The sequence below is a fragment of the Vallitalea sp. genome, from assembly GCF_025211055.1.
In the GTDB taxonomy this organism is placed as follows: domain Bacteria; phylum Bacillota; class Clostridia; order Lachnospirales; family Vallitaleaceae; genus Vallitalea.
Window position 1 is genome coordinate 1 of the sequence record NZ_JAOARO010000039.1, and the last position, 57,671, is coordinate 57,671.

Consider the following 57,671-nt stretch of genomic DNA (forward strand, 5'->3'; position numbering starts at 1 on the left):
AAAGTCCAATAACTACTCGGAAATAGTAATTGTATATATGGCAGATATATGGAGAGGAAGATTGTGTTCTTACCTGGGGAGGTCTTACGGACATAACATAAACGATATAACATTCGTAGTTATGGTTGAAACAAGATTTATCGTAAGAAGTCAGCAGAAGTCATAGTACTTTAACAGTTGCAAATGTTAAAGGAAGGACGGAACTTTAGGAGAGATGAGTAAATGAAAGTAACTGAACATGGAGACAAAAACAGAAAACTTCATAGAGAAGACTATCTACAAATGGTATCGACGGAATCGAAAGAGTATGTAGAAGTGTTGATTCATGAGAAGATTGCTGAAAACAACCATCACATCACAGATTGTCAAGATGCGGAATTGCTAGAAAAGATTTTAGACAGAAATAATCTAAATAAGGCTTATAAAAAGGTAAAATCTAATAAAGGTAGTGGAGGAATTGATAAGATGAGCGTAGATGAACTTCTAACGTTTCTTAGAGATAACAAAACTACTTTAATCGAGCAAATAAGAGAAGGAAAATATAAACCTAATCCAGTCCGTAGAGTAGAAATACCAAAAGAAGAAAAGGGTAAAGTAAGAAAATTAGGAATACCAACAGTAGTAGATAGAGTAATACAACAAGCAATAACTGGGGTATTATCACCAATCTATGAAAAGCAGTTTTCAGAAAATAGCTATGGATTTAGACCAAATAAAAGTGCACATGGGGCATTAAAGAAATGTAAAGAGAATGTAGATGAGGGATATGCATATGTGGTAGATATGGACTTAGAGAAATTCTTTGACATGGTGTGTCAGAGCAAACTAATAGAAATAATATCAAGAACAATAAAAGATAATAGAGTTATATCACTCATACACAAATATTTGAATGCAGGAGTAATAAATAATGGAGTATTTGAGAAAACAGAAAAAGGAGTACCACAAGGTGGTCCACTCAGTCCATTACTAAGTAATATAATGCTAAATGAACTAGATAAAGAACTAACTAAAAGAGGGCATCGATACGTAAGATATGCAGATGACTTATATTTTGTAAAAGCAAGCGAGGTGCCAAAAGAGTACTAAAGTCAATAATAGTATTTATAGAAAAGAAGCTGTTTTTAAAAGTAAATACAGATAAAACAGTAGTGGCACATATAAGCAAAGTGAAATTTTTAGGATATACATTTTATAGATGGAAAGGAAAGTGTAGACTAAGGATACACAAGAAAAGCATAAATAAAATGAAACAAAAACTTAAAGAACTAACAAAGAGAAGTAATGGTTGGGGAAATGAGTATAGAATCCTAAAACTAAAACAATATATAATGGGTTGGTTGAATTATTATAAATTAGCAGATATGAAAGTAATACTGAAAAGAACAGATGAATGGCTAAGGCGAAGAATCCGAGCAATCTATTGGAAACAATGGAAGAAAGTGAAAACTAGGTATAAAATGATTAAGAAATACAACATACCCGAATGGAAGGTACATGAATTTGCAAACTGTAGAAAGGGAATATGGCGTTCTACAATAATGTTAAATAGTGTACTTACAAATAAAGAAATAGTCAATCTAGGATATATGACTATGACTGACTATTACTCGAAAATATGTGAAAACTAAAGAACCGCCGTATACGGGTCCGTATGTACGGTGGTGTGAGAGGTCGGAATATCAATTAATGATATTCCTCCTACTCGATGTGTAATGTGTAAAGTATGTTGATGGTTTTTTCTTACTTGTTAAGCTATATGCTATTTCAAGCGCATATTCATTTATAGCTAAATATTTTTGAGGAATAATTAGTTTCATAGCATCTTTCATATCCTCAAATGAAATATTCAATGCATTACAACCTATTGCTACACCTATTATAATAATGTTTATAACTTTTGATGATTTACATTCTCTTGTAATGCTATTTACGTCCACTTTAACTATATTAGTATAATTATTTTCTAAATAGTCTATTAACGCTAAGCTATTATAATCATTAATTGAATTATAACTAGGATTAATAGGATTTGTACTTGTAATAATATAGCCATCTTTCTTCAAATAAGGAAGTCTTCTAACAGTTTCTGCTGGTTCAAAACCCATTAGGATATCTGCGGATTTAATTGGAATTAGAGGAGAATAAATAATATCACCAGCCCTGATATGACATACTACACTTCCACCACGCTGAGCCATTCCAATGGTATCTGCTATACGAACCATTTTTTCTTTTTCCATATATGTAGTTGCTAATAATTTTGATGCTAACAATATCCCTTGACCTCCGACTCCGGTCAATAAACAATTTATCATATCTTTTTTTATATCCTCTCTATATAATTTTAAGTACTTTTCACAAAAAGTATTATCTATTACTTAACTAATTTTTGTGTTTTTTACTTGTATATATAGCTCCAACAGGGCATACATAGCTACAGACTCCGCAACCGATACATAAAGTATTATCAATTTCAACTTTTCCATTTAACTTACTAATTGCAGGACAGCCTATTTCATCTAAACACTTTTGGCAGTTAATACATTTGTTGTTAATGTAGCAACATTTTTGAGATGCTGCAAGTGCTACACAAGGTGCTTTTAATATGATGGCTCTTACCCCAGTTTGAGTGATTGCATCGGATACAGTTTTAATTGCTTTATCTAATTGAAAAGGATTAATTATTTTAATATAGGTTAGTCCTAATCCTGTTAAAACTTTTGAGATATCTATATGTGTAGATTTTTCTTTCATCATAGTAAAACCTGTTTCGGGAGTAGGCTGATGACCTGTCATTGCAGTTGTTGAATTATCAAGAATAATAACGATAATATCTGTTTTATTATAAATTGCATTCACAATCCCTGTTATACCACTATGAAAAAATGTTGAATCCCCAATAAAAGCAAAATTAACAGTATCAGGCTCTGCTCTATGAAGACCTTGAGAGATTGTTACACCTGCCCCCATGCATAAGCAAGTATCTACCATATCAAGTGGCATTGTATTTCCCAACGTATAACAGCCGATATCTCCAGAAAAAACAGCTTTATGTCCAAGTGTAGCCTGTTTAACGGCATAAAAGGAAGCTCTATGTGGACATCCAGCACATAAGGTTGGGGGTCTTTTGGGTAACTTAGGTAAAGCTAAAGCTCTATACTTGTCCAAAGATATATTAAAATATTGGGATAACGCCTGAATAATTGATTTAATAGAATTCTCGCCAGCCTGTGGGACATAATTAGATAGTTTACCTTTTACATTTTTATTAAGCTTTAGTTTACCACATATGTACAATAGTTCTCTTTCTATTACTGGCTCAAGTTCTTCTATCACAATTACAACATCAATTTCTGATAGAAATTTTGCTACTAAATCTTCAGGAAAAGGGTAGGGCGTTGATATTTTAAGTAATTTATAAGAGTTTTCTTTTATACCAATAATTTTTAAAGCCTCCCGTGTATATTCGTAGGAAATACCTTCAGAGACAATACCCATTTTACCCGTTCCAATAATATTATTGAAACGATAGTGGGAAAAATCATTACTTATGTTCTTAACTTTGTCTATGATTTTAAGATGATTTTCATATGTTAATTTTGGTAAAATACACCAATCAGGACTTTTATGAAAATGTCCTATATTTGAGGTATGTTTATTTAAGGTAACATTAATAATTGAACTGCTATGACATATTCTGGTAGTTGGCCTAAATAGAACAGGGGTTTTGTATTTTTCCGAATATTCAAATGCATCCTTTATCATATCATAAGCTTCTTCAGGGGAAGATGGATCAAACACAGGGATCTTGGAAAACATACCAAAGAATCTGGTATCTTGTTCTGTTTGAGAGGAAATTGGTCCAGGATCGTCAGCAACAACTATGACCATTCCACCATTCACTCCGATATATGCCAAGCTCATTAGAGGATCAGACGATACATTAAGTCCCACCTGTTTCATTGTTACCATACTTCGTAGACCGGCATATGAAGCACCCGCAGCCACTTCAAGGGCAACTTTTTCATTTACTGACCATTCAACATAGATATTGCCATCGTTTTTTTTAAAGACATATTCTAATATCTCTGTAGAAGGTGTACCAGGATAGCCAGTAACAATGTTTACACCAGCTGTGATAGCTCCCATGGCGATTGCTTCATTTCCCATTAATAATTCGGTAGCCATTTTCAATAATATTCTCCCCTTATAAAATTCTTGTAATATTGCATTTTATTTATAAAATCTATAATATAAGCAAAATATAAAAAATTAAATCAATATATTAAATGTTATCATATGTAAAATAATATATCAATATTATTTTACATAATAATATAAATTAATCTAAAAACAAAATATATCTTAGAAAAACAAAAAATATTTAGTATTAATAATATAATATATACATAAATACATGTAAAAATAATAAAAAATAAAAATATTTAAAATTAAATTGACAATTATTGAAAAAAATGATAATTTATAATAAAAACATTACAAAAATGTAAAAGCAAGAGGTTAGAGTATGAATGTATGCATAAATGAAATCATGAATGAGTTTTTGGTTTTGGGCAGATACTTGAATAATTATAGAAATGATAAATTCTTATTTTGTTTAGTAGAGAATTGGGAAACGCCAAGTTTTTCACCAAATATATTACTTCCGAATCAAGATATCACAAAAAATGATTTAGTATATATAGAAGATTATTTCAGTAATTTTCAATGGAATAATAAGGCTGTAAAAAAAACACCTTATTTCAATTTTATTAATAATTATTCAGGATATGATTTGAAAAAAATAAAATCAGTATGCGAAGAGAATAATTGGAATATAGAAAAGGAGCCTCTTAGAATAAATTTCCTTAAAAATCCAATTAAGATTAAATTACATGATGAATATGAATATAGTATTACTAAAACTCTCAACGGGATTCTTCCAGAATGTTATAAAGAGATAATTAGACATAACTTTAATTTAGATAATGACTACATAAAATACATAGAAAAAATTTTTAGGCGAGATTATGTAGATACTTATATAGTACTGGTGAAGAATAGAAGTGGTGAATGTATTGCTGGAGGAGCAGTAAGTATGTGTAATAACATAGGATTTATGACATGGGGATCAGTAAACAAAGAATACCGAAATAAAGGGATACATCAGATTTTACTTGCTGTGATTAAAAATTTATGTGATGAAATGGGTATTCATTCATGTGCATATACTACAAGAAATAAATACATAGTTAATAAGTGTGATTATAACATTGAGATGTTAATTTGTAGAAAAAAGATAGTATAACAAAGGATGATAAAGAATGAAAAATGAACAATATAGTGCAGGTTATAATGAAGAATTAATCCGTTTATTTAAAAACCGATCGGTATATAATAACGCAAAATTTTTTATTCCATATTTAAAAAATGGGGATACGATACTTGACTGTGGAAGTGGTCCAGGAACAATTACAGTAGGATTAGCTAAAACAAATCCACAAAGTCATGTATTTGGTATAGATATATCGCTAGAACAAATTGAAACTGCACGTAAATATGCAGAGGATCAGAATGTTACAAATGTTATTTTTCAGAAGGGAAATGTAAAAAATCTGCCTTTTGAAGATAATTACTTTGATAGTGTATTTGCACATGCCTTATTACAACATTTAGCTAATCCTATTCATGTACTGTCAGAAATCCATAGAGTCTTAAAACCAGGAGGGGTAGTTGGTATACGGGATGATGATCAGGGATCACTTATTTTATCTCCTTATACAGAAAAAATGGAAAGATTATTCCGACTCTTTCGTGATTATAAAAACTACTGTGGAGGGGATGCATATGTAGGGAGAAAGCAAAAGTATTTATTAAGGGAAGCTGGGTTTAGTGATATTATAGCAACTGCATCTTGTGAATACGATTCTACATTTGAACAGACGAATAAAAGAGCAATTATAGCTGATAAACTGCTTAGCCATATGAATAATGATTTTTTAAAGTTGGGATGGACCACAAAAGAAGAGATACTAGAACTGTCTAAAACGGTTAAAGAATGGGGGAAAAACCAGGATGCCTTTGATGTAATCGTATGGTGCGAGGCGGTTGGCTATAAGAAATGTTAAGTTCTAAAAAAATAGATTGATAGTTGGAGAATTTTTATTATGTATGATAATAATTATATAAATCGTATTCCTTTTATTGATGGTCATAATGATACACTAAAAAAACTGTTTTTGTTGAATGAAAATGTTTATAACAGTAATGGAAAATCGCATATTGATATTTTAAAAGCAAAGAAGGCAATTTTTAAAGGAGGTTTTTTTGCAATATTAGCTGTTGCAGAAAAACTAGAAGAGAGAAAAAGTGGTTATGGATTACATATAGTGGAAAATGGATGGAGCGTTGACTATCCTAGGGCTTTGAATCAGGAATATGCACAGAGATTTACTGATGATGTCTTAGAGTATTTAATAAAAGAAACTAAGAAATTTCATGATTTAAAAATTATTAAAAGCTACAAGGAACTTGAAAAAAACATTTTTACTAATAACTTATCTGTAATTCTACATTTTGAAGGAGCAGAGGCTATAAAATCAGACTTGAGTAATTTAGAAGATTACTATAGAAAGGGATTAAGATCTTTAGGACTAGTTTGGAGTAGAGCTAATGACTTTGGTTATGGGGTTCCCTTTCGATTTCCTAGCGACAGTAACATAGGGGAAGGATTAACCCTAGCAGGAAAGGAGCTTATTAAAAAATGTAATGATATGGGTATATTGATTGATTTAGCACATATTAATGAAAAAGGTTTTTTTGATGCAGTTCGGTTATCAAAAGCTCCGATTGTTGTATCTCATGCGGGTGTTCATTCAATTTGCAAATCAAGTACGAATTTAAGCGATAGGCAGATTGATGCAGTAAAAGATAGCAATGGCAATATTGGTATAATTTTTGATGTTTTAAATACGAGACCAGATGGACAATATGTAAAGAATTCACCTATGAATATCATAAATGAACACATAGAATATGTCATTAACAGAATTGGTATTGATCATGTTTCCTTTGGATCAGATTTTGACGGAGGAGTAATACCAGATGATATAGAGGATATTACAGGTATACCAAAACTAATAAACTGTTTGCAGCAGCTTGGATACAGCCAGGAGGATATAGAAAAGGTATGTTATAAGAATTGGTTGAGAGTTATACGTGATACGTGGAAAGGGGATAACTGATGTATTATGGAGAATAAATACGGTTACATTTTTGAGTTAATTGAAAAGCAGGTGCAAAGCAAACCTGATAAAATCGCTGTTATTGATGAGAATAATAGAATTAATTATAGACAGCTTGATGAACAATCCAGTCAATTGGCTAATTATTTAATGTCAATTGGGGTTAATGAGAATAGTTTAGTAGGTATTTATATGGAAAGTTCCGTTCATGTTGTTATCAGTATATTAGCAATTCTAAAGGCTGGTGGAGCATATGTACCATTAGATCCTAATTATCCTGCTGAGCATATTTTATATATGATTCATGATGCTGATTTGAAATTTATTATATCTAAGAGTCAATATATTGACAGTTTAAACAGTGATATAAATAATGAATCTTGTAAGTGCATAGACATCAAATCTGCATTACAGAATAATTATTTTATTGAAAAAGAGAGAGGTAAAATAGAAAATTCACAAGATAAATTGGCGTGCGTTATTTATACTTCCGGAACAACAGGGAAGCCAAAAGGAGTAATGACTTCACATGCGAATTTATTTTCTTACGTGAAGGCATTAACCCATAGGCTACAAATAAAGAAAAATGATATTTATCTCCATACTGCTTCCATAGCATTTAGTTCATCAAACCGCCAGATATTTATTCCCTTATGTAGCGGATGTACGATTGTTATGGCTTCAAAGGAAGATAAATTAAATCCACAACTCTTCTTCCAACTTATTAAATTTCAAAATGTGACAATTATTGATCTAGTTCCAACTTATGTCAAGAACTGTATAAAATTCTTAGAAAATATGCAGCATGATGCAAGAACAGAATTATTAGAAAATAAATTGCGAATGGTTTTATCGGCTAGTGAGGCTCTTATATCAACTATATCAGATAGATTTAGGAAACTATTAGATAAAGATGTTAGATACGTCAATATGTATGGAATGACTGAAACTACTGGGATTGTAGCTACTTATGAAATTCCAGTTGAGAGTGGAGATAATTATCATATTGTTCCAATTGGCAAATCAATTGGTAATATGAGACTAAGTATTTTGAATGAAAAATATAAACCAGTTCAAAATAATGAAAATGGTTTTTTATATATAAGCGGACCACAGCTTACTATGGGGTATTTAAATAAACCAGAAGTAAATGATAAAGCATTCATTCAAAATACGACCCGTTACAATCAAGAAATTAAGATAATGTTTAAAACAGGAGATATTTGTAGATATAATTATGAAGGTAACATTGAATATATAGGGAGATCCGACCATCAAATAAAGATTAACGGAGTTCGTATTGAACCTAAGGAAATTGAATTGATTGCACTTCAATTTCAAGGTGTGTTAGAAGCAGTTGTAATGTCTAGAGAAATATTTGACGTTAAGAATCTTATCTTGTTTTATATAAAAAAAGAAAAAATGAGTGTTAATCAAAAAGAATTAAAAAAATATTTCAAAAAAAAATTACCAAAATATATGATACCTAGTTATTATATATCTTTAAAAGAATTTCCACTTACACCCAATGGTAAAATTAATCGTATTGCTTTAGAAAAGTATGAATTGATTCTGGAAGATGAAAAAGAAATTATTAAACCACGTAATGAAACAGATCAGATCCTTTTGGATATATGTAAGACGGTATTACACATAGATAAAATAGGTATAAAACATAGTTTGTTTGATTTTAGCAGTAATTCTATTACAATGTTCCACATTATATCGCAGATTTATGATAGTTACAATATTAATATTCCACTTTCCTATGTATATAAATATCCTACAGTAATGGAATGGTCAGATTATATAGAAAAGCAAAAGAGTAATGGTAAAGTCCATGATACCATTAAATATCATAGAGGTGTGTTATGAAAGAGCAAAAAAGTATAATACAAAAATATTCAAAATTAAATATAAGATTTTGGTTATCAGAAAATGAGTTGCATTATGAAGGACCAGAGACAATACTTACGGATGAAATGCTAGAGAATCTAAAAAAAGATAAGCCTTATATTATTACGGAGCTATCAGCTGACAAATTTTGCTTATCTTACAATCAAGAGCAAATGTGGTTTTTTGATAGATTGAATCCTAATTCTTCATTATATAACGTACCAGGAGCCATTTATATGAATGGATATATAGAGAAGGATAAGCTTAAGGTTGCTTTAAATAAGCTATTGGAAAAACATGAGATTTTGCTTACGAAATTAGTGGTTGTAAACGGTATGCCTATGCAGACGATACTTAAAAATTATGAAATTGATTTACCAGTTGTAGATTTAAGTAGTATATCAGAGGACGAGAGAAAGAAAAAGGCAAAAGCGTTAATCCAAAAAGAAGCACAGATACCTTTTGATTTAACGGATGATGTTTTGTTTCGGCCTAAACTTTGGATTCTGGATTCAGAAAATTCTATTTTACAGATGACAATGCATCATATTATTTCAGATGGATGGTCTATGAACATACTTACTAAGGATTTAATGAAAATCTATGAAGCTATTAATTTTGGAGTTGAATCTTCTTGTTTAGCCAGTAAAAATACCTATCAGGAGTATGTTGAAAACCAAAGAAAAATGATTGAGAGTGGTGCTTTAGATAAAAAGATTAATTCTTTGAAGAAGAAGTTACAAGGAGTACCCCAGTATTTAGAGCTATTTACAAATAAGGTTATAGCAAATACTACATCATATTCTGGTAGCATTGAATGTCTACCAATCAAACTAGAATTAATGAATGGATTAAAAAGTATTGGAAAGGATTCAAATGCCTCTGTTTTCCAAATTATACTCACCGCTTTTGAAGTTCTGTTATATCATTATACTAGTCAAGATGATTTTGTTATTGGATGCTTACAGGCAAATCGAAATTATAGAACAAAAAATACGGTAGGATATTTTGTTAATTCTGTACCTCTTCGTCTGCATATAAAAGGTAATCTTACATTTAGCCAACTGTTGGATTATACAAAAAAAGAGCTACAGGATTCTATGGAATATAGCGAAGTTCCTTTTATCAAATTGGTAGAAAGCATGAAACTTGACAGGAATCTACAAAGGAATCCTATATTTAATATATTAATTGCGCAGGAAAATTATGAGATAGTACATTCTGATAAATTAAATTTAGATTTTAACTATTATCTTACTGACTTTGAAAAATCTAAATTTGATTTAACTTTATTTGTGAATGAAAGAAATGGGGAATATACTCTAGATATAGAATATAATACCCATTTATATAGTAGATTAACGATAAAAAGATTTTTAACAAATTTTGAAGTATTACTTAACAGTATTGTATTCAATAAAGAGGAAGAGATTGACTCCTTGCAGGTAATTTCAGATCAAGAGAGAGAAATGGTAGTTGATACTTGGAATCAGACAGCTAAGAAATATCATCAAAATAAAGTTTTACATAAGCTTTTTGAGGATAGTGTAGATAGATTTAGAAATTCTGTAGCGGTTATAGCATTAAGTGATACAAAAACTGAAAGAAAGCTTACCTATCAAGAGCTTAATTATAGGGCAAATCAGCTGGCACATTATCTTCATATTCATGGGGTTTCAACGGATACCTGTGTCTGTATCATGATGAACCGTTCCCTTGAAATGATAATAGGATTATTGGGAATTATGAAAGCAGGTGCCGCCTATGTTCCTATTGATCCTAATTATCCAATGCAAAGAATAGAGTATATGATTCATGATTCAGCAGCAACATATGTACTTACATTAAAGGAGTTTGAGGATAAAATATCTACAATACCTTCAAAGGTCATATTTTTAGATAAAGATTGGAATCTAATAGATGAATATAGTAATGAGAATTTGGAGTTAGAAATATCACCAGAAAATATGGCTTATATGATTTATACCTCTGGTTCCACTGGTCAGCCGAAAGGAACCATGAATGTACATAAGGGTATTTGTAATAGAATATTATGGATGCAGGATACCTTTCATTTAAGGCCAACTGATAGGATTCTTCAAAAGACAACGTATAGTTTTGATGTGTCTGTTTGGGAATTTTTCTGGCCACTTATTGTTGGGGCGCAATTGATAATGGCAAAGCCACAAGGGCATCGTGATAATATTTATATATTGAATACCATATTAGACCATAAAATAAATGTTATACATTTTGTCCCATCGATGCTTAGGATTTTTTTGGAGACACCAGAAGTAGAAAAATGCAATTTATACTTAAAATACGTTATCTGTAGTGGTGAAGTACTATCATACAAACTCCAGAAAATGTTTTATAAGTATTTAAAAGCAGAATTATATAATCTATATGGTCCAACGGAAGCTGCTATAGATGTAACGTGGTATAGATGCACTCCTGAAAATAATTATGGAATTGTTCCAATTGGGAAACCGATTGCTAATACACAGATATACATATTGGATGAAAAACAGCGACCAGTTCCAATAGGTGCTTCTGGAGAAATTTATATAGGAGGTACTAATTTAGCAAGAGGATATTGGAATAAAAAAGAGCTTACAACTGAAAAGTTTATTAATAATACCATAAAGGAAGGATGTAGCTCTAAACTTTATCGTACAGGTGATAAAGCTAGATTTTTAGAGAACGGTAATATTGAATTTATTAGTAGGATTGATAATCAGGTTAAAATACGTGGTATTAGAGTAGAATTGGGAGAAATCGAAAATGCATTGAGAAAACACCCTTACATCAGTGAAGCAGTAGTAACTACTAATAATGATAGTAGTGAAAATATGTTGGTAGCTTTTATTATTTGTAAGCAGGATTTTGTTTTAGAAAGTGACATAAGAGATTATCTAATTTCGTATCTTCCTGATTATATGTGTCCAGCATATTATGTATTTGTTGATGAACTAAAGTTGACTCATAATGGAAAAGTTGATCGTCTGGCTTTACATATTCCAAAGAATATACAACCAGTTGTAAGAAATAAGTATATTGAGCCTAAAACAAAGGAGGAAAGAATATTTGCAAATATATGGAAAGAGGTGTTAAAACTAAATAAAGTAGGGATTAATGATGATTATTTCCACTTGGGCGGCGACTCAATACGTAGTATTCAAATTGTATATAAGGCAAATGAAAAGGGGATTCACCTATCGGTACAAGATATATTTAATTATCATACGATATCAGCAATACTTAGTAATGTGAGATGGGATAAGAATAATATTGAAAATTTAGATATAACCACACAGTTTTCCTTTGTCTCAGACTATGATTATAAGAAGTTGCCAGATGATTTGGAAGACGCATATCCAATGACGATGCTTCAGACAGGCTTAGCTTATCATAGCAGACAATCTGAATATTCGGCGTATATTACAAGTTTTAAAATATTAGCTCATTTTAATTATAATGCTTTTTTGACAGCATTACAATATGTCATGGATGAACAGCCAATGCTGAGGACTGCTTTTGATTTGATTAATTATAGCAGACCGATGCAGCTAGTATACAAAAATATTAAAGCTCATATAACATTGGTTGATTTAAGGAACAATGAACAGAGTGAACAATCGTTAATTATAGAAAAATGGATGGAAGAAGAAAAAAAACGAACCTTTGATTGGAATAAAGCCCCGTTATTTAGATTTTATCTTCATTTATTATCTAATTCTACGTTTCATTTCACTATTGTTGAACCGTTCTTAGATGGATTTAGCGTTTCAATTATAGCAACTACTATATTTGAGTATTATAAAAAGATTTGTAAAGATGGAGATTATATACCATATAAAAAAATGTCAAGTACATATAGAGGATATGTTGCAAAAGAGATAGCTGTATTAAACTCCTCTGAAGCAAAAGAATTCTGGGATAGCAGATTACATAATTGTGAAAAGACACTGTTACCAAGATGGTCGTTTGATTGTAATGATAAAAGAAAGCAACAACTTGTAAGAAAAAAAGCAGAAGTTCCATTAAAAATCAGTTTAGGAGTGAAAAAAATAGCTAAGATGCTGAAGGTACCAGTAAAAAGTGTTCTATTAGCTGCACATATACGTGTTATGCAGATATTAAACGGACAAGCAGATATTGTTACTGGAGTCTTATTAAATGGTAGGCTAGAGCAGAAAGACGGAGATCGGGTTGTTGGACTATTTTTGAATACAGTACCGTTACGTATATCTGAAATGGAGGAAAGCTATAGCGACCTTATAAGAAGAGTTTATAAAGAAGAAACACAAATATTACCATACCGACGTTATCCTTTAGCTCAAATACAATTAGATCAAGATGGAGTGATGTTTGACGTAGTATTTAATTTTGTTCATTTTTATCCATATCAACAGTTTCAGGATGAAGAATTTAATATTATAAATATTAAGGCTACCGATCAAACCTATTTTCCGTTAACTGTCCAGTTTTCAATGGATTGGAAAAACTCTGATATATTACTATCTTTTGATTATAATGCAAATGATTTTACTGAAAAGCAGATTAACCATATACACCAATATTTTCTATTTGTTTTGGAGAGTATTACTAGTTATCCTAATCAAGTATATGTGAATCACTCTATTGTTTCAGTACAGGACAAAGAACAATTAACTATCTGGAATAACCAAAATATAAAAGAGTATAGCTATAGCACTTTCCAAGAATTATTTGAACATCAGGTATTGCTTACTCCAGATAAGGTAGCTGTAGCAGATGGAACCAGAAAGATAACATATGATTTATTGAATAAAAAAGCCAATTGTATTGCTCGGTTATTACGAAACAATAAAAAATCAACAGAATCTATTATTGCAATACTTGCTAGAAGAAATGTAGCGTTTTTAACAGCTATATTATCTATTTTCAAGGCAAGGGGAGTATATCTTCCATTGCATCCAGAATGGCCATTAGTACGGTTAAAACAGATTCTAGAACAAAGTCGTAGTGATATAGTAATAGTAGATGAGGAGTTTCTTCCTATCATAATGGATACTATTGAAGTAATGAAGGAATGTAATAAACCAAAAGTACTGATACTGGAGAGATTAGATATACTGAAGAACGATTCTTTTAATCTTGAGTTGGACTATTCACTAAATGATTTAGCTTATGTTATTTATACATCTGGATCAACAGGGAAATCTAAAGGAGCTATGATTGAACAGCTTGGTATGATAAATCATCTATATGCAAAAGTTGAAGAGTTAAACCTTAATGATGAAAGCATTATTGCACAAACATCGTCCCAATGTTTTGATATATCCATATGGCAGTTTCTTGCTGCAATTATGGTTGGTGGAAGAGTAGAAATTGCCCAAGATAATCTGATTATGGAACCATTGGAATTAGTAAATTTCATACATAATAGAAGGATTAATATTCTGGAGATTGTTCCTTCCTTAATGCGGGTGATTATAGATAGTATAAATATAGGTGTAATTCAAAAAGAAAAATTAGCTGATTTAAAATATTTAATTGTAACTGGAGAAGCATTTCCAATGGATTTATGCAGGGAGTGGTTTAGCTTGTATCAGGATATTCCAGTTGTAAATGCTTATGGACCTACAGAGTGTTCTGATGATATTACACATAATATCATATGTCATTGGCAGGAAAATGAGTATCCTATAGTACCTATTGGCAGACCAATACGAAATACAAAAATCTATATTATGAACCATAAGCTTGAGGAGGTTCCAATTGGAGTAAGTGGAGAGCTTATCGTGGAAGGAATCTGCATTGGCAGAGGCTATTTGAATGATAAAGGACAAACAGACAAATTATTCATCAAAAAGAAAGATAATTATAATGTAAGGCTTTATAAGACGGGGGATTTAGGGCGCTATCTACCAGATGGCAGGATTGAGTATTTAAGTAGATTAGATAATCAAGTTAAAATAAGAGGATTTAGAATAGAAACAGGTGAAGTTGAAAAAGCGATTAAGCAATATGATAATGTTAAGGATGTTGTAGTTATTGCAAGAAAAGATGAAACAATTCAGGAATTAGCTGCTTATATTATAATGGAATATCCAAATACTCTTGATTATAAAAGTATCCGAAGCTATTTATATACAAAATTACCTGAGTATATGATACCAACTTATTTTGTAGAGCTAGAACATCTACCATTGAATCAGAATGGTAAGGTCGATATAAAAGCATTACCAAAACCTTCAAAGAATAGAAGTATAATGAAAAATGAATTTAGGGCACCTAGAAATTCTTTAGAAAAAACCCTATGTAGAATTTGGAAAGAAGTGCTCTTAGTAGAAGACATAGGAATAGATGATAGTTTTTATGACTTGGGAGGACATTCCATTCAGGCTATGTGCTTAATTGCAAAAATAGCAACTGAAATGCACATTGATATTTCAGTACATATGCTTCTCGCTAATCCAAGTATATCAGAGCTATCAGAAGCAATCAAGGAAAGAAAAATAGGATTTAGACAGGTGGCATGTCCAAAAGCTAATTTTAAAATAACATCAAAGAATCAACTGAACTATCTGGTTCATAAACAAACGTCTCTGAAAAAATTAGTAACTCAGAATCAGATAAAGAAGGTTAATGCAGTTGCTATAGGTTATCTGCCAGATAGTTTACTGAATTTAGGCATCTCTTATAATAAAATAAAATATGATTACATGAAGGATAAAGCCCAGATTAGAAAACTATTGGATACACCTTTAGGTTGTATCGCATTGTTGACCTTGCCTGTATTTGTTAGTGAAATATATGCAGATACTGATAAATTACATGATTATCTAATTGATGCTATAGAGACAGCACAACAGATAGGAGCAAGAACAGTATGTTTAACAGGATTATTACCTTCCGCTACTGAGTATGGCAAGAGTCTGGTGGATCAAATGAAGGAACGAGAAGGTAAGCCGATGGTTTCTACTGGTCATGCAACAACAGTATCAGCAGTAGTGTTTTGCATTGAGAAAATCCTTATACTAACGGAAAGAAACTTAATAGAAGAAAAAATTGGACTCCTTGGTGTTGGATCCATTGGACTTAATTCTTTAAGATTAATGCTTCTAGTTTTACCACATCCTAAAGAAATCATTCTTTGTGATGTATATGGCAAGGATCAATATTTATTAGAAATTAAGAAAGAATTAGAAGAGACATGTAAATTTCAAGGTGAAATCAAAATAGTAATTTCGAAGGCAGATGTTCCTGATGAATTTTATGATGCAACTTTTATGATTGGAGCTGTAAACGTAGAAAATATTCTTAAGGTCGATAAATTAAGAGCAGGAACAATAATTATAGATGATTCCGCTCCTCATTGCTATAATATTGAACAAGCTTTTGATCGTCTTGAAAGCCAGAAGGATATTTTGTTTACAGAAGCAGGTATTTTAAAATTAGTGCAGCCTATACATGAAATTAGATATATGCCATCTGGTGAAGAAGAAGGCAGACTATATTCCAATATGGTGCATTACCGTAATTATGATGATGAAATTATGGGATGTGTATATTCAAGCATTCTTACTGATAAGTTTAACGAGTTAAAGCCGATTATTGGACAACTTGATATTGAAACATGTCATTTACATTATAAGAAATTAAGAGAATTAGGATGTACCGCAGCAGAACTTTGTTGCAAAGATTATATTATACCAAAGGAAATTATTGATGAGTTTAAAGAAAATTATTAATGATTTTATGTTCTATTAAGGGTTGCAGAATCTTAATAATATGTCTTACACAAATATAGGAGGATAGTATGAATGTTTTGATCTTTACGGATGTTAACGGAGTTATAGGTTTTGGAAGATATGCAGGCAGTTACCGTGTAGCAACCGAATTACGTAAAGCAGGTTATAGTACACAAGTGATAGAGTTCCTTGCAGATTTATCCTTAAAAGATATAGAATCTATTGCAGATAAATTTATTGATGAGAATACTCTCTTTGTTAGTTTTTCAACAACTTTATTAATTAAAAATACAGATAAAAGGTCTTTGGAGAGGCTTGATAGAAGCAAGCAGAATCGCTACTCAGGACATTTACCTCAAAATGATGAATTTGTGGAAGAAATGTTTGCTGTTTTTCGAAGAAAAAACCAGAAGATTAAAATTGTATTAGGAGGAGGTCGTACCGATAATACATCTTTGGAGGGAGTCGATTATTGGTTTTGGGGTATGTCAGATACTAGTGTCGTTGCACTTGCAAAGCATTTGAAATATGGTGAACCACTGAAAACCATAGATGGCCTGGTTGGTAAGGTAATAAGGGCAGAGGACTATCCTTATCATGATTTTGACAATGCAAATATTAAATGGGAAGATAATGATTATATATTTGAAAATGAACACCTTCCTATTGAAATTGCCAGAGGATGTATCTATCGTTGTATATTTTGTGCTAATCCGCTTCATAAAAAAGTAGGAGAATACGTCCGAACGGTTGACTCAATTAGGGAAGAAATGCTATATAACTATGAAAAGTTTAAAACAACTGGTTACATGTTTTGTGATGATACCTTTAATGATACTCATAAAAAGGTTAAAGACTTACATAAGATGATAACGTCACTTCCATTTCAGATAGAATGGACAGGATATGGTAGAGCAGATGTTATTCATGCACATCCAGAGCAGCGTGAAATGCTGCTTGAGACTGGACTGAAAGCAATCCTTATAGGAATAGAAACTTTTGGTACGATAGCTTCTAAGGGAGTAGGAAAGGGGCTAGATCCAGAGCTAATGAAAGAAACCTTATATTACATACATGAAGCATGGAAAGGAAAGGTGGTAATAACAGGTTCATTTATTGTTGGCTTACCTGGAGAATCTGAAGAATCAATATGGAAAACGGTTGAATGGCTACAAAGGGAAGATTGTCCCATTGATGATGTGATGTTTAGTCCTTTGAATATAAGGGCTTCAACATATAATCCAAATGCTCCACTGTCTAAAATTGCTAGGAATCCAGCAAAATACGGTTACACAATAACTGGACCAACATTAGGTAGAGGTATATCCACGGAGGGACCGCAATGGGAAAATGAATTTATGGACAAGAACCGAGCGGAAACAATTACCAGAAAGATACAAGAAGTATTTCATAAAGAAAATCCAATTGCAGACTGGGCAGTATATTCACGTCTGCGTTCTATTGGATATAGTAGTGAAGAATTGTTAAACACTCAAAAGAAAGACATTTTATATGATGCAAATAAAAAAAGGAGGGATATGTATCATTCATACATGAATAAACTTCTTTCATAAAATTTATAGTATATTAATTATTAGAGTCATATTAATGAATTAATTTCGCACTATAGTAAAAGTTAGGAAAGTAGAAAAGTTTAAGGAGAGAATCAGGATGACATATAAAGAAAAAGATATTCAACTTCCTTATAAGGAAGAGCCTAAAATTAATTTTTTTTATTATCCTCCACTAAAAGATTTAGAGGGTGGAAAAAGTATTTCAATTAAAGAAGATCTTAAACTTGACCAAAAAATGAAATATATCTCGTTATTTACAATTTATATTTCAATTCCTTATTGCAGAACAAGATGTAACTCCTGTTGCTGTTTTCGTGGTTTTTTACCACACTGCGATGATAAGGAAGCATTTATGGATGAGTATGTAGAATGCTTGATAAGGCAAATGCATGGATATTCCAATAAGGTACGTTTTCGCAATGCAACTTGTGCAGCTGTTTATATAGGAGGTGGTACGGCATCTTTATTATCAAGCAGGCAGGTTAAACGTCTTATCGATGAAATTAAGAGTATATTTCAGGTAGTATCAGATATTGAGATTAATTTAGAAGGTAATCCAATTGATTTTACTCGTGAGTATTTGGAGAGCGTGAAAGAATATGGGGTAACTCGAGTATCTATTGGATATCAGAGTAAAATACCATCTGTTTTACAAGCTTTAAATACTTCTCATAACAGTGAAATTGGTAGCAAAGCTGTAGAAAATGCAATTGATATTGGTTTTCATACAGTTAATGTTGATTTACTGTACAATGTACCAGGCCAAACTTTTCAACAATGGAAAGAGGATTTAAATAGTATATTAGAATATGCACCAGAAAGCATAAGTGCTGGAGATTATATGGTGTACGAGGGAAGTAATGCAGACAGGTTAATAAAGAGAGGGAAATTACCAAAACAGCATGAAGTAGATGTTGTAAATCAATGGTATCGTTATGCTTGTTCTTTATTAAATGAAAATAAGTATTCTGAAAGAGTCCGTGGAATATTTACAAAAGATGGGCATGTTCAGCAATATGTAAAAGTATCCTGCAATGACAGTACAGATATTATTGCTTTAGGAGCAGGAGCTTGTGGATTTATAAATGGTTTTCAATTTAGGGTTACAAATTCATCAGAATTATTTAAAAAGCAAATCATGAATGGAAAGCTTTTTGAAGTGGACAGTATTTCAGTTCATGCGACAGAACGTAATTTTATGGAACGCTATATTATACATAATTTGTATTCTGAAGTAGTGAAAATAAGTGAATTTGTAAAACGTTTTGGTGCTGAACCATTAGAAGAATTTAAAAATATATTTGACAAGCTACTTAATTATGGATTAATAGAAATTGATAATTCTGAAATTAGATTAACAGATTTGGGTAAGAAATGGCGAAGAAGTGTTTATTATGAGTTTCATGAGGAAAAGTTTAAAATAGTGTAGACCGAATAATATAGAATTATAAAATAAGGCTAGTGCTAATTAGAAAAAATATAAAACAGGTGAAGTATATGTTAATTAAGGATTTATTAGAAATGAATAAGAACAAAGAAACTCTTATGTTACAAACAAAAAAAAGATCTCTATCTTATTTTGAATTTTATCACATAGTACAGCAAAAGAAAAATAAGCTTAGACAATTAGAGAGTTTATCCAATAGTGTTATGCTATATTTACCTAATTCAATTGAATATGCAATAGCTTATTTTACGGTTACTTATCTTGACAAAGTTATTGTACCTGTATCAAATTTAGCTAAAAAAGATGAAATTGTAGGTACAGTTGACTATTGTGAAATATCGTTAATTATAACCAATCATGAGAATTTGGAATATCTTAAGCAGAGTTTATCTAAGTATAAATATAAAATAATGTTGTATTGTATTGACGAAGATATACTTATTGATACAGGTAATAAGCAGTATAGAGATTATAAGAAGGATAAGTATCTTGAAGATGTTGCAATTATGCTTCATACCTCTGGTACGACCAGTAATCCCAAAAGGGTAATGTTGACTCACAAAAACTTGATTTCCAATATACGTTCTAATATTTTGTCCTTAAACTTTACGAAAAATGATAAAACTTTGATAGCATTACCTATGTATTTTGGTTACTGCAATACAGCACAGTTTCTCACTCATATTTATGTTGGAGCTAGTATCTACATTTTAGATAATATTTTTATGCCTCACAAATTTTATCAAACAGTAGATAAAGAGAAAATAACTAATTTTACTGGAGTTCCATCTATGCTTTTGACCTTATTAAACTATAAAAACATTAAAAAACATGATGTCTCATCATTACGATGTATCTGTTTTGGTGGAGGAAATATGCCAATAGAAAAATTGGAGCAGTTAATTAGCGTTTTTCATCATACTGGTTTTGTGCAAACATATGGGCAGACCGAGGCTTCACCTCGAGTAACAGCTTTATTACCAGAGGATGCCGTTAGAAAGCTGGGTTCTGTAGGAAAGGCAATACCCGGTGTGTTATGTAAAATTATTGATGAAAACAAAAATGTAGTAAAAAAGAATATAATTGGCGAAATAATTGTTAAAGGTGATAATGTTATGAAAGGTTATTATAAACGACCAGAGATAACCAAAGAAACACTTATTAATGGGTGGTTATATACAGGAGACCTTGCCAAATATGATGAGGAGGGATACATTTATTTAACTGGACGGAAAAAAAATGTGATAATTAGTGGAGGGATTAATATATATCCCGAAGAAGTTGAAGAAGTTATATTAAATCATGAGGCAGTAAAAGAAACTCTTGTATATGGTATTAAGCATAAAATAATGGATGAAGTTCCAGCTGCAAAAGTAGTACTATACGATGAATATAAAGGTAAGTTATCAGAAGATGATATTATCAATTATTGCATAGAAAAGTTATCTAGATATAAGGTTCCAGTTAAAGTCATATTTATGACAAAGTTAAATAAAACTGTTACCAATAAAGTAAAAAGATATTAAATCAATAAAAGGAGGAAAGCTATGGATCAAAGTGTAGTTGAAAAACAAATTAAAGAAGAAATTATTAAAGTAACTAAAAGAAAGATTGAGACTAAGGAGATTAACTCAAATACCGATTTATGGAAAGATCTTGAAATGGATTCAATTCAAATTGTACAGCTTATGTTGGAACTTGAAAAAAGATTTAACATCATATTTGAGGACGAGGATTTAGAAGATGATGTAATAATAAATTACGGTAAGTTATCACACATTATAATTAATAAGGTTGCTATGAATTAAATGTACAAGAATGGTGGAAAGGGAATGAATACATATTCTTCAAAAGAACGTATAAAAGCAGTAGTCACCTTTATTAGACCGTTTAAGTTACAATTTGTAGCTATACTTTTATGTATTATTATAACCTGTAGCATAGAAATGCTATTTCCATATACTTATTCAATTTTAATTGATAAATTATTTTATGAAAAAGATATTAACTTTATAGGAATCATCTTAATTATATATTTAATTTTGTATGCTGCTATGTCATCTATAAGTATATTAACGACTTTTTTAAAGGCGTCTATGACTTCTAAGTATGTTTTTAAAATACGAGAAAAAATATTTAGAAAAATATTAAGATTAAAGGCAGAGTATCTTGACAATGTTAATTTCGGTGATTTAATAACCATTATAAATAAAGATGCTGATTCGTTTTTGGAATTGGTATATAGTAATATATTTTATGTTATTGGAAATGTAATTCGATTTGCTGTATCATTTGGTTTTATATATTTTATCAATTGGAAAATGGGAATTCTATTAACATTACTTCTACCATTTTCAATTTATTCGGTAAAGTATGTTAATATAAGAGCAAAAAAAATATATAATGAGAATCGAAAAAAATATGGACTTTTTATCAGCTGGCTTTATGAAATAATTGCAGGCTTAGGAGAGATAAAAATTTTAGCACGAGATGCGTATGTAAAAAGAGAATATATTAAAAAGTGGAAAGAACTAGTATACAATAAGATTGAGGAAAGTAAAGTACGTTTTATAAATGAAAGAATTAGCTTATTCATTTCACTCGTAGGAGAATTGAGTATATATTCTTTATCTGCGTTTCTCATATTACATGATCAGATAACGGTTGGTGGAGTAATTGCCTGTGTAGAATACTTTGGAAGAGCAAAGTTTTTCTTTAAAGTACTAAGTGACGCTGGTATAAATAGAGAATATAATATAGTGGCTGTCAATCGTATTCTTAACATTTTGTCTGAAGAGGATGAATGGGATTGGGAGAAGGATAAGAAAAGTCTGATTATTAATGAGGGCAACATTGAATATAGAAATGTAGTATTTTTTTACGACAATTCAAATAATATTTTTGATAAAATCAATATTCATATCAAAAAGGGAGAGAAAGTTGCACTTGTTGGTAAAAGCGGTGCTGGTAAAACTACCTTTACGGATTTAATGATTGGACTTTATGAAAATTATCAGGGAGAAATAATTATTGATAGTCAGAATATTAAGGATTGTTCTTTACAATCAATAAGAAAACAGATTGGGATTATAAGACAGAAACCACTTATATTTAAACAAACATTAAGGGAGAATCTTTTGACAGGAAATAAAGCAATAACAGATGAAAAAATATGGGAAACGTTAAAAATGGTTAATGCGGATAATTTTGTTAACCAGCTTCCATCCAAATTAGATACTGTAATAGGAGAGCAGGGTACTAAGCTATCGGGAGGTCAAATACAAAGAATATCTATTGCCCGTGTTATTCTGAAATGTCCAAAAATAATAATTTTTGATGAAGCAACCTCGTCTCTAGACTTTGATTCTGATAATATGATTAAGGAAGTTATAAATAAAATAAGTAATGATATAACAACAATATCAATAGCTCATAGGTTATCCACTATAATAGATGCCGATAAAGTTATCGTACTAGATAGTAGAAAGATAGTCGGTGTTGGAACACATTCGGAACTATTAAACAAGTGTCATGTATATCAAAAATTATTTAAGGAGCAGTATAATTATGAAAGCGTTTAATATCAATTCCCGAAAAGTAACCGAAAGAGTACATATATATAATTCAATACGATGCTATTTAACTAAAGATAAGGGATTGGTTATGGGTATTATATTATTAAAAGTATTATATACCACTTCAAGTCTTATTCAACCTTATTTTTATAAGGTCTTTATAGATGAGGTTCTGACATATAAAAAAATAACCTATCTTTGGTGGATTATTATAGGGTATCTTATAATATATTTAATAAATGCAATTATTGAGGGAAAACAATTATCTCTTTATAACCAAATAACTAATCATCTGACTTTTAAACTCAAGAGAGACCTTCTTAACAAGTATCTTAAATTTTCAATAACTGATAGAGATAAATTCACAATATCTGATATGAAAATTCGAATTGATACGGATACTGATGCTTTTGGAATGTTTATTAAGGACTATACCATTGAATATATTTATTCGTGGATTTATTCTATTATATTAATGATTGCTATATTATGTATGAATTGGAAACTAACACTATTTTCACTATGTATTATACCAATATCCTTTTACTTAACAAAAAAATTTGGTAAAGCAGCTCAGACATATCAGGAAGAATATAGAAATAAATTTGGTAGTTACGAAGAATGGCTCAACAATGTGTTACATAATTGGAAGGAAATTAAATCTTTTAATATTGAAGAAAAACAGGTAAATATATTTACAAAAATGTGGGGGGATATTAGTAAGTCATATATTAAACGTAATGTAACTACTATTACCTATAACTGTATTATTGTACTTAAGGACTTTTTTTTATCAAAGATGAGCTTATATATATTAGGTGGATTATTAATCATTAAAGGGGAGTTATCGGTTGGAGCTTTACTTGTATATTTGAAATTTTTTGAAATGTTTATTGCAAATATAAGCAATATCAATAATACGGATATGAAGCTAAAATCTAATCTTCCATGTCTTCAAAGAGTTATTGATATCCTTACATTTCCAGAGATTGAGTATCCAGCTAGAAAGCAAATCTCTTTAAAAGGAAATATTGAATTTTCAGATATATATTTTCGATACGATAAAACAAGGGATTATATTCTAAAAGATATCAATTTTACTGTGAATCCAAATGAATCAATAGCAATTATTGGGGAAAGTGGCTGTGGTAAGACTACCCTGATAAAATTATTACTTAATTTATATACAGCGGAAAAAGGGGATATATTAATAGACAGGTATTCGATTCATACGTTAAATCCCAAAGACTTATATCGTAATATCGGAGTGGTTATGCAGGAGACCTATTTATTTAATACGACGATTAAAGATAATTTATTGTTTGCCAATCCAAAAGCAAATGATTTGGAAATTAAGAATGCATGTAAAAAGGCCTTTATCCATGACTTTATTGAAAGCTTACCAGATGGTTATAATACTGTAATTGGAGAAAACGGTGTTAAGCTATCGGGTGGACAAAGACAGAGGATCGCTATAGCAAAAGTATTATTATATAATCCTAATATATTGATTTTTGATGAAGCTACATCTTCGCTTGATTATGAATCTGAGAAAATGGTTCATCAAGCTATACAGAATTTATTATCTAATAAAACTGTAATTATTATTGCACATAGGTTATCTTCCATATTTATGGCAGAAAAAGTAGCAATTCTTAGCAATGGAATCATTAGTACAGTTGGTACTCATAAGGATTTATATGAAAATAACTCATATTATAGGAGGTTAATTGATCAACATGACAGAAAAAGTATTATTTATAAATGATGAAGAAAATAAGGAAATTTTTTTGGATATAAAACCAATTCACGAGGATTTGTATGATTGTCTGCAAAATACAGTATTAACTATAGCAAAGTACTGGGACATTGATCCCACTATGATGTTTGCTAATATATGGGGAATTGGAATAAATACTAAGTATGGAAATAGTAATTTGAGTGATAAAATACAGATTGGTTACCACAAAGATGTTTGGAATGCATTAGAAAAATACAATGGTATTAAGATTACAAGTATAAAGCCTACATCAAATAAGCTTGAATTTAAACAGGTTAAAAAATTCATCCATGAACAAAATAAAAAGAAGAAAATTGTTGCTATTTGCATTGATATTTCAACTTGTCCGTGGATGCCTGATTATAGTGGAATAAGATATCCACATTACATTATTGTAAGAGGTTTCAAGAATAATAATATTATTGGTGTTGACCCATCTGGATCAAAAAATGAGATAGAATTATATCCTATGAATGGACTTAAGAATGGATATAGTTACTTGATATTTGAGAAAGTACATTCTGAATCTATGGAGCTGTTAGAGATTCTTAGTCCTCTATATGAAAGAAATAATAATAAGCGCTGGATTAAAAGTATTATAGAACTATCTCAGGAAATACAAAAAATTGACTATGATAAGGAAGTTGGCAATGCAATCTTGACAAATAATATACCAATATTATTTAAGCTAAGTAATATCAGTAATAACCGCATTAATATTGCAAAATTTTTTATGTATTTGAATTCTATATTCAAGTATGAGGAGTTAGCGGAGCTTGCTAATATGTTTAATAAAATAAGGAATAAATGGAATATTGTTAAAACTCTAATGATTAAATATTTTACCGATAAGGACACATCCTCTATCGTACGAACCAGCAAAGTTTTGGAAAATATTGCTCAATTAGAAAATGATACATTTGACTTATTAGTAAAATTTTTATTAAAAATTAACGGAAATATATCAAGTGAATTACAGAAAAATTAATAATCCTTGATAAATATGGGTATTAGATAAAAATTATTAGTGTGAATTGTACACTATCTTTATCAAAGAAAGGGGTAACAGATGAAAAGATGGTTTAAAGTTGGAGGTATATTAGTAGCTAGGAATCATAAAGGAATTAAGTTAGTTATTCCAAAAACAAAGCAGATTTGTAAGTTAAATGAAGAACAAGCAGATATTTGGCTAAACAGGATGGAAGAGTTAGAAAAACTAGATAAGGAATTATCAATGAGTCTAAGCAATAATGGTTTTATTGTATCTGAGGTAGAGAACAAGAAAAGTATCGAAACTAAATCTGGGATCATTCCACAGGTTAAGAATGTAAATATCAGATGGAATATTGAATCAAAAGAATTGTATATTTTACTAAATAGTGACCACTATATAACTAAAAATCCAATTATGATACTTGATAATTACGGAAGCTTATGCTGGCAGGGTATTATTGAAGGATTATCAATTAATCTCATATGTGAAAAGTTAGAAAATACATTTGGTTCCAGTACACTAATCTTTGCTTATTTAAAAAAATTTATAATAGGTGGTTTTATTGAAGATATTGAAAATCTTTGTGATTGGAGCATAGTAAGTGAACATGATGCATGGGAATTCGATGCAACGGAATTATTATCAAATGTATCACATCTTGCTACCCCATGGTATTGTTCATGGGAAATATGTTCAGCATGTAATCTAAGATGTAAACACTGCTATTTACCTGAGTATGATCATATGGGGCTAGAGACAGAAAAAGCATTGGAGGTAGCACATCAGCTTATTATAAGTAAAATTTATAATGTAATTATAATGGGTGGCGAACCGTTAATGAGAGATGATATTGAACTAATTGTAAAAAAACTCAGAAATAATGGAGTATACGTAGGAATTATTACTAATGGCCAATTATTATCCAAACAACGAACTAAGAAATTGGCGGAGGCAGGGCTTGGTATGATTTATGTTAGTTTTGATGGATTTACAAAAGAAATACATGAAAATATCAGAGGGAAAGATACATTTTATAATTGCATGCAGGCTATTAGGAATGCAAAGGATTGTAAAATACCAAGTGTAGCAGTTAGTTGGTCAGTAAATAGCAGTAATGTAAATGAATATCAAAAGCTGCCAGAATTTTTAAAAAAATTAGGAGTTACAGAGTGCTATCTTGAGGTATTTAAGGAAACTGGATTGGCTGGTTCAAAAGCACCATTTGATCCTATAACAATCAAGGAAGTTACGATGATTAAGCATGCTATATCAGATTGGAAAATTAGGTATCCTGACTTAAATATCGTTTTTAATTCACAGTGTTTATGTGGTAGGAGCCGAATGAAGCTTGATGCGGCTGGAGATGCATATATTTGCCCATTTTTAACAGAAAGTTTTGGTAATATATTTAATACCCCTCTTTTAGAATTATGGCATAATATAGAAGAAAGTATACCTGAGAAGGGACCGGCTGGATATTGTAGGACGGTAAGAGAGTTATATTTAATGCATATGTATGGGTAATATGAAGATACGAATAAGGTTATTATGGAGGTAAAAACAGTGGACAAAAAGTGTGAACGTATGGAAGAATTTATTGATATAGATATTAATATAGCAAATCAACTATATAAATGTTATGATCCAAAAAATAAGGTTTCAGAGATACATTTATTCAAAGGGGGGAGAAGTACAACAAATTATAAAATTAAAGTGAATGACGAGTTTTTTGTGTTACGTATATACCCCAACGATGATAAACGCTGCTTAAAGGAAAAGAAGATTGCAGATAAGTTTAAGAATGCGATACCAGTGCCACAGGTATATTACATCAATAATAAGAAAGAACTACTGAATAAGGATTTTGCAATTATGGAGTTTGTGGAAGGTATAACCTTAGATCAGTATATAGCGGAGGGAAATGAGGTATCAGATAAAATATTTGAGCAATTAGGGCATATTCTTGCATATATACATAAAGACAAGTATAAACTAGAAGGTTTTCTTGATGAAAATTTGCAGTTGGTCGATGGACTGCCACCTATACTAGAGTGGTATCATTATTTTCTATCACAAAAGGCAGGCGAACGTATTGGAGAAGATATGAAGAAACAAATTTATGAAATAATTAATGAGAAATATGAACAGCTTAAAAAAGTGTTTTTTTCCAGTGTGTTGTGTCATGGAGATTTTAGAACTAATAATATCATGGTAAAGGATAATAAGGTCACAGGGATAATAGACTGGGAATTTACTTTGGCAGCTCCTTTATATTTTGATATAGGTCAATTATTTCGTTTTGATGAACAGGTTACTAAAAGTAATGAGATAAGCTTTATTAACGCTTATAATTTAAGTTCGGATACAGTTCTACATAAGGATTGGAAGAAACTAGGTAAGATTATAGATATGGCGAATTTTCTTTGTTTTCTTAATAACAAGGACGAAAACAAAGAAAACTTATATGAGGATATGAATAAACTGCTTAGTAAAACAGTTAATATGTTGCAGGAGGACTTGTAGTTAGAGATATGGAATTATCATCTGTTCAGATTAGAATTTTTAACAATGAAATAATAGAATTACAAAGAAAACTTCATATTCCAGGACTTGCTGGAGCAGTAATAAGTAAAGGGAATATAGTCTGGAGAAATTATTTGGGTTATTCAGATATTTTCAACAAAATTAAGGTGAATCCTTCTTCGATTTTTTCAATTGCCTCTATTACAAAAACTATTACATCGACTATATTGCTTTCTATATTTACAGAAAAAGGGTTAGATATAGATATTCCATTGTCTGTTTTTAAAATTAATATTAAGAATTCAGAACAAATTACCATAAGGCATTTATTATCTCATACGTCAAGAGGAATTATTGGAGAAGAATTTTGCTACAGCGAAAGAAGGTTCTTTATACTTCAGGAAGTACTTGAAAAAGTGATGAATCAGTCAATTGAGCAAATAATAATGGAGCGATTTATTAATTACTTAAATTTAAAAAACACAGTACCCTACTCATATTATGAGAATCCAGAATATAAAGAGGTCTTTAAAAACTTAGCCAAGGCATATCGTTTTAGCAAAGAATTAGATAACCAAGATTGTAGATATTCTAATTTCTTCTCAGTGACAGATGGATTAATTTCTTCCCTTGAGGATATGATAACTTATTCTAAGGCATTAGATTCCAATGTCATTATTAGTAATGAGATAAAAAATCTGGCATGGAGTGGAAAATCAAATTCTGGAAATCCGCTACCATACGGATTAGGGTGGTTCATCCAATGGTTTCAGGGAAATAAATTAGTTTGGCATTATGGAGTTAGCAACGGTTTTTCATCTGTAATTTTAAAATTACCGAAAATGGAGCTGTCCTTTCTTCTTCTGACAAATAATGAAGAATTAACAAATGCTTTTCATTTTGAAAAATGTGACATAACAAGATCACCATTTATAACTGTATTTTTAAAAAGTTTCCTTAATGAAAAAAGTACACTTTCTATTACTGAAGTAGACTGGAACAAGAACCAAGATAGTTTAGAGGATTATTTAAAACAGCAGATTTTACAGTTGTCAGATAGTAACGATATTGAACTTTTTATGAAATATATTGAGTCATACAAAAATCTGTATGAATATTTAGGAAATTACACGGTTTTGGAAAAGCTTAATCACATTATTTGAAGATAATATATAATATCATTTTTATTAATATAACGGAGGTTAATATGAAACTGAACCATTTAGGATTTGCATGCAAGAATATTTCTAATTCCATTGAATATATTAAGTCATTTTATCAGGTGGAAGAGATAAGTGATTGTATATATGATGAAAAACAACAAGCCACTTTATGTTACATAACATTAAGAGATTCTGTAGCAATTGAATTGGTGTCAGGGAAAACTGTTAGTGGCTATCTTAAGAACGGAATTTCTCTTTACCATGTTTGTTATGAATGTAGTGATATTTACCAGACAATAGAGATACTTAAAAGAAATGGTGCAACTGTTGTATGTGGTCCTGTTAGTGCTAAATTATTTGATGGCAGATTAATCTCCTTCCTCAATACCGAATTAGGTCTTATAGAGCTACTTGAAGTTAAGAGAGAAATAGAGATTAATAAACAAGATGAAATTAAACAAGAGGGAAATACCAATATTGTTTTAGTAAGTAATTTTACGATTACTCCTTTGCAAAAATATTTATTATATTATAATGAAATGTTGAAAACAAATTATAATATTATTGAAGCTCCATATAATCAAATATTTCAGCAGATTTTAAAACCAGATAGTCTAATTAATAGAAATACATCTGGGTATAATATAATCCTAATAAGTATTGAAGAGTGGCTTCATTATGCAGAAGACCGTGAAATAGATTATCAAGAAAGATTTACAAATATTACCAAAGATTTTATTGAGGCGTTAAAATGTAATTCATCATATTCCAATACATCGAGTATTATTATATTTACGCCTGTAACTAAATTTAATACTAATATTCAGCGACAAAAATTCTTTGAAGAGGCTGAGTATAATATGCAGATATCATTGGAAGAAGCACATATTATTTATATATCAAGCAAAGAGCTGTTAAAAAAAATAGGTAATACGCAATATAGTTCTCCTTATAGTAATGAAATAGCACACATTCCATATGTAGAACGAGTATATGCAGCAATAGCAAATATTCTTATGCGTAAGCTACTGTCAATAGAAGGCTATTCTTATAAAGTTATTGTAATTGACTGCGACAATACTTTGTGGGAAGGAAATTGTGGTGATACTACAGAAGGTGGAGTTAAGATAACGGTAGGTAAGAAGTATCTACAAAGATTTTTGTTAAATCAGATGGAGAAAGGGATGCTTCTTTGCATATGTAGTAAAAATAATGAAAAAGATGTCATGGATGTGTTTAAAACAAATCCTGATATGATATTAAAAAAGGAACATATAACTGCATTTAAAGTTAATTGGCGTAATAAATCGGATAATATTCTGGATTTGGCAAACAAATTAAACCTTAGTCTGGATAGCTTTATTTTTATTGATGATAGTTCTTATGAATGTGAAGAAGTATCTCAAGCTTTTCCTGAGGTATTGACTATAAGGATACCAGATTCCAATCAAGACATAAATGAATTTTTAGAGAATTTGTGGGTTTTTGATAGGTATAACGTAGTTAAGAATAGTAGAGTAAGAACAAAATACTATAAAGAAAATTTTTTGCGTGAAGAAGAACGCCAAAAGGCTGTCACGTTTGAAAACTTCATAAAAAATTTATGCATTACTATTACTATTTCGCCTTTAAAAGAAGAAGAAATAGAAAGAGCATGCGAACTAACTAAAAGAACGAATCAATTTAATCTTTCGACAAGAAGGAGAAGCGAAAGTGAACTTAGAGAATTGCTTAATAAAGGATATCGGTGTGATGTTGTCTATGTAAATGATCGATTTGGTTCCTATGGAATGGTAGGAGTTATGATTTACAAGTCAGATGATATGCAATTGAAAGTAGAGAATTTCTTATTAAGCTGCAGGGTGCTTGGTCGTGGAATTGAAAATAAAATGGTGATGTATTTGGGGAAAACAGCTCAGAAATTAAACAAGGACACCATAATATTTGAATATAAAGATAATCAAAAAAATTATCAAGTGTACCGTTTTATTTGTGAAATCAAAATGGATATTAAAATTACAAAACAAGAGTATCAGGAAATTACAGTTCATACTGAAAAGGCATGTTTGTACCAATTCGTATATAAGAATCATGATATGGAACTTATTCGTAAAAAAGATAACAGTACTGTATCAAATATTTTCCACAGAGGAAAGGTACTCCTAGAGATAGGTTCAATTGATAATTTAATTGCTGCTGTATTAGAACTAGATATAAATAGTAGTATAGAAGAAGATGATTTTACAAAAGACAGCATTGATGAAGTTATAAGTAATTTATATAAAGAAGTGTTACAACATGACATAGACGAGGAAGAAGGTTTTATTGAGCTTGGAGGAGACTCTATAAGAGCAGTTAAAATCGTTTCCGATATTTTTTCAAAGTATAATGTAGAATTGTCTTTGCAGGATGTTTTTGACTATGATTTAAGAAGAATTATCAGCTGTGTAAGTTGTAAGCTAGGCTTAAAAGATGAAAAAAATGTATATGAAAGATTTCATGATAGTACATTTAAAGATATTGTAAAGCAAATATATACCAAACAAAACTCAAAATTCTCCTTATCCTATTGTCAGGAAGCTTTAATGCGACATGAACTAATGGATACAAAAACTTTTGTTTATAATATGCCGTGGATATTTCAGATAAAAGGTATGCTTGATATAGAGGCACTACAATATGCGTTTTGTAATGTGATTCAAAAACATGATGTTTTTAGAACAGTTTTTAAAGAAAAAGAGGGTTTTTTGTATCAAGAAGTTAAGGATAATATGGAGTTTGAGATAGAACAATTTTGTTTTACAAAGAAAGAGGATATAAATCAAATCATTAGACAGGAGGAAATTAGAAGATTTAATATATCTAAGGGACCGCTCCTTCGTGTTGTGCTTATTCAGACAAATGATAATACTTATCTTATGATAATAACAATTCATCATATTATTTTTGATGGATGGTCCTATAGCTTGCTGTTTAAAGATTTATCAGCTTTTTATCAAGCATATAAAATTCAAGATAATCAGTTGATTCGGCAAAAATCAACACTGTTTACATATGCTGATTATGTAATGTGGGAAAGAGAATATTCAAAAACAGAGCGGATGCAACAACAAATAGAATATTGGAAAAAACAATTAAAAGATCTAAAGTTACATGAATTGCCAAAGGACACTATTTGTTCTAATCAGCAAGTATATGAGGGATTATATGTACCTATTGAATTAAATCAGCAGGATATTAATAGGTTGAGGAATATCTGTATTAATCATTCAACTACTCTATATACAGGAATGTTGTGTGTGTTTGACCTCCTATTATATAGCCTGATACAATTACCAGATGTTGCGGTAGGAACAGTAGTAGCCATGAGAAATGCTAAGGAATTAGAAGAAATAATAGGGCTTTTTATTAATACAATTGTTATGAGAAGTAAAATAAAAGAACAAGACAGCTTTATTCAACTTTTACAGAGTAATAGAAAAGTAGTTATGGAAGGGTTTGCAAATAAAGATGCATATTTTGGTGAAGTCATTTATAACGCTGCATCATCTATACCTGAAAACAAAGATAATCCATTTTATCATGCCATGTTACTATTTCAAAATACCCCTAAAAATAGTTTTTCAGTAGAAGGGCTACAAATCAGGAAATATAAGGAAGGCTATAATATTGCACGAGGGGATCTGATTTTGGAACTTGAGGAAAAGGAAGATATTCTTATTGGAGGCTTTTATTATAATACAGGCTATTTTAGCAGAAAGACCATACATGGGTACGTAGCAGTGCTAAAAGAAATCATTATTAACTGCACAGAAAATCCAAATAAGTCAATCAATGAAATAATAGCTAACTTAAAATTAGTAAAAGGGAAAGGTGAGAACTAAATGTTGGATCAACAATTAATAAAGCAGCAGTCACGTTTGATAAAACTACTTCAATATGCGAAGACTAATGTTGCTTATTATAGAAATATTATTCCTAAAGGTATGGATCTTGTTAAGTTAACTTCTAGTTCAGAGGAATGGGCAAAGTTTCCCATACTTGAGAAAAAAGATATACAAGCACATTGGCAAAATTTAATATCTATCAAATATCAGCAAAATAACCATAAACCTATTACTATAAGAAGTACTAGTGGTTCAACAGGAGTACCTTTAAAAATTGCACGTGCAGATTCAGAGCTTTTGATGCAGGCTGTAAGGATATGGTCTGCTAGGACTAAAAGATTTCCAGAAATTATGAATAAAAAAGTTTTCTCGTTAAATACACATCCTGAAGGTGATTCAGCAAATATACTACATATTACTAAGAATGGAGTTGTAGATTTTTCATTTCAGTCATTTGACGATAATATAGATAAAATTAAGAGATTTAAACCAGAATGGGTGTATGGCTTCTCCACTGCAGTTTTTCGATTTGCTCAGTATTGCAAAAGTAATAATATCAAACTTCCATCATTACAAATGATAGAGGTAACTGGAGAGCAGTTGTTCGATTATCAGCGTAAGATTATTCACGAGGTTTTTGAATGTGATGTGGTTAATCAATATGGATGTCAGGAAGTTGATTTTTTGGCATATGAATGTAAATGTAATAAAATGCATGCATGGACGAATCATCTTATTATTGAAGTTGTTAAGAATAATAAACCAGTTCCTGATGGAACACTTGGAGAATTGGTAGTTACTTCATTAACAAATTTCTGTATGCCTCTAATCAGATACCGTATAGGTGATATTGTTATGATGGAAGATACGAATTGTACTTGCGGGAATAAACAACAGATTTTAACACCAAAATGGGGGAGAGTGGGCAGTTTATTAACAACTAGCGAAAGAACCATATCCAGTAATCTTTTAAAGTGCATATTTGATGATTTTATGGGGCAGTATGAAAACTCTGTTTTAGAATATCAGGTAGTTCAGATTGATTTTAACTATATGAAGATTTATCTTGTTCCAGACAGTAAATATGATAAGCTAAATACTCCACTAGGTTTAATAAAAGAAATTAAGAAGTTGTTACCCGAGGTAGAATGTGAGGTTTTGCCTGTAAAAGAGATAAAAGTATCTGAATCAGGAAAAACTAAAAGATTTATTCCTCATCTTCCAGAGAATGATATGTCAAAACTGATATGTTAACATTAATAAGTCCTTAATTAGGTAGAAGGGAGGGTATTATGATTACAACATGTATATCATATAAGATTATATGCAAATAGATATTTCTAATAAAGTAATAGTTGTAACTGGATCTTCTAGAGGAATAGGTTCAGAAATGATAAAGTGCTTTGCTAAAGAAAATGCCAGTATTGTTATTAATTATAATAGAAGTGTTGAGGAAGCCACAAAGCTCTTTAAAGAAATTAAAAAACATAATTCAAAATGTATTGTTGTTAAGGCTGATGTAACAAAATGTAATGAGGTAAGATATTTATTGGATAAAACATTAGAGGCTTTTGGAAGGGTAGATATATTGATTAATAATGCAGGTATCTGTGATGATAATTTAATTCCTTTAATGACAGAAGAAAAATGGAAACATGTAATTGATATTAATCTAAACAGTATTTTCCTTTGTTGTAAAATATTTGCAAAAGAAATGATGAAAAAAAAGTATGGTAAAATATTTAACATTACATCTCTAAAAGGACAAATTGGAAGTGAAGGTCAGACAAATTATTCTGCAGCTAAGGCAGGAACTATTGGTTTTACAAAAGCTTTAGCAAAAGAAATTGGAAGCTATAATGTAAGTGTAAATGCAATATCTCCAGGATATATTGTTACTGATCTAAATCGAAATAATATTAATAAAAGTAATATAGCAAATGGAATGAATGTAATGATGTATCCAAATAGTTTGAATGACTTATTAAATTTTATGGTGTTTGCTTGCTCTGATCATTTTCAAAGTGTGAGTGGGAGAGTATTTAATTTAGACTCAAGATTATAACAGTTAGGTCTTAATTCTATAGATTACATTAGAATTTATAATAATAATTATTGATTAATAGAATTTTAAATAGTATTATAATAAATATAATGAAGTAATTAAAAAGCTATGAAAAGGAGTATATTATGAAAATAGTTATTTTGGATGCTAATACACTTGGTGACGATTTGGACTTAACTGTATTTAATGATTTGGGTAAAGTAGATATTTATGGATTCACTTCTAAGGATCAAGTTATAGATAGAATAAAAGATGTAAATGTCATCATAGCCAATAAAGTAGTACTTAATGAAAGTAATCTTCAATATGCTAATAATCTACAATTGATTTGTTTAACAGCAACAGGGACAAATAATGTTGATAAAACTTATACTAATGCTCATAATATTGTAGTGTCCAACGTGGTAGGTTATTCTACTGATAGCGTGGCACAACATACATTTGCGTTATTATTTTATCTATATGAAAAGTTATCTTATTATGATAAGTATGTAAAATCAGGTACTTATATAGGTGATAAGATTTTTACTCATTTTGATAAAAAATATAATGAAATTGTTGGTAAAACATGGGGAATTATTGGTCTAGGAACTATTGGTAAAAAAGTTGCAACTATAGCTAAGTGTTTTGGTTGTAGAATAATCTATTATTCAACATCTGGGAAAAATGATAATAGAGAATATGAAAGAGTTGAATTAGATAATTTACTAAGTTCTTCTGATATTATTTCAATACATGCACCTCTTAACGATAATACTGATAATCTTATTGGATATGAGGAGTTTGTTAAGATGAAAGACTCAGCAGTGATTCTTAATCTAGGAAGAGGAAGAATCATCAACGAAACAGACCTTACTAGAGCACTTAATGAAGATCTAATAGCTGGTGCAGGTCTAGATGTTTTAGAACATGAACCAATTAATAAAGATAATCCATTATTAAGTATACAAGATAGTATAAAATTATTAATTACTCCACATATTGCATGGGCAAGTGTAGAAGCTAGGAAAAGAGTAGTTGTTGAAGTAAATGAAAATATTAAATCATTTCAAAAGGGAATTCCAAGAAATGTAGTAACTAAGTAACTAATTATTGAAGTGGCTTATTAAACACTGGTGGTAGTTTTGGCTATCCATAATGTATAATAGCCACTTTTTTTATTCGTTTATTTATTTAAGGAAAGAATGCTCTTAGATAATCTGATGGAATCATATAGCTTAAGGTAATTCTCCTTAGAATCTATATCTGTTATATAATTCTTGGTATAATTTTTGGAGGATATATTATTAGCAATAACAAAATCTACAGCTTTATTATAAGCAATGGCTGCTTCAATATCAGTCTTGTATTTACCTATTTTGGTATAGCCGTTTATATGTATCTTAGATAGGTATACTACAGTATTATTTTTAGTTATCTTTTCTACGCCATAATATTTATTGGTTACTATAATATTATGGTATCTTAGATTATTACTATCACCATCTTTAAAATGATAATCTTTTCCATTAACTGCAAAATTCTTAATACCATACCTAGAAAGTATATTTACCTGCATTCCGTAATCATTAACAAACATATATCCATTCTTCTTGAATATTTTATGATTAGAATAATAGAATAGGTCATCTACATCAAAGGTCAATTCAGTTGATTGGTTAAGAAAATAAGAAAAATAATATTTATGAAGATAAATAGGGTTTTTGATATAGTATTTGTTATCTCTAAAATTAATCAATACAACAAACTTATGGAATGTCAAAGTATTTGAAGCAGTATAATCATATATACTTATGTTACTACTTAGGATATCCTTTGCTTCCAAATAGGCATTATGTGCAGATGTATAGGAAGAAAAACTTCCTAAACTTATATGTTTATTTGAAAAAGTAATAGAAGCCCTATAATAAATAGTCCCGTTTTTTCTAGTTGCTTTGTAAACTCCTGTTGATGATGACATATATTTGGTCCTTTCTTATATTGAAGATATATATTTATTTGACTATTCATGTATAGAATAATAAATATTGTCAATAATACAAATAATAAGATGTTTTGCATGTAAAAATTCATATATAATTAATCAACTTATTAAAATATATATCGGATAAAGATTGTTATTATATTATATTAATAAAATACAAAATAATACAATAATGAATTAGCTAAAACAAGTAGAAAAATATGGAAGTCATAAAAATATACATATAATTAGTAACAAAATTGAATTTGATATTTTACACAAAAAACTTTTTAGTTGTGTTAAATTACACAAAAATAATTGGAAAAAATAGTAAATAAAGAAAAAGTGCATTAAATTAATAATTGAATATTCTGAACAAATGTAAAATGTACTAAATTATTTAGATGTTAGTTGACACATTATGTAAGTTTTACTATAATCGCTATGACAAGCAAAATGTTAAGAAATTATTACGAGCTTGTTTAAAAATTCAATTTCATATGCATGTAAGACGGTCTTAAATTTATGAAATTGTCTATAGTTAAAAGGAGAAAAATTATGTTTAAAGTAAAGAATCTTCTTAAGGACATATTTTCCTCAATAAAGCATATTCCAAAGAAAGCATACACTAATGGATTGATTGTAATTACAAGTTGTATTATGATAACTGTATTATATCTAGGTGTTAATGGATTTTTTGGTTCTCATACTAATGGGGTATCTGCTTTAGAAGGAAACGTTGAAGAAACGGATGTTTCGGATGATAAGTCTATTGAAGATGAGGAAACTGTTGTTGAGCTTGATTTAGGAATTGAACAGTATACCAAGAAGCTTGGCGAACTGTTGAAAGAGCAACAAGAGAAAGTTAACAAAGAAAAACTTGAAAGTAATAAACAAAAAATTGTACCTATGAAGGAGCCAGAGGAAAGTAGCGATAAGAAAGTGCTACATACGGCAACCTATAAACCAAAAGAACAAGAAAGTCAATTAGTAAATATTTCTGCTAAGGACTATGAAGCTTTAACGAGGATTGTTGAAGCAGAAGCTACAGGAGAAGATCTAATTGGAAGAATTCTAATAGTAAATGTTGTAATGAATCGAGTGAAAAGTTCAGAGTTCCCAAATAACATCTATAATGTTGTTCATCAAGGCAGTAATGGTAAAGCACAGTTTTCACCTATTACTGATGGTAGGTACTATTCAGTAAAAGTGTCTAACAAAACCAAAAAAGCTGTTGAGAGTGCTTTTAATGGTGAGGACTATTCAAAAGGAGCATTATACTTTGCTGCAAGATGTTATGCTTCTGAAAAAGCTATGAGTTGGTTTGATAATAATCTTACCAAAGTATACCAGCATGGAGTTCACGAATTTTTTAAATAGATAAATTAATATATATATATTATAGGCAATCTGATGATTGCCTATTTTTTGAGTTATTGGAAAGAGAGATATAGCCTCTTTTGTTCTAGTATTGTGTTAAAGTGAATAGTATGATATAATCTTAAAAAACATCAAAAAGGAATGAAACTAATGAATACATTATATAAGAGCACACGTGGTGGTGAAAGTAATATACAAGCATCATTAGCTATTATTAAAGGATTAGCATGTGACGGAGGGCTATTCGTACCTAATGAGATTCCTAAATTAGATAAACCTTTAGAAGATTTGTTGGACTTAGAGTACAAGGATTTAGCTTATGAAATAATGAAGTTATATCTTACTGACTTTACTGAAGAAGAATTGAGATATTGTATAAATAATGCTTATGATGATAAGTTTGATACAAAGGAGATTGCTCCAATTGTTAAAAAAAATAGAGCACATTATTTAGAGTTGTTTCATGGATCAACCATTGCATTCAAAGATATGGCATTATCTATTTTACCTTATCTAATGAAAGTTTCTGCTAAGAAGCAGAATATAGATAAAGAAATAGTTATTCTTACAGCAACATCAGGAGATACTGGTAAAGCTGCTTTAGCTGGATTTGCTGATGTGGAAGGAATTAAAATCATTGTATTCTATCCAAAAGATGGGGTAAGTCCTATTCAAAAACAACAGATGGTTACTCAAAAAGGAGATAATACATATGTTGTTGGTATAGAAGGAAATTTTGATGATGCTCAAAATGGAGTTAAGGAAATATTTAATAATGCTGAGTTTGCCCAATTAATGGATAATAATGGTTATAGGTTCTCATCAGCCAATTCGATTAATATTGGTAGGTTGATACCTCAGATAGTTTATTATTTCTATGCATATACTAAGATGGTGGCAAGTGGAGACATTAAGATTGGTGAAGACTTTAATGTAGTTGTTCCAACTGGTAATTTTGGGAATATACTAGCTGCGTATTATGCTAAGAATATGGGATTGCCAATCCATCAATTAATATGTGCATCTAATGATAATAAAGTATTGTATGATTTTATGAATACAGGGGTATATAATAGGAAAAGAGAATTTGTGTTAACTATATCACCTTCTATGGATATTTTGATATCTAGTAATTTAGAGAGGTTGTTGTATAAGATATCTGGGAGTAAGGAAAGTGTTATAAGTGATCTTATGAGTTCGTTATCAAGCAAAGGTGAATATGAGATATCTGATGATATGAAAAAAGGATTAAAGGATTTTTATGGTAATTATGCTTCCATTGATGAAACTTATGATGCAATTAAAGAAGTTTTTCATAATTCAGGGTATTTGATTGACTCACATACAGCTGTTGGTAGTTCAGTTTATAAAAAATATATGAAGGATACAGGAGATAATAGGAAGACAGTTATTGCTTCAACAGCTAGTCCATATAAATTTACTCGTAGTGTTATGAAGGCTATTGATGAGAGTTATGAGAAGTATGATGATTTTGAGTTGATAAAGAAAATGAATGAGTTGACGGGAGTAGAGGTTCCGGATGCTATTAAGGATATTGTTGGTGCTAAGATAAGGCATAAGATGATATGTGATAAAGATAAGATGAAAGAAACTGTTGAAGAGATATTGAGTTTGAGCTAGCGGGTGCTAGCTTTTTTTATTTTTGGGGGAATGTTTAGGTCAGGGTATAAGTGTTAATAATCACTTGCCTTACCCTGAGAAGCGGTCGGTCTGCGTGATTATTAACACTTATACCCTTCGGTGGTACATGTAGGTAATAAAAGATTAGTGATGAACTACATAAATAAAGTAAGAATATGAAAGACGTATTCATTTATTTGTTATGTTTTAGGTTTTATAGTATTTATAGCATAGTTCTATTTGATGAGATTGTTGAAGCTATTGATAGATTGGCATATATTAAGAATACTAATAGGTCACAATTGATTAATGATATGCTAGCAGAAAAGATTGGTTTGCTGACGCCCCAGCAAAAAGTTACTAATATAATGAATAAGATATCACAGTTGGTGGAAACAGATAGTATTCAAGTGAAGTCCAAGAATGATTATGGGAGTTTACAATTTGGGACTTTTATAAAGTATAAGTATAAACCTAGTATTAGATATAGATTTGAGTTTTATGTAGGTAATAATGAGGAAAGATATGCTGTTCTAAAGATTAATTCCAGATCTAAGTCAGAAGACCTTAATGAACATTTGGAAAGGTTTTTTAATGGGATTTGTTATATTGATAAGAATAGGTTTCCTGAGATTTATCAGAGGGAGATAATTAATAAGGCGTATACTAATTCTAATAATAGATTTATAAGAGAGTTTTTGAGGGGGATTCCGTTGGAAAAAATGGATGATGATTCTATAGCAGAGTATTTAAGTTGTTATCTATTGATGATTGATAATTCTCTTAACTATTATTTCAATCATTATAATCAAGAGGATGTTTTTAATAAGATTGATAAGATATATTGTCAGTATTTGAATAATCTTAATTTATTTCTAAAATGAAGTATGGTTAATAAAATAGGAGGTACAGGCTATGCCAAATAACGTTGAGGATTATTATAAAACACTGGGTGTTTCCAGAGATGCTAATGATAAAGAGATACAGAAGGCATATAGAAAGTTAGCTCATAAATATCATCCGGATTCAAATAAAACAAAAGAGGCAGAAGAGAAATTTAAAAAGATTAATGAAGCTTATAATGTATTGAAGGATCCAGAAAAGAAAAAAGCGTATGATCAGTTCGGAAGTCAGTGGGAAAATGGTGGAGGATATTATTCTGGTGATACAAGCTCATGGACAGGAGATGAAGATATATTAAGGTCTGTATTCGACTCTATATTTAGAGCTAATAGCTTTGGTAAAAGTGGTAGAGGCACTTTTAAAGGTTTTAGTAATTTTGGTGGTTTTTCATCAGGTATGGGTGGATTTGGACAACAACAAGCTAGATCGGTTAAGGGTCAGAATGCTGAGGCTGAGCTTGATATATCTATATCGGATAGCTATTATGGTTCGATCAAAAAGATTACTATAGGAAATGATATGGGGAATAGACATCAATTAGATGTTACAATTCCAAAGGGTATAATTGAAGGCCAGAAAATAAGGTTAAAAGGACAAGGGAATAGTGGGTATAACGGTGGTCCAAGAGGTGACTTATTAATTAAGGTTCATATAGTTGAGGATGCTGATTATAAGCTTAATGGTTATGATATTTATAAAGACCTGAATATTGCTCCTTGGGAGTCTGCTTTTGGAGCAGATATAGAAGCAAGTACTATAGACAAAAAGTTCAAGATAAAAATACCTAAGGGAACTCAATCAGGGAAAAAATTTAGATTAAAAAACAAAGGGTTGAAGAGTAAAAAGAAGACTGGAGATTTTTATTTTGTAGCTAGGATAGTCATACCTGAAGATTTGAGCAAAGAAGAAATTAAATTACTTAAAAAATGGAAAGAGGTATCTAGTGGAAAAATTAGATAAAGGGCAGACAGACCATTAAAAAGATATCTGCAAAGAATGTAAAAAAATATTGGCACTCTCAAGAGTGCTTTTATTATGTTATGAAAAAGCTTTCTAACTAACAAATTCTTATATAAATATAAAAACAAATTCTAAATAAAATTCCAAGTTTTTCTTGACATATATATGCAGTTGTACTATACTTTAAACGAAATTGATAGTCATTATCAGATTAAAAAATAGGAGGGTAATTAAGTGAAAAATAAAATTACTATTATTATGAGTTGCATTTTGATAATATCATTAATGCTTGTAGGGTGTTCAAAAGACAATGAAGAAAATGTTGTCTCACAAAATCCAGAAGCAGAAAATGCACAGGATGATGGAACTAAGGCAAAAGATGAAAGTAAAGAAACAGAGGACAGTAATAATGAGAATGAAGATGATAAGGGAAAATACCATGGTAAAGAAGGAAAAATAACTGTATATTTATCTGGTCCAGAACAAATGTTAAACAAGATAGAAAGTGAATTCGAGACTGTTAATGGGGATGTATTAGATTTAGTAATATTAGGTTGTGGTCCCCTAAGACAAAAAGTATGGACTGAGAAACAGGCTGGACAAATTCAAGCAGATGTTGTATGGGGTTCTGACCCACTATTATATTATGCTCTTCAAGATGAAGGGGATTTGGCACAATATAGTCCTAAGGAGTATGATAAGTTAAAAGAAGAATATAAAGTAGGGGATAATTACTACACGATAGTTAATGAAAGATATGCTGTTATAGCCTATAATAAAGATAATTTAAAAGGTGATAAAATACCAAAATCCTTTGAAGACCTTAAGAAGGAAGCATATTCTGGTAGCGTTGTAATGGCAAATGCTAATTATTCTTCAACTGCGCTAGCAATTACTTCAGGTCTATATCAAATGAGCGGTAATAATTGGGATTACATAAAAGCTTTGAAGGATAATAAATTATTCTTCGCAAAATCTAATGGTCAAGTTCCTTCAAAGATTCAAGAGGGGGAATTTGATACAGGAATAGCTCCTCATGATTCTGTCTTAAGATTGAAGAAAAAGGCAAAGAAAGAAGAGTATAAAACTCCAATAGAGATTAGCTGGCCATCTGAAGGGGCTCTAAGAATTCAAAGACCAGTAGCAATTATTAAAGATGAATCAAGACCAAGTAAAAATCAAGTAATAGCTGAAAAATTTGTTGATTTCCTAGTATCTAAAAAAGTTCAAAACATTACTTCAGGAATGGGATTTGTTAGTGTAAGAGAAGACGTTTCATTACCACAAGGAATTCCTGATGAACTGAAAACTAAGGAGATTGACTGGAGGTTCGCTTATGAAAACGAAAGTACACTTAGAGATGGAGTCAAAGAAATCATGGGCAACTAAAGGTATTAGTAATACATCACAGTTTTTAAAAGAAACTGTGATGTATGTAATGTTATGTATAATAATTTTTATTATAATAATATATCCGTTGCTGAATCTATTGGTAAAGAGTTTTGATATAAGTGTTTTTATTTCTTTGTTCAGAGATAGATTAACATATATAAGTTTATTTAATACCTTGATAATAGGTATTGGAGTTACTTTTTTTTCTATATTATTTGGTGGGAGCTTAGCTTGGTTAGTTGTAAGAACTGATTTTAGACACAAGAAATTCGTTAGGTTATTTGCTCTAATAGGTTTTATGATTCCTTCATATATTCTCAGTATATCATGGATAGAGATTTTTTCTAAGAATGGTTACCTGAGTAGGTTGCTAAAATTCCTATTAGGCTATAATTATAATTTTTTTCCATATTCCATTATATCTGTTATCTTTGTTCTATCAATCCATTTGTATCCTTTGGCTTTTATGTCTATTTCTAATGCTTTAGAAGCGTATTCAATGGATTATGAAGATGCTGCTTTTGTATGTGGGGCAGATAGAAGAAGGATAATGAGAACTATAACATTTCCTATGATAATCCCTAGTATTTTATCTATAGGAATTTTGATTTTTAGCCGTTCAATGGCTAATTTTGGAGTTCCGGCGGCTCTATGTTTGCCTATAGGAAAAGATGTAGTTACTACTAAGATATTCAGTTACTTATCTCATCTAGAGTTAGTAAATGCTACAGTATTATCTGTAATATTAATAATAATATCAGCATGTATATATATCATTAACTCTAAGATTATAAGTAAAAGAAAATATTCAAGCAGTACCAATAAAAAATTCAGGAATCCTAAGCTAATAAAATTAGGAAAGCGTAGTAAAATAGTTAATTTCTTTGCATTAGGGTTTTGTATATGTGTAACAGGCATACCTTTGATAAGTATTATTATAACATCCTTTCTCAAACGATGGGGTTTGAAAATACAATTGAAGAATTTAACTATCAACAATTATATTACTTTGTTTACTAATCCTTATACTAATAAATCATTCATAAATAGTATGGTATATGGGATAGCAGGGGCAACAGCTGCGGTTATAATTGGCTGTATTGTATTATATTTGTTCTATATCAATAAAAACAAATTAACTAGTTCATTTATGGTAATTGTTACATGGCCAATAGCTTTTCCTAATATCGTATTAGCTGTAGCAGCTACGTTAAGCTTCATAAATAAACCATTAAAACTATATGGAACAAAATGGATTATAATTATTACATACATTGCATTATTCATACCAATCGCAGTTAAAAATATGAGCGGAATAATTGAAAACATAGATAAAAGCTTAATAAAAGCCTCTAGAATGTCTGGAGCAAGTATATTTAGTACATTAAAAAATATAATAATACCATTAATAGCACCTGGAATGACTTCAGCTTGGATATTATGTTTTTTGATTGCATTAAGAGAAATCCCAATCTCTCTATTATTATATAGTAGTGGAACTGAAACTTTGGGTGTTATGCTGTTTACATTACAATCTAATTCTTACGGACTTGAAATGACATCTACTCTAGCAGTAGTAATCATAATTATGAGTTTAATTGGAAATCTAATAATTAAAAAGGTTAGGAGACGAATTAAATGGTAACTGCAAAACTTAATGATATCAGCAAGAAATATGGTGAGATCAATGCACTAAATGATGTAAGTCTAGATATTCACACAGGAGAATTATTAAGTATTCTAGGTTCTAGTGGTTGTGGAAAAAGTACATTACTGTATTCTATTGCTGGACTAGAAAAACCTGACAGTGGAGATATAAGTCTTAATGATAGAACTATATTTTCTGCCACTACAAGAACGTTTATACCACCTGAGAAACGCAATGTAGGTTTAGTTTTTCAGAATTATGCACTTTGGCCACACATGAATATATTTAAGAATGTGGCTTATCCTTTACAAATAAGGAATATTAAAAAATCTATTATAAAAAAAGAAGTATTAGAAAAACTTGACTTAGTTGGTTTAAGTGGAAAAGAAAAGAAATATCCTCATGAATTAAGTGGGGGAGAACAGCAAAGAGCTGCGGTGGCTAGAGGATTAATTATGAAACCCGATATATTATTACTAGATGAACCATTTTCAAATTTGGATGCAAAGCTAAGAGAAAAAATGCAAGATGAATTAAAAAGAATACAGAAACTTACTAAACTCACTATGGTTCATGTAACCCATGACCAAGAAGAAGCAATGAGAATCTCAGATAGGATTGCTATAATGAATAAGGGTAAACTACTTCAAATAGGTGAGCCTAGTGAAATATATGATAGACCAAAAGATGTTTTTGTTGCAGGATTTGTTGGTAAATCTAATTTGATTTCATATCATGCAATAAAACATTATCTACCAAAAAAAGTTCAAAATGATTTAGAAAAAGAATCACAAAGTAAAACTAAAACCATTCTGGTTAGACCTGAAGATATAACCATTACAGATGTAGAAAATAACACTATAAGTGGTATTATTACTAATAAATTCAACAAAGGAAGCGTTTTTATGTATAATATCAAAACGGGCTTTCATAATTTTGTTATTCAAACAGACAATAGATGTAACTATGATATTAATACTAATGTTAATATTATGATAAAGAAAGGATGCGTCATATAGGGGATATTATCTGTGATATTGAGCAGGGTTCACATGTACAACAACATCTTCTATATGGTCAAATTCCATAAGTAATTTTTTTATCTGTGCTGATATGGAGTGTCCTTCGTATACTGTCATATTAGCATCAACAGATATTTTTACAATTAATATAAAATTAAGACCTATTGGTTTGGAATTAATATTATCTACATGGTCAAGTCCTTCTATTGACATTATCTGTTTTTCCATTTCTTGTTTTACTTTTGAATCAATATTAGTATCCATCAAAACGGAATATGATTGATTGAAGATAGATACTCCTGTATAAGCTATCCATAAGGAAATTAATATACCTACAACTCCATCAAAAAAATAAATATTGTAATGACCAAGAATAACACTGAGTAAGGTCAAAGATGATAAGAATATATCATTTCTGTGATCTTGGGCATTAGCTATAGCCAATAGACTGTTATATTTTCTACCGATGTTGATAGAGTATATGAATAGAACTAATTTGATTACTATAGAAGCTATAGCAATATATATCAGCCATGGGGAATATTCAAATTCTTGTTTGTTGATTAACGAATCAATGGACATCTTGAAGATTGAAAATGAAACAAAGAATAATGAAAAACTAATTATCATAGAAAATATATATTCAGCTTTTCCATGACCATATGGGTGTTCATCATCTTCTGGTGTAGATGAGATTTTATTACCTATAAATGTTATGGTAGAAGCAAAAACATCCCCCCCACTATTAAGTCCGTCTGCAATCATAGCTTGGCTCTTAGATAAAAAACCAATTATGAGTTTAATTATTAATAGAAAAACATTGCCTAGAATACCAGATAAAGCTACATTTTTAATTTTTTTATATTTATTTATATCATTCACCAATATTACCCCATCTTTTATAATTTATTATATTAATACATCAGTTTATTTCTTTAGATTATCATTATATATTATTTTAAATCATTTACGCAAGTGAAATATATTTATAATTAATAAGTCATAATAATTATTATTAATAGACAAAAGTAATATTAAAAAATAACTAAATTGACTATTGGATAGAACAATATTGTGTTATAATCTATATAGTCCATTTTAACTGTTCAATTGAGTTTTACAACAATAGTTATTATGGATAGCTAAGGGTATATACTTCAAAGTAGGGGTGACATAATAAAATGAGATTTGTACCTGTTAATGGTTTAATGGAAGGTATGTATGTAGGTAAGAGTTTGTTTGATAAAAACAATCAATTATTACTAAGTAAAGGCAGTGTTATTCAGAAGTCATATATCGATAGAATAAATAAAATGGGGTATCAAGGAATCTATGTTGAAGATTATATTTCTTCAGATATCGAAGTCAAAGATGTAATATGTGATGAACTAAGAAGAAATACAGTTAACACCATAAAAAATGTATTTATAGAGGCTGATAATGACAAAAAAAACAGTAATAAAACAAATAACATAAACGAGACGAAGTATTTAGTTGCTAATATAGTTGAGCAGATACTTGAAAACCGAGATACCATAGTTAACCTTATCGACTTGAAAATGTTTGATGACTATACATTTTATCACAGTGTAAATGTTGCTGTATTATCCATAGTTCTTGGGACTTCTATTGGACTTAACAAAGAAAAACTATATAATCTTGGACTTGGGGCTATATTACATGATATTGGTAAAATGTTTATAGACAGTGAAATTCTTAATAAAAATGGAAAATTGACCGAAGAAGAATATAATCATATACAAAAACATTCAGAATACGGATATAATTATTTGAGAGAAACATTTGAGATACCTCTTTCTTCGTATATTGGTGTTTTACAACATCATGAAAAGTATGATGGAACTGGATATCCTTCTAATAAATCAAAACATGATATTTCATTATTTGGCAGAATTATTGGTATAGCTGATGTCTATGATGCTTTAACGTCAACTAGGCCATATAGGAAAGCTTTGCTGCCTTCTGAAGCTATAGAGTATATAATGGCTAATGGAAGTATTATGTTTGATGTTAATCTGATTCAGAATTTTGTTAAGAAAGTAGCACCTTTTCCGGTTGGGACTTGTGTAGAGCTTAGTAATAGATACAAAGGTATCGTAGTTAAGAATTTTGAAGAGGCGTGTTGTAGACCTAAAATAAAAATTGTTTTAGATGATAACAACAATCAAGTAGACTCTTTCTATTATAATCTTAAGGATCAAAAAGAGTTAAGAAATGTTACTATCACTTCTATAAGTGATTTGACAGTTGATGTTAAAGGGAAATGTATAACTAATTGAATAGAGTTACTTTTAATTGGGCTGTTGTATCAGTAAATGTTAACTTACTGGTATAATAGCCCTTTTATAATTCGGTGGACAATATTATGTAAAATAGTAGTATTATTAATTGACTAACATAATCCTACATGATATACTATATTTCGTTGTAGCGAACTTTAATTATTTATTTGAAATAAATGTTCGATTCCTATCTGAATATATAATGATATAATTAAGCATAATATTAATATCTTTTTATAGCATATAACTTTATTAAGACTAGAAAGGAAGATTTTATGAAGAAGAAGTGGTTTTATACTTTATTAATTCCAGGGTTAACTTTAATAATTGTATTTCTATTTATTCCATTAATATATACAATAGGATCTACATTTATTGGTGAGAAAGGTTATAGTTTTGCAAGATATATTGAATTTTTGAAGGATGGATATTATATAAAGATATTTAATAGAACACTTAGAATTGCACTTATTACATCATTCATATGTATGATTTTAGGAATGCCTGTGGCATATTACATATCAAGAACTAAGAAAAGTATTAGAGGTATATTTATTGCTTGTACAGTTTTTCCACTTCTTACCAATTCGGTTGTTCGTTCTTTTGCTTGGATGACTATTTTAGGTTCAAATGGAGTTATTAATAAGCTATTGATGAATCTTAATATCATTGATAAGCCATTAAAACTTTTATATACAGAATTTGCAATTATTATTGGTACTGTTTATTTGTTTTTACCATTAATGGTTGTATCTTTAGTGGGTGTTATGGAAAATATTGAACACGATTTGTTAGAAGCTGCAGAGAGTTTAGGAGCTAATAGGATTAAAGCTTTTTTTAAAGTAATTTTCCCTCTGAGTGTACCTGGACTTATAGTAGGAAGTGTACTTGTATTTACTGGTGCTTTTACTGCGTATACAACGCCTCAACTTTTAGGTGGAAATACTAATATAGTATTATCAACCCTTGTTTATCAGAGAGCTATGACTCTTGGAGATTGGACTGGAGCATCTGTGGTAGCTACTATTATGATTGTTACTACTTTGACTGTTATTGGAGTAATAAATAAATTAGCTAGCAGATTAAATGAAAGGGGTGTTTAATATGAAGCATAATAAATGGTTAACATTTTTTACTGTCTGTGTATATTTATTTATATTTGCACCAGTAGTTATTATAATAATGACAGCTTTTGGACCAGATGAAGTTATTGCATTCCCACCAAAAGGATTTAGTACCAAATGGTTTGTGAATATTTTTACGTCGGATATGTTTATGAAGACTTTTTCCATTAGTATTCAGATAGCGGTTATAGCAACAATTATTGCGTTGATTATAGGTGTTCCTGCTGCTTATGCAATGAGTAGATTTGATTTTAAAGGAAAAACACTTATTAAAAATATATTTTTCTCTTCAATTATTGTGCCAGGAATAGTTTTTGGGTTTTCAATCTTTAATTTTATTATTATAAAATGGAAATTACCTATTTATACAAGTTTATTAATAGGTCACATCATAATAATATTACCTTACATTATTAGGGTGGTTGCTTCAAGTTTAGAAGGTTTTGATTATTCCATAGAAGAAGCTGCGGTCAGCTTGGGAGCAAGTAGACTAAAAACATTCTTTTTAGTTGTATTTCCTAATATAACATCAGGAGTTATTGCAGCTTTTATGCTAGCATTTATTAATTCATTTAATAATGTACCTATATCAATATTTCTAACAGGTCCAGGTGTAAGTACATTGCCAATCAAAATGATGAGTTATGTAGAATACTACTATGACCCAACAATCTCAGCATTATCTGTTACATTAATGATTATGACGATTGGGATTATGTTTGTTGTTGAGAGAACCTTAGGACTAAGCTATTTTTCTAAATAAGAATGGAGGTACAATATGTCATTTATTAATTTAAAAGATATTACTGTTTCATACGATGGTAAAGTAGATATACTAAAAAAATTAAATATTGATATTGAAGAAGGTAAATTAGTTTCATTATTAGGACCTAGTGGGTGTGGTAAAACTACTACTTTGAGAGTGGTTGCAGGTTTTATACAGCCTAAGAATGGTCAGTTTATATGTGAAAAAGAGGATTATACATATATACCTGTCCATAAAAGAAATTTTGGATTAGTATTTCAGAGTTATGCATTGTTTCCTCATCTAACAGTATTTGATAATGTAGCTTTTGGATTGAAGATGCAAAAAGTAGATAAGAAGGAAATAAAAAAAGCTGTAGAAAAAATATTGGAAGTCGTTGATTTGAAAGGATATAATTCACGTTATCCTAAGGAATTGTCTGGTGGACAAAGACAAAGAGTTGCATTAGCAAGAGCTTTGGTAATTAAGCCAAAATTATTACTATTAGATGAACCCCTTAGTAATCTGGATGCAAAATTAAGATTAAAAATGAGAGCAGAAATTAGAAAACTACAACAAAAATTAGGAATCACAACAATCTTTGTAACCCATGATCAAGAAGAATGTTTTTCAATTTCAGATAAGGTTGCGGTTATGAATGGTGGACTTATAGAACAATATGATACACCTGAAGAAATATATACAAACCCATCAAGCGAATTTGTAGCAAGATTTGTAGGATTTGAAAATTTCATAGAATTAGATAAAATTGGAGATAATATATATCAATCAAAATCTGGCGTTAAGTTTATTACAAATATTAATGATAAAGATACTAAAATACAGGAAAAGTTAGTTGGGACAATCAGACCAGATAATATTAAGATAATTAACGATGAGAGTGAGACAGAAAACAATATATTAGAGGGTATTGTTGATGTTAGAACATATCTTGGAAAAGAATATCAATATTCCATCAGTACCGAAGTAGGTACTATACTGGTTAACGCCAACAATGAAAAAATATATGATCAAGGTAATAGAATCAAATTATATTTACAACCTAATAAATTAGTATTAGTATAGATGATTAAAAAGAGTGTGATATTGTAGAAAACTAAATCTACATATTAAATAAAGACTCTCTGATTTTGAGAGTTAAAAATACAAATTATGGAGGTTAACAATGAAAAAGATATCAATTATTTTAGCATTAATAATATTATTAGTAAGTGTTACAGGATGTGGAGCAACTGATAAAGCAAAAGAAGGAGATAATCAACCAAAAGATGAAAGCCCAACTGAGTTAGTAATCTCTACATGGGGTTATAGTGAAGACTTACTATGGGAAAATGTATTTACTCCATTTGAAGAAGCAAATAATGTAAAAATAGTTTTGGAAACAGGTAATAACTCAGAGAGATTAACAAAATTAAAAACTAATCCAGATAGTAATATTGACATTATATATCTTGCAGAAGCTTTTGCACAGGAAGGTATTGAAGCAGGTTTATTTGATGAACTTGATTATAGTAAAATTGCTAATGCAGATAAGATTGACGATAAAGCAAAATATCTAGTAGATGCAGGATATGGGCCAGCATATACCTTAAATCGTGCAGCTATAGCATATGATCCTAATAAGGTTGGATTTGAAATAAAATCATGGAATGATTTATGGAAGAGTGAATTAAAAGGTAAAATTTCTATTCCAGAGATAACAACTACATTCGGACCTGCAACAATGTATATAGCATCAAATAGTAAAGGTGTAGATATTACTTCTGATAATGGAGAAGAAGCATTCAAAGCATTGGAAGAATTAAAACCTAATTTAGTTAAAACTTATACTAAGTCATCTGACCTAGCTAATATGTTTGCTAATAATGAAATAGAAGTTGCAATTACTGCTGATTTTGCATATCCAAGAGTCAAAGCAGGAGCATCAGATGTAGTATTTGTTGACCCAGAAGAAGGTGCATTCATAAACTTCAATACTATTAATATCGTAAAAGGATCTAAGAATAAAGAATTGGCGATAAAATTTATTAATTATGCATTAAGTACTGAAGTTCAAACTAGAACTTCAAAAGCATTAGGTGAATCACCAGTAAACTCTGAGGTAAAATTAACAGATGAAGAAGCAGCAAACTTAACTTATGGAGAAATTGTAGAAAAGTCAAATACAGTAGATCATAAATTTGTAAATAAAATGAAAACACAATGGATTGATAAGTGGAATAGAACATTAAATCAATAATAAATTCTAAGCTTTTGGTATAAGTTATTATAAGCGTAATATATACTTAAGTTGATAGGAAATATCAACATATGTATGTATTGCGCTATTGTATTATAGATAACTTTATATAATTAGCAAAAGATAGGAGTATAATTATGAAAATAGATTTATTAATTAAAAACGTACAAGTATATAATGCATATATAAAAAAATTTATACATGGAGATGTAGCAGTACTTAATCAAAAGTTTTTATATATTAGTAAAACTGGTGAAGACTATAATCAAGAATTGACTGCAAAAGAAGTCATTGATAGTCATGGTAAGTATATGATTCCAGGGTTGATTGATATTCATATGCATATAGAAAGTTCAATGACTACGCCTTTTCAGTTTTCTCAAGCTGTTATTCCTCATGGAGTTACAACAGTAGTTGCTGACCCTCACGAGATAGCCAATGTTTTTGGTATAGATGGGATATTAGCCATGTTAAATAGTACAAAAAATAATGTTCTAGACATATTATATTCAATTCCCAGTTCAGTTCCTTCAACAACTAAACTACTTGAAACAACCGGAGGAAGTATAGAGGTTGAAGATGTTTCAGAGCTTATTAAGATAAAAGAAATTTGCTGTTTAGGTGAAGTAATGAATTTTAAAGGTCTAATTAATGATGATGAATCATTAATTAATAGAATAATTAAGAAGATTAAAGAGGAAAGACCTATGTTGAAGATAGAAGGTCACTGTCCTAAGATAGAAGGTCTTAACTTAGCAAAATTTATTTATCAAGGAGTAGATGCAGACCATACCCAACAAACTCCTGTTTCCATAAAAGAAAAAATAGAAAATGGTATGTTCTTGGAAATTCAACATAAATCCATGACACAGGAAAATATTAAGTATCTAGTAGAAAATAATCTGTATGAACATTTCTGTTTAGTTACAGATGATGTAATGGCTGATAAGTTAATTGATGGACATTTGAACTTGTTAATAAAAAAGGCAGTTAAGATGGGTATGCCAATAGAAATGGCAATATATGTAAGTACTTATACTCCTGCAAGAAGAATGCTTTTAGATGATAAAGGTAGTATTGCTCCAGGAAAGACAGCAGATTTTATCTTGCTTAGTGATATTGATAATTTTGTAATAGATAAGGTATATAAAAATGGGAAATTAGAATATGATGGAGAGATTCAATATAAAGAAAGTAAAGAAGGATTTCCACAAGAGTTTTATAAAAGTGTAAAAGTAGATTATGTATCCCAATCAGAGTTTGAGGTGTTAGCACCAATAGAGAAGGGTAGAATTAGTTGTAGAACAATGAAGGTAACTCCTCATACTACTTTTACAATAGAAGAAAAACACACATTGGATGTTAATAGTGGAAAGCTACAGTGGCAGTCTTCACCATATTGCTTAATTACTGTTTTTGAAAGATATGGAAAGAATAATAATAAAGCTTATGGACTTGTTGGCGGAAGTGTGATAAAAGAAGGAGCAATAGCTACTACTTATGCACATGATCACCATAATCTAATGGTAATGGGAAAGAATTCAAAAGATATGACTATAGCAGTAAATTGGATAATTGAAAATGGGGGAGGTTACTGCGTTGTAAAAGATGGAAAAGTTCTTGCAGGTGTAGAGCTTTCCGTAGGTGGTATTATATCAGAAGAAAGGATAGATATATTAGGGGAGAAGGTTAAGATTGTAAGTGAAAAGATGGAAATGTTAGGTTATGAACATGATAATAGAATTATGTCTTTTAGTACTTTATCTCTTCCAGTTAGTCCAAGCTTAAAAATATCAGATAGAGGATTAATAGATACGGTTAAACAAGAAGTGGTAGAGTTGTTTTGTTAACTTAAAGTATATGAAGGAGTATAATAATATGGCAAAAACAATTATAAAAAACGTTAATATTCTTACCATGAATGCTGATAAAGACATTATAGAAAATGGTGTAATAGTATTAAAAGATAATGTGATTCATGATATTGGTAATGAGGATTTATTATCCAAATATTCATCTGATAATATTATAGATGGAAAAAATGGTATTCTCATACCAGGTATGATAAATACACATACACATGCCTCTATGGTGGTTTTTAGAAGTCTTGGGGATGATGTGCCTAATAGATTAAAAAGATATATATTTCCGTTAGAGAAAAAACTAGTAAATGAAGAATTAGTTTATCTAGGAGCTATGTATGGTATAATAGAAATGTTATTAGGGGGTGTGACTACATTCACTGATATGTATTTCTTTGAAGATGAAGTTGCAATTGCAGCTAAAAAAATTGGTGTTAGAGGGGTATTAGGAGAGACTATTATTAATTTTAGCTCACCAGATTCAGAAGAACCTTATGGTGGTCTTGATTATTGTAAATGGTTTATAGAGAAGTGGAAAGATGATAATCTAATAACTCCAGCTGTAGCACCTCATGCACCATATACTAATGATAAACACAATTTGCAGTTGGCTGGAAAATTATCCCAAAAATATGATATTCCTATAATGATGCATGTGGCAGAAATGGATTATGAATATGAAAGATGTTTAGAAGAATATAATATGACACCAGTACAATATTTAGATAGTATTGGTATCCTTAGTGAAAGGTTTATATCTGCGCATTCAATCTTGGTATCAGATATAGATATAGATATATTAGCAAAGAGAAAAGTAGGTATTAGTCATAATGTAGGTGCTAACTCCAAAGGAGCAAAAGGAGTCGCTCCAATCACTAAAATGTATCAAAAAGGCATGAAGCTAGGACTTGGGACAGATGGACCAATGAGTGGAAATACATTGGATATTGTAACACAGATGTCATTAGTAGGTAAGATACATAAACTACATAATAAAGACAGAAGTTTATTTCCTGCTAGTGAAATCTTAGAAATGGCAACTATTGGTGGAGCAAGAGTTCTTAATATGGATAATGAAATAGGGTCTATTGAGATAGGGAAAAAAGCTGATTTAGTATTATTTGAGACTGATTCCATAAACATGCAGCCAATATATGATTATTATTCCGTTTTAGTGTATTCTTCTAATCCAAGTAATGTAGATACTGTAATAGTTGATGGAAAGATTTTGGTCAAGAACAAAGAGCTGATTGAATCTGGTATTATGTATAAGGTCAAACAACAATTAAGAATGATTAAAAATGATATATTAGAAGTATCCAAAAAGTTATAGTAATCGTATCTATAATATTAGAACATTTAGAAATAAAGAAGCTATCCCATAACACATATTTATGTTATATGGGACAGCTCTTTTTATAATATAGATATTAAATTTTACTTTTAATTATCGGATAATAAATGTCTGATATCCAAATATACAGGAAGTCCGTTCTTATATTGTATATTTGGTTCACCGAATGTCAATGGTGATATATATTCTATAAGTTCTTCTGTAATGTCACCATTATCAGCATATATCCAATCAGTAGGTATTAATTTTTCCTTGTTGGCTACTTTTTCTATATCCACACAATCAATTTGAGATTTGTATGGAATATTACTTGTTCTAATTATGGATACCATTTGTCCAGTGTAACCAGCTACGGCGTATTCAACAGCCTTATTTCCAACCTTACAAGCTTCATTGATATCTTGTAATGATGCACTGTGCATTGCACTTCTCTGTAATACGTTAAGTTCTATGGATCTAACCTTACACCCCAAAGATTTACTTACTATGTGCTCCAGAGTTTTTCCTGTACCGCTTAACTTAGCATGTCCAAAAGAGTCATCTAGTGAATTCTCAGATGCTGAAATATAGTTTCCATCTTTATCCTTAATACCTTCTGAAACTGCAACAATAATATTTTTTTTAGTTTTTTGAATACGTTTTAGATTATTTAAGAAATCATAGATAGAAAAAGGTACTTCGGGTAGATAGATTAAATCTGGAGATGAATTGCATTCATTTCTTGCAAGTGCAGCAGATGCTGTCAACCAACCAGCATTTCGTCCCATTATTTCAACAATAGTAACACTTGGGATATCATATATGTATGTATCATAAGATATTTCAAGCATTGTAGTAGCTACAAATTTAGCAGCTGAACCAAAGCCAGGAGTATGGTCGGTTCCAAATAAATCGTTATCTATAGTTTTTGGTATTCCGATGATTCTAATATTTTTATTTTTAAGTTTAGCGTATTTTGATAATTTTAGGACAGTGTCCATTGAATCATTACCACCAATATAAAAGAAATATTCAATTTTTTTTCGTTCAAATATATCAAAGATCAACTTATATTCTGTTTCATCTTCAGTAAAATCAGGTAGCTTATATCTACAAGAACCCAAAAACATTGAAGGAGTTGTCTTTAATACTTCCAATTTACTTTTTGAGGTAGCAAATATGGATGTTAAATTGATTATATTATGATTTAAAACTCCTTGAATACCATTTATAGCACCATATACA

40 protein-coding genes (1 of these 40 running past the window's edge) are annotated in these 57,671 nt (G+C 30.1%); 35 read left to right on the plus strand and 5 right to left on the minus strand.

Annotated features, from left to right (window positions below; translation table 11 throughout):
- The first annotated feature begins 222 nt into the window (after positions 1 to 222).
- Together ltrA and N4A55_RS16850 are read left to right on the plus strand one after the other, a co-directional pair.
- A complete protein-coding gene (gene ltrA, locus N4A55_RS16845) occupies positions 223 to 1,089 on the plus strand; it encodes a group II intron reverse transcriptase/maturase (RefSeq protein WP_330666322.1) in 867 nt (288 codons plus the stop codon).
- Positions 1,090 to 1,247: 158 nt separating this feature from the next.
- The gene (locus tag N4A55_RS16850; RefSeq protein ID WP_330666323.1) at positions 1,248 to 1,631 is read left to right on the plus strand and encodes a group II intron maturase-specific domain-containing protein; all 384 of its coding nucleotides are present in this window, start codon (positions 1,248 to 1,250) and stop codon (positions 1,629 to 1,631) included.
- A gap of 51 nt (positions 1,632 to 1,682) precedes the next feature.
- Here N4A55_RS16850 and N4A55_RS05390 read toward each other — a convergent pair whose 3' ends face one another.
- Together N4A55_RS05390 and iorA are read right to left on the minus strand one after the other, a co-directional pair.
- Entirely contained in the window at positions 1,683 to 2,318 is a 636-nt protein-coding gene (locus N4A55_RS05390) for an indolepyruvate oxidoreductase subunit beta (protein ID WP_293754481.1), read from the minus strand.
- Between the two features lie 67 nt (positions 2,319 to 2,385).
- Entirely contained in the window at positions 2,386 to 4,191 is a 1,806-nt protein-coding gene (gene iorA / locus N4A55_RS05395; RefSeq protein ID WP_293754482.1) for an indolepyruvate ferredoxin oxidoreductase subunit alpha, read from the minus strand.
- Positions 4,192 to 4,531: 340 nt separating this feature from the next.
- Between iorA and N4A55_RS05400 the strand changes: the two genes are divergently transcribed.
- The 19 genes from N4A55_RS05400 (at position 4,532) to N4A55_RS05490 (ending at position 36,975) form a co-directional block, all read left to right on the plus strand.
- On the plus strand, positions 4,532 to 5,311 hold the full coding sequence (locus N4A55_RS05400) for a hypothetical protein (protein WP_293754483.1): 780 nt from the start codon (positions 4,532 to 4,534) through the stop codon (positions 5,309 to 5,311).
- A gap of 16 nt (positions 5,312 to 5,327) precedes the next feature.
- On the plus strand, positions 5,328 to 6,131 hold the full coding sequence (locus N4A55_RS05405; protein WP_293754484.1) for a class I SAM-dependent methyltransferase: 804 nt from the start codon (positions 5,328 to 5,330) through the stop codon (positions 6,129 to 6,131).
- Between the two features lie 39 nt (positions 6,132 to 6,170).
- Positions 6,171 to 7,247: a dipeptidase gene (locus N4A55_RS05410; protein ID WP_293754485.1), complete on the plus strand. Its 1,077-nt coding sequence runs from the start codon at positions 6,171 to 6,173 to the stop codon at positions 7,245 to 7,247.
- A 6-nt stretch (positions 7,248 to 7,253) separates the two neighbouring features.
- Positions 7,254 to 9,122, plus strand: a complete 1,869-nt coding sequence (locus N4A55_RS05415; protein WP_293754486.1) for a non-ribosomal peptide synthetase — start codon at positions 7,254 to 7,256, stop codon at positions 9,120 to 9,122.
- Complete coding sequence (locus tag N4A55_RS05420; RefSeq protein WP_293754487.1) at positions 9,119 to 16,882, plus strand: non-ribosomal peptide synthetase; 7,764 nt, start codon at positions 9,119 to 9,121, stop codon at positions 16,880 to 16,882. Before N4A55_RS05415 ends, N4A55_RS05420 begins: the two co-directional genes overlap by 4 nt.
- Before the next feature lie 68 nt (positions 16,883 to 16,950).
- On the plus strand, positions 16,951 to 18,456 hold the full coding sequence (locus N4A55_RS05425; RefSeq protein ID WP_293754488.1) for a B12-binding domain-containing radical SAM protein: 1,506 nt from the start codon (positions 16,951 to 16,953) through the stop codon (positions 18,454 to 18,456).
- Positions 18,457 to 18,553: 97 nt separating this feature from the next.
- A complete protein-coding gene (locus N4A55_RS05430; protein WP_293754489.1) occupies positions 18,554 to 19,885 on the plus strand; it encodes a coproporphyrinogen-III oxidase family protein in 1,332 nt (443 codons plus the stop codon).
- Between the two features lie 68 nt (positions 19,886 to 19,953).
- A complete protein-coding gene (locus N4A55_RS05435; protein ID WP_293754490.1) occupies positions 19,954 to 21,429 on the plus strand; it encodes a class I adenylate-forming enzyme family protein in 1,476 nt (491 codons plus the stop codon).
- 21 nt (positions 21,430 to 21,450) lie between these two features.
- Positions 21,451 to 21,711, plus strand: coding sequence for an acyl carrier protein (locus N4A55_RS05440; RefSeq protein WP_293754491.1), 261 nt, complete (start codon positions 21,451 to 21,453; stop codon positions 21,709 to 21,711).
- Between the two features lie 24 nt (positions 21,712 to 21,735).
- Positions 21,736 to 23,484: an ABC transporter ATP-binding protein gene (locus N4A55_RS05445; RefSeq protein WP_293754492.1), complete on the plus strand. Its 1,749-nt coding sequence runs from the start codon at positions 21,736 to 21,738 to the stop codon at positions 23,482 to 23,484.
- Entirely contained in the window at positions 23,471 to 25,246 is a 1,776-nt protein-coding gene (locus tag N4A55_RS05450) for an ABC transporter ATP-binding protein (RefSeq protein WP_293754493.1), read from the plus strand. Before N4A55_RS05445 ends, N4A55_RS05450 begins: the two co-directional genes overlap by 14 nt.
- Positions 25,218 to 26,246 (plus strand): hypothetical protein, encoded by a 1,029-nt coding sequence (locus N4A55_RS05455; RefSeq protein WP_293754494.1) that lies wholly within the window; start codon positions 25,218 to 25,220, stop codon positions 26,244 to 26,246. Before N4A55_RS05450 ends, N4A55_RS05455 begins: the two co-directional genes overlap by 29 nt.
- A gap of 81 nt (positions 26,247 to 26,327) precedes the next feature.
- On the plus strand, positions 26,328 to 27,776 hold the full coding sequence (locus N4A55_RS05460; RefSeq protein ID WP_293754495.1) for a radical SAM/SPASM domain-containing protein: 1,449 nt from the start codon (positions 26,328 to 26,330) through the stop codon (positions 27,774 to 27,776).
- 39 nt (positions 27,777 to 27,815) lie between these two features.
- Complete coding sequence (locus tag N4A55_RS05465; protein ID WP_293754496.1) at positions 27,816 to 28,775, plus strand: aminoglycoside phosphotransferase family protein; 960 nt, start codon at positions 27,816 to 27,818, stop codon at positions 28,773 to 28,775.
- A gap of 8 nt (positions 28,776 to 28,783) precedes the next feature.
- A complete protein-coding gene (locus N4A55_RS05470; protein ID WP_293754497.1) occupies positions 28,784 to 29,938 on the plus strand; it encodes a serine hydrolase domain-containing protein in 1,155 nt (384 codons plus the stop codon).
- 44 nt (positions 29,939 to 29,982) lie between these two features.
- Positions 29,983 to 33,822, plus strand: coding sequence for an HAD-IIIC family phosphatase (locus N4A55_RS05475; RefSeq protein WP_293754498.1), 3,840 nt, complete (start codon positions 29,983 to 29,985; stop codon positions 33,820 to 33,822).
- Positions 33,823 to 35,079: a phenylacetate--CoA ligase family protein gene (locus N4A55_RS05480; RefSeq protein ID WP_293754499.1), complete on the plus strand. Its 1,257-nt coding sequence runs from the start codon at positions 33,823 to 33,825 to the stop codon at positions 35,077 to 35,079.
- A 70-nt stretch (positions 35,080 to 35,149) separates the two neighbouring features.
- A complete protein-coding gene (locus tag N4A55_RS05485; protein ID WP_293754500.1) occupies positions 35,150 to 35,890 on the plus strand; it encodes an SDR family NAD(P)-dependent oxidoreductase in 741 nt (246 codons plus the stop codon).
- Between the two features lie 125 nt (positions 35,891 to 36,015).
- Complete coding sequence (locus tag N4A55_RS05490; RefSeq protein ID WP_330666326.1) at positions 36,016 to 36,975, plus strand: D-2-hydroxyacid dehydrogenase; 960 nt, start codon at positions 36,016 to 36,018, stop codon at positions 36,973 to 36,975.
- A gap of 80 nt (positions 36,976 to 37,055) precedes the next feature.
- On the opposite strand, the gene N4A55_RS05495 is transcribed toward N4A55_RS05490, so the two are convergent.
- Complete coding sequence (locus tag N4A55_RS05495) at positions 37,056 to 37,850, minus strand: hypothetical protein (protein ID WP_293754501.1); 795 nt, start codon at positions 37,848 to 37,850, stop codon at positions 37,056 to 37,058.
- A 561-nt stretch (positions 37,851 to 38,411) separates the two neighbouring features.
- Between N4A55_RS05495 and N4A55_RS05500 the strand changes: the two genes are divergently transcribed.
- The 7 genes from N4A55_RS05500 (at position 38,412) to N4A55_RS05530 (ending at position 46,796) form a co-directional block, all read left to right on the plus strand.
- On the plus strand, positions 38,412 to 39,233 hold the full coding sequence (locus tag N4A55_RS05500) for a cell wall hydrolase (RefSeq protein ID WP_293754502.1): 822 nt from the start codon (positions 38,412 to 38,414) through the stop codon (positions 39,231 to 39,233).
- A 150-nt stretch (positions 39,234 to 39,383) separates the two neighbouring features.
- Complete coding sequence (gene thrC / locus N4A55_RS05505; RefSeq protein WP_293754503.1) at positions 39,384 to 40,874, plus strand: threonine synthase; 1,491 nt, start codon at positions 39,384 to 39,386, stop codon at positions 40,872 to 40,874.
- Between the two features lie 176 nt (positions 40,875 to 41,050).
- The gene (locus tag N4A55_RS05510; protein WP_293754504.1) at positions 41,051 to 41,758 is read left to right on the plus strand and encodes a hypothetical protein; all 708 of its coding nucleotides are present in this window, start codon (positions 41,051 to 41,053) and stop codon (positions 41,756 to 41,758) included.
- Between the two features lie 31 nt (positions 41,759 to 41,789).
- A complete protein-coding gene (locus N4A55_RS05515; RefSeq protein ID WP_293754505.1) occupies positions 41,790 to 42,737 on the plus strand; it encodes a DnaJ C-terminal domain-containing protein in 948 nt (315 codons plus the stop codon).
- Between the two features lie 234 nt (positions 42,738 to 42,971).
- A complete protein-coding gene (locus tag N4A55_RS05520) occupies positions 42,972 to 44,126 on the plus strand; it encodes an ABC transporter substrate-binding protein (protein ID WP_293754506.1) in 1,155 nt (384 codons plus the stop codon).
- Positions 44,074 to 45,774, plus strand: coding sequence for an ABC transporter permease (locus N4A55_RS05525; RefSeq protein ID WP_293754507.1), 1,701 nt, complete (start codon positions 44,074 to 44,076; stop codon positions 45,772 to 45,774). Before N4A55_RS05520 ends, N4A55_RS05525 begins: the two co-directional genes overlap by 53 nt.
- A complete protein-coding gene (locus N4A55_RS05530; protein WP_293754508.1) occupies positions 45,768 to 46,796 on the plus strand; it encodes an ABC transporter ATP-binding protein in 1,029 nt (342 codons plus the stop codon). The genes N4A55_RS05525 and N4A55_RS05530 overlap by 7 nt, the downstream gene beginning before the upstream one ends.
- A gap of 6 nt (positions 46,797 to 46,802) precedes the next feature.
- Here N4A55_RS05530 and N4A55_RS05535 read toward each other — a convergent pair whose 3' ends face one another.
- Positions 46,803 to 47,681 (minus strand): cation diffusion facilitator family transporter, encoded by an 879-nt coding sequence (locus N4A55_RS05535; RefSeq protein ID WP_293754509.1) that lies wholly within the window; start codon positions 47,679 to 47,681, stop codon positions 46,803 to 46,805.
- Between the two features lie 299 nt (positions 47,682 to 47,980).
- On the opposite strand from N4A55_RS05535, the gene N4A55_RS05540 reads away from it, so the two are divergent.
- The 7 genes from N4A55_RS05540 (at position 47,981) to N4A55_RS05570 (ending at position 56,426) form a co-directional block, all read left to right on the plus strand.
- Entirely contained in the window at positions 47,981 to 49,099 is a 1,119-nt protein-coding gene (locus N4A55_RS05540; protein WP_293754510.1) for an HD-GYP domain-containing protein, read from the plus strand.
- A gap of 278 nt (positions 49,100 to 49,377) precedes the next feature.
- Positions 49,378 to 50,205 carry an ABC transporter permease gene (locus N4A55_RS05545; RefSeq protein WP_293754511.1) on the plus strand — a complete coding sequence of 276 codons (828 nt, stop codon included), beginning with the start codon at positions 49,378 to 49,380 and terminating at the stop codon, positions 50,203 to 50,205.
- Position 50,206: 1 nt separating this feature from the next.
- On the plus strand, positions 50,207 to 50,989 hold the full coding sequence (locus N4A55_RS05550) for an ABC transporter permease (RefSeq protein ID WP_293754512.1): 783 nt from the start codon (positions 50,207 to 50,209) through the stop codon (positions 50,987 to 50,989).
- 15 nt (positions 50,990 to 51,004) lie between these two features.
- A complete protein-coding gene (locus tag N4A55_RS05555) occupies positions 51,005 to 52,057 on the plus strand; it encodes an ABC transporter ATP-binding protein (RefSeq protein ID WP_293754513.1) in 1,053 nt (350 codons plus the stop codon).
- A gap of 100 nt (positions 52,058 to 52,157) precedes the next feature.
- Positions 52,158 to 53,231 (plus strand): ABC transporter substrate-binding protein, encoded by a 1,074-nt coding sequence (locus N4A55_RS05560; protein WP_293754514.1) that lies wholly within the window; start codon positions 52,158 to 52,160, stop codon positions 53,229 to 53,231.
- Between the two features lie 137 nt (positions 53,232 to 53,368).
- Positions 53,369 to 55,081, plus strand: a complete 1,713-nt coding sequence (locus N4A55_RS05565; RefSeq protein WP_293754515.1) for an adenine deaminase — start codon at positions 53,369 to 53,371, stop codon at positions 55,079 to 55,081.
- A 28-nt stretch (positions 55,082 to 55,109) separates the two neighbouring features.
- Positions 55,110 to 56,426: an amidohydrolase gene (locus tag N4A55_RS05570; protein ID WP_293754517.1), complete on the plus strand. Its 1,317-nt coding sequence runs from the start codon at positions 55,110 to 55,112 to the stop codon at positions 56,424 to 56,426.
- Positions 56,427 to 56,536: 110 nt separating this feature from the next.
- Here the strand turns inward: N4A55_RS05570 and N4A55_RS05575 are convergent, their stop codons facing one another.
- On the minus strand, positions 56,537 to 57,671 hold the 3' portion of the coding sequence (locus N4A55_RS05575) for a 6-phosphofructokinase (RefSeq protein ID WP_293754518.1). Its footprint extends 104 nt past the window's final position; only the last 1,135 of its 1,239 coding nucleotides appear in the window; the start codon falls outside the window, past its right edge — the gene reads right to left on this strand; the stop codon is at positions 56,537 to 56,539.

Coding starts and splice junctions, on each gene's coding strand:
- N4A55_RS05515 (WP_293754505.1), top strand. CDS start 41,790: ATGCCAAATAACGTTGAGGATTATTATAAAACACTGGGTGTTTCCAGA.
- N4A55_RS05495 (WP_293754501.1), bottom strand. CDS start 37,850: ATGTCATCATCAACAGGAGTTTACAAAGCAACTAGAAAAAACGGGACT.
- N4A55_RS05555 (WP_293754513.1), top strand. CDS start 51,005: ATGTCATTTATTAATTTAAAAGATATTACTGTTTCATACGATGGTAAA.
- N4A55_RS05450 (WP_293754493.1), top strand. CDS start 23,471: ATGAAAGCGTTTAATATCAATTCCCGAAAAGTAACCGAAAGAGTACAT.
- N4A55_RS05570 (WP_293754517.1), top strand. CDS start 55,110: ATGGCAAAAACAATTATAAAAAACGTTAATATTCTTACCATGAATGCT.
- N4A55_RS05460 (WP_293754495.1), top strand. CDS start 26,328: ATGAAAAGATGGTTTAAAGTTGGAGGTATATTAGTAGCTAGGAATCAT.
- N4A55_RS05400 (WP_293754483.1), top strand. CDS start 4,532: ATGAATGTATGCATAAATGAAATCATGAATGAGTTTTTGGTTTTGGGC.
- N4A55_RS05490 (WP_330666326.1), top strand. CDS start 36,016: ATGAAAATAGTTATTTTGGATGCTAATACACTTGGTGACGATTTGGAC.
- N4A55_RS05455 (WP_293754494.1), top strand. CDS start 25,218: ATGACAGAAAAAGTATTATTTATAAATGATGAAGAAAATAAGGAAATT.
- N4A55_RS16850 (WP_330666323.1), top strand. CDS start 1,248: ATGAAACAAAAACTTAAAGAACTAACAAAGAGAAGTAATGGTTGGGGA.
- N4A55_RS05425 (WP_293754488.1), top strand. CDS start 16,951: ATGAATGTTTTGATCTTTACGGATGTTAACGGAGTTATAGGTTTTGGA.
- N4A55_RS05475 (WP_293754498.1), top strand. CDS start 29,983: ATGAAACTGAACCATTTAGGATTTGCATGCAAGAATATTTCTAATTCC.
- ltrA (WP_330666322.1), top strand. CDS start 223: ATGAAAGTAACTGAACATGGAGACAAAAACAGAAAACTTCATAGAGAA.
- N4A55_RS05530 (WP_293754508.1), top strand. CDS start 45,768: ATGGTAACTGCAAAACTTAATGATATCAGCAAGAAATATGGTGAGATC.
- iorA (WP_293754482.1), bottom strand. CDS start 4,191: ATGGCTACCGAATTATTAATGGGAAATGAAGCAATCGCCATGGGAGCT.
- thrC (WP_293754503.1), top strand. CDS start 39,384: ATGAATACATTATATAAGAGCACACGTGGTGGTGAAAGTAATATACAA.
- N4A55_RS05470 (WP_293754497.1), top strand. CDS start 28,784: ATGGAATTATCATCTGTTCAGATTAGAATTTTTAACAATGAAATAATA.
- N4A55_RS05565 (WP_293754515.1), top strand. CDS start 53,369: ATGAAAATAGATTTATTAATTAAAAACGTACAAGTATATAATGCATAT.
- N4A55_RS05560 (WP_293754514.1), top strand. CDS start 52,158: ATGAAAAAGATATCAATTATTTTAGCATTAATAATATTATTAGTAAGT.
- N4A55_RS05545 (WP_293754511.1), top strand. CDS start 49,378: ATGAAGAAGAAGTGGTTTTATACTTTATTAATTCCAGGGTTAACTTTA.
- N4A55_RS05430 (WP_293754489.1), top strand. CDS start 18,554: ATGACATATAAAGAAAAAGATATTCAACTTCCTTATAAGGAAGAGCCT.
- N4A55_RS05435 (WP_293754490.1), top strand. CDS start 19,954: ATGTTAATTAAGGATTTATTAGAAATGAATAAGAACAAAGAAACTCTT.
- N4A55_RS05485 (WP_293754500.1), top strand. CDS start 35,150: ATGCAAATAGATATTTCTAATAAAGTAATAGTTGTAACTGGATCTTCT.
- N4A55_RS05440 (WP_293754491.1), top strand. CDS start 21,451: ATGGATCAAAGTGTAGTTGAAAAACAAATTAAAGAAGAAATTATTAAA.
- N4A55_RS05420 (WP_293754487.1), top strand. CDS start 9,119: ATGAAAGAGCAAAAAAGTATAATACAAAAATATTCAAAATTAAATATA.
- N4A55_RS05445 (WP_293754492.1), top strand. CDS start 21,736: ATGAATACATATTCTTCAAAAGAACGTATAAAAGCAGTAGTCACCTTT.
- N4A55_RS05405 (WP_293754484.1), top strand. CDS start 5,328: ATGAAAAATGAACAATATAGTGCAGGTTATAATGAAGAATTAATCCGT.
- N4A55_RS05540 (WP_293754510.1), top strand. CDS start 47,981: ATGAGATTTGTACCTGTTAATGGTTTAATGGAAGGTATGTATGTAGGT.
- N4A55_RS05550 (WP_293754512.1), top strand. CDS start 50,207: ATGAAGCATAATAAATGGTTAACATTTTTTACTGTCTGTGTATATTTA.
- N4A55_RS05525 (WP_293754507.1), top strand. CDS start 44,074: ATGAAAACGAAAGTACACTTAGAGATGGAGTCAAAGAAATCATGGGCA.
- N4A55_RS05415 (WP_293754486.1), top strand. CDS start 7,254: ATGGAGAATAAATACGGTTACATTTTTGAGTTAATTGAAAAGCAGGTG.
- N4A55_RS05410 (WP_293754485.1), top strand. CDS start 6,171: ATGTATGATAATAATTATATAAATCGTATTCCTTTTATTGATGGTCAT.
- N4A55_RS05500 (WP_293754502.1), top strand. CDS start 38,412: ATGTTTAAAGTAAAGAATCTTCTTAAGGACATATTTTCCTCAATAAAG.
- N4A55_RS05510 (WP_293754504.1), top strand. CDS start 41,051: ATGAAAGACGTATTCATTTATTTGTTATGTTTTAGGTTTTATAGTATT.
- N4A55_RS05390 (WP_293754481.1), bottom strand. CDS start 2,318: ATGATAAATTGTTTATTGACCGGAGTCGGAGGTCAAGGGATATTGTTA.
- N4A55_RS05480 (WP_293754499.1), top strand. CDS start 33,823: ATGTTGGATCAACAATTAATAAAGCAGCAGTCACGTTTGATAAAACTA.